This window comes from Algoriphagus marinus, from assembly GCF_001936475.1.
Lineage (GTDB): Bacteria > Bacteroidota > Bacteroidia > Cytophagales > Cyclobacteriaceae > Algoriphagus > Algoriphagus marinus.
Window position 1 is genome coordinate 230,686 of record NZ_MSPQ01000001.1, and the last position, 57,671, is coordinate 288,356.

Annotated in this window: 42 protein-coding genes (1 of these 42 running past the window's edge); 38 read left to right on the top strand and 4 right to left on the bottom strand. The window is 39.7% G+C overall.

All coding sequences use genetic code 11. The features are described 5' to 3' along the window. The 28 genes from BVC88_RS00980 to BVC88_RS01110 all read left to right on the top strand — a co-directional run. A protein-coding gene (locus BVC88_RS00980) for an exodeoxyribonuclease III (RefSeq protein ID WP_075348775.1) crosses the window boundary here: on the top strand, positions 1-328 show its end. 434 nt of this gene lie to the left of the window's left edge; 328 of the gene's 762 nt are visible here — the last part of the coding sequence; the start codon falls outside the window, past its left edge; it ends in the stop codon at positions 326-328. 40 nt (positions 329-368) lie between these two features. Continuing rightward, the gene (locus BVC88_RS00985) at positions 369-770 is read left to right on the top strand and encodes an ATP-binding protein (protein ID WP_075348776.1); all 402 of its coding nucleotides are present in this window, start codon (positions 369-371) and stop codon (positions 768-770) included. A gap of 1 nt (position 771) precedes the next feature. Beyond that, the gene (gene ybeY / locus BVC88_RS00990) at positions 772-1,209 is read left to right on the top strand and encodes an rRNA maturation RNase YbeY (protein ID WP_075348777.1); all 438 of its coding nucleotides are present in this window, start codon (positions 772-774) and stop codon (positions 1,207-1,209) included. Positions 1,210-1,274: 65 nt separating this feature from the next. Continuing rightward, positions 1,275-3,140: a tRNA uridine-5-carboxymethylaminomethyl(34) synthesis enzyme MnmG gene (gene mnmG, locus BVC88_RS00995; RefSeq protein WP_075348778.1), complete on the top strand. Its 1,866-nt coding sequence runs from the start codon at positions 1,275-1,277 to the stop codon at positions 3,138-3,140. A gap of 1 nt (position 3,141) precedes the next feature. Beyond that, entirely contained in the window at positions 3,142-4,041 is a 900-nt protein-coding gene (locus tag BVC88_RS01000) for a class I SAM-dependent methyltransferase (protein WP_075348779.1), read from the top strand. Continuing rightward, complete coding sequence (locus BVC88_RS01005) at positions 4,038-5,684, top strand: Ig-like domain-containing domain (protein WP_075348780.1); 1,647 nt, start codon at positions 4,038-4,040, stop codon at positions 5,682-5,684. Before BVC88_RS01000 ends, BVC88_RS01005 begins: the two co-directional genes overlap by 4 nt. A gap of 471 nt (positions 5,685-6,155) precedes the next feature. Next, the gene (locus BVC88_RS01010; RefSeq protein WP_075348781.1) at positions 6,156-7,904 is read left to right on the top strand and encodes an AMP-dependent synthetase/ligase; all 1,749 of its coding nucleotides are present in this window, start codon (positions 6,156-6,158) and stop codon (positions 7,902-7,904) included. A gap of 261 nt (positions 7,905-8,165) precedes the next feature. Then, positions 8,166-8,636 (top strand): MarR family winged helix-turn-helix transcriptional regulator, encoded by a 471-nt coding sequence (locus BVC88_RS01015; protein ID WP_075348782.1) that lies wholly within the window; start codon positions 8,166-8,168, stop codon positions 8,634-8,636. 222 nt (positions 8,637-8,858) lie between these two features. Continuing rightward, entirely contained in the window at positions 8,859-11,264 is a 2,406-nt protein-coding gene (locus BVC88_RS01020) for a 3-hydroxyacyl-CoA dehydrogenase/enoyl-CoA hydratase family protein (RefSeq protein ID WP_075348783.1), read from the top strand. A 46-nt stretch (positions 11,265-11,310) separates the two neighbouring features. Beyond that, positions 11,311-12,486, top strand: coding sequence for an acetyl-CoA C-acyltransferase (locus BVC88_RS01025; protein ID WP_075348784.1), 1,176 nt, complete (start codon positions 11,311-11,313; stop codon positions 12,484-12,486). Between the two features lie 79 nt (positions 12,487-12,565). Beyond that, positions 12,566-12,928 (top strand): four helix bundle protein, encoded by a 363-nt coding sequence (locus BVC88_RS01030; protein ID WP_075348785.1) that lies wholly within the window; start codon positions 12,566-12,568, stop codon positions 12,926-12,928. A 44-nt stretch (positions 12,929-12,972) separates the two neighbouring features. Then, a complete protein-coding gene (locus tag BVC88_RS01035; RefSeq protein WP_075348786.1) occupies positions 12,973-14,766 on the top strand; it encodes an acyl-CoA dehydrogenase family protein in 1,794 nt (597 codons plus the stop codon). Between the two features lie 131 nt (positions 14,767-14,897). After that, on the top strand, positions 14,898-15,911 hold the full coding sequence (locus tag BVC88_RS01040) for a DUF3500 domain-containing protein (protein ID WP_075348787.1): 1,014 nt from the start codon (positions 14,898-14,900) through the stop codon (positions 15,909-15,911). Between the two features lie 542 nt (positions 15,912-16,453). Beyond that, positions 16,454-16,846 carry a response regulator transcription factor gene (locus tag BVC88_RS01045; protein WP_075348788.1) on the top strand — a complete coding sequence of 131 codons (393 nt, stop codon included), beginning with the start codon at positions 16,454-16,456 and terminating at the stop codon, positions 16,844-16,846. Between the two features lie 10 nt (positions 16,847-16,856). Continuing rightward, positions 16,857-18,884, top strand: coding sequence for an LruC domain-containing protein (locus BVC88_RS01050; RefSeq protein WP_075348789.1), 2,028 nt, complete (start codon positions 16,857-16,859; stop codon positions 18,882-18,884). A gap of 219 nt (positions 18,885-19,103) precedes the next feature. Continuing rightward, the gene (locus tag BVC88_RS01055) at positions 19,104-19,865 is read left to right on the top strand and encodes a sugar transferase (RefSeq protein WP_075348790.1); all 762 of its coding nucleotides are present in this window, start codon (positions 19,104-19,106) and stop codon (positions 19,863-19,865) included. Then, positions 19,865-21,034 (top strand): acyltransferase family protein, encoded by a 1,170-nt coding sequence (locus BVC88_RS01060; protein WP_083638969.1) that lies wholly within the window; start codon positions 19,865-19,867, stop codon positions 21,032-21,034. Before BVC88_RS01055 ends, BVC88_RS01060 begins: the two co-directional genes overlap by 1 nt. After that, positions 21,031-21,738, top strand: a complete 708-nt coding sequence (locus BVC88_RS01065) for a TolC family protein (protein ID WP_175574358.1) — start codon at positions 21,031-21,033, stop codon at positions 21,736-21,738. The genes BVC88_RS01060 and BVC88_RS01065 overlap by 4 nt, the downstream gene beginning before the upstream one ends. 3 nt (positions 21,739-21,741) lie before the next feature. Continuing rightward, positions 21,742-23,784, top strand: a complete 2,043-nt coding sequence (locus BVC88_RS01070; protein ID WP_075348793.1) for a GumC family protein — start codon at positions 21,742-21,744, stop codon at positions 23,782-23,784. Between the two features lie 10 nt (positions 23,785-23,794). Then, positions 23,795-24,925, top strand: coding sequence for a glycosyltransferase (locus BVC88_RS01075; protein ID WP_075348794.1), 1,131 nt, complete (start codon positions 23,795-23,797; stop codon positions 24,923-24,925). Between the two features lie 124 nt (positions 24,926-25,049). Continuing rightward, on the top strand, positions 25,050-26,489 hold the full coding sequence (locus BVC88_RS01080; RefSeq protein ID WP_075348795.1) for an O-antigen ligase family protein: 1,440 nt from the start codon (positions 25,050-25,052) through the stop codon (positions 26,487-26,489). 1 nt (position 26,490) lies between these two features. Continuing rightward, complete coding sequence (locus tag BVC88_RS01085) at positions 26,491-27,669, top strand: glycosyltransferase (protein WP_075348796.1); 1,179 nt, start codon at positions 26,491-26,493, stop codon at positions 27,667-27,669. Further along, the gene (locus tag BVC88_RS21245; RefSeq protein WP_175574359.1) at positions 27,666-27,806 is read left to right on the top strand and encodes a hypothetical protein; all 141 of its coding nucleotides are present in this window, start codon (positions 27,666-27,668) and stop codon (positions 27,804-27,806) included. The genes BVC88_RS01085 and BVC88_RS21245 overlap by 4 nt, the downstream gene beginning before the upstream one ends. After that, positions 27,803-28,963: a glycosyltransferase family 4 protein gene (locus BVC88_RS01090; RefSeq protein ID WP_075348797.1), complete on the top strand. Its 1,161-nt coding sequence runs from the start codon at positions 27,803-27,805 to the stop codon at positions 28,961-28,963. Before BVC88_RS21245 ends, BVC88_RS01090 begins: the two co-directional genes overlap by 4 nt. Next, complete coding sequence (locus BVC88_RS01095) at positions 28,963-30,273, top strand: oligosaccharide flippase family protein (RefSeq protein WP_075348798.1); 1,311 nt, start codon at positions 28,963-28,965, stop codon at positions 30,271-30,273. Before BVC88_RS01090 ends, BVC88_RS01095 begins: the two co-directional genes overlap by 1 nt. Next, positions 30,270-31,076: a class I SAM-dependent methyltransferase gene (locus tag BVC88_RS01100; protein ID WP_075348799.1), complete on the top strand. Its 807-nt coding sequence runs from the start codon at positions 30,270-30,272 to the stop codon at positions 31,074-31,076. Before BVC88_RS01095 ends, BVC88_RS01100 begins: the two co-directional genes overlap by 4 nt. After that, positions 31,076-31,972: a glycosyltransferase family 2 protein gene (locus BVC88_RS01105; protein ID WP_075348800.1), complete on the top strand. Its 897-nt coding sequence runs from the start codon at positions 31,076-31,078 to the stop codon at positions 31,970-31,972. The genes BVC88_RS01100 and BVC88_RS01105 overlap by 1 nt, the downstream gene beginning before the upstream one ends. 105 nt (positions 31,973-32,077) lie before the next feature. Beyond that, positions 32,078-33,262 (top strand): glycosyltransferase family 2 protein, encoded by a 1,185-nt coding sequence (locus tag BVC88_RS01110; protein ID WP_075348801.1) that lies wholly within the window; start codon positions 32,078-32,080, stop codon positions 33,260-33,262. On the opposite strand, the gene BVC88_RS01115 is transcribed toward BVC88_RS01110, so the two are convergent. Beyond that, positions 33,259-33,990 carry a LytR/AlgR family response regulator transcription factor gene (locus tag BVC88_RS01115; protein ID WP_075349410.1) on the bottom strand — a complete coding sequence of 244 codons (732 nt, stop codon included), beginning with the start codon at positions 33,988-33,990 and terminating at the stop codon, positions 33,259-33,261. The two genes, BVC88_RS01110 and BVC88_RS01115, sit on opposite strands and share 4 nt — an antisense overlap. 47 nt (positions 33,991-34,037) lie before the next feature. Beyond that, entirely contained in the window at positions 34,038-37,508 is a 3,471-nt protein-coding gene (locus tag BVC88_RS01120) for a PAS domain S-box protein (RefSeq protein WP_075348802.1), read from the bottom strand. A 289-nt stretch (positions 37,509-37,797) separates the two neighbouring features. On the opposite strand from BVC88_RS01120, the gene BVC88_RS01125 reads away from it, so the two are divergent. From BVC88_RS01125 to BVC88_RS01150, 5 genes are all read left to right on the top strand, one after another. Then, positions 37,798-39,474, top strand: coding sequence for a PQQ-dependent sugar dehydrogenase (locus BVC88_RS01125; protein ID WP_075348803.1), 1,677 nt, complete (start codon positions 37,798-37,800; stop codon positions 39,472-39,474). After that, positions 39,471-40,754, top strand: a complete 1,284-nt coding sequence (locus BVC88_RS01130; RefSeq protein ID WP_075348804.1) for a serine hydrolase domain-containing protein — start codon at positions 39,471-39,473, stop codon at positions 40,752-40,754. The genes BVC88_RS01125 and BVC88_RS01130 overlap by 4 nt, the downstream gene beginning before the upstream one ends. A gap of 16 nt (positions 40,755-40,770) precedes the next feature. After that, on the top strand, positions 40,771-43,200 hold the full coding sequence (locus BVC88_RS01135) for an alpha/beta hydrolase (RefSeq protein WP_075348805.1): 2,430 nt from the start codon (positions 40,771-40,773) through the stop codon (positions 43,198-43,200). Between the two features lie 192 nt (positions 43,201-43,392). Beyond that, entirely contained in the window at positions 43,393-46,167 is a 2,775-nt protein-coding gene (locus BVC88_RS01140) for a PQQ-dependent sugar dehydrogenase (protein WP_245803568.1), read from the top strand. A gap of 285 nt (positions 46,168-46,452) precedes the next feature. Next, a complete protein-coding gene (locus BVC88_RS01150) occupies positions 46,453-49,221 on the top strand; it encodes a PQQ-dependent sugar dehydrogenase (protein WP_075348808.1) in 2,769 nt (922 codons plus the stop codon). A gap of 114 nt (positions 49,222-49,335) precedes the next feature. Here the strand turns inward: BVC88_RS01150 and BVC88_RS01155 are convergent, their stop codons facing one another. Further along, positions 49,336-52,341, bottom strand: coding sequence for an AsmA-like C-terminal region-containing protein (locus BVC88_RS01155; protein ID WP_075348809.1), 3,006 nt, complete (start codon positions 52,339-52,341; stop codon positions 49,336-49,338). Between the two features lie 205 nt (positions 52,342-52,546). After that, entirely contained in the window at positions 52,547-53,890 is a 1,344-nt protein-coding gene (gene dgt / locus BVC88_RS01160; RefSeq protein ID WP_083638999.1) for a dGTP triphosphohydrolase, read from the bottom strand. 102 nt (positions 53,891-53,992) lie between these two features. On the opposite strand from dgt, the gene BVC88_RS01165 reads away from it, so the two are divergent. From BVC88_RS01165 to BVC88_RS01185, 5 genes are read left to right on the top strand one after another with little or no spacing between them, the layout of a single operon-like run. After that, positions 53,993-54,820, top strand: a complete 828-nt coding sequence (locus tag BVC88_RS01165; RefSeq protein WP_075348811.1) for a DUF4382 domain-containing protein — start codon at positions 53,993-53,995, stop codon at positions 54,818-54,820. A 60-nt stretch (positions 54,821-54,880) separates the two neighbouring features. After that, positions 54,881-55,684: a DUF4382 domain-containing protein gene (locus BVC88_RS01170; RefSeq protein WP_075348812.1), complete on the top strand. Its 804-nt coding sequence runs from the start codon at positions 54,881-54,883 to the stop codon at positions 55,682-55,684. Continuing rightward, the gene (ribD, locus tag BVC88_RS01175; RefSeq protein ID WP_245803569.1) at positions 55,681-56,709 is read left to right on the top strand and encodes a bifunctional diaminohydroxyphosphoribosylaminopyrimidine deaminase/5-amino-6-(5-phosphoribosylamino)uracil reductase RibD; all 1,029 of its coding nucleotides are present in this window, start codon (positions 55,681-55,683) and stop codon (positions 56,707-56,709) included. Before BVC88_RS01170 ends, ribD begins: the two co-directional genes overlap by 4 nt. Further along, the gene (locus BVC88_RS01180; protein WP_075348813.1) at positions 56,702-57,184 is read left to right on the top strand and encodes a GAF domain-containing protein; all 483 of its coding nucleotides are present in this window, start codon (positions 56,702-56,704) and stop codon (positions 57,182-57,184) included. Before ribD ends, BVC88_RS01180 begins: the two co-directional genes overlap by 8 nt. Positions 57,185-57,194: 10 nt before the next feature. Continuing rightward, positions 57,195-57,476, top strand: a complete 282-nt coding sequence (locus BVC88_RS01185; protein WP_075348814.1) for a GIY-YIG nuclease family protein — start codon at positions 57,195-57,197, stop codon at positions 57,474-57,476. The last annotated feature ends 195 nt before the right edge of the window (positions 57,477-57,671 follow it).

Consider the following 57,671-nt stretch of genomic DNA (forward strand, 5'->3'; position numbering starts at 1 on the left):
TAGCGGAGATTATAACATTTGCCATAAAGCAATTGATATTCACAATCCAATATCAAACAAAAACAGTTCAGGATTCTTACCTGAAGAAAGGGCTTGGATGGATCAGTTCACTGATCTAGGATTCATTGATAGTTTCAGACATTTCAACCCAAACCCTCACCAATATACCTGGTGGAGTTACAGAGCAAATTCAAGAGCGAAGAATCTTGGGTGGAGGATTGATTATCATATGGTATCTAGTGAAATGCAAAACAGATTAAAAGGAGCTGTAATTTTGCCAGAAGCAAAACATTCAGATCACTGCCCAATACTTCTAGAAATAGATTAAAAATTAGACAACAAGCAACAGGTTTTTCCATATAATCATGATGAAGACTATAAAAATTTCAATTCCTTCTTTAATAGAGAACATAAAAATAATTGAGAGTTTCATTGACAATGCCAAAGAAAGCTTTGAGATAAACGATGATATCTATGGAAACATCATGATTTCAGTGACAGAATGCATCAGCAATGCTATAATTCACGGAAATCAAAATGACAAAAATAAACTAGTCCATTTAGAATTAAATGTGGAAAATGACACTCTAAAATTCACTATTGAGGATGAAGGTATTGGTTTTGATTCCAATGAATTAAAAGATCCAACTGCACCGGAAAACATTGAGAAAACTGGAGGCAGGGGAATTTTCTTAATAAAACATTTATCTGATGATGTGAAATTTGAAGAAAATGGAAAAAAGACAATTTTATCTTTTTACATGATTTAAGATGGCAATAAATTTTTTTTCTGAAGACACATCATTCCAAGTTAAGCAAAAACTCAAACGGAAGGAATGGCTAAAAGAAATCACATCCCTTGAATCCTATAAAATTCTAGATTTAAATTACATTTTCTGCTCAGATGAATATCTGCATAAAATAAACTTACAATATCTAGATCATGATACTTATACAGATATAATCACATTTGACAATTCGGAACATATTGGAAAAATAGAAGGCGATATATATATAAGTATTGATCGGGTTAAAGAAAATGCGAAAGATCACAAAGTAGATCAAGAAACAGAATTAAGCAGGGTGCTGAGTCATGGCTTATTCCACTTATTGGGATATAAAGACAAAACAAGTAGCGAATCTAAAAAGATGCGAGAGAAAGAAGAGTTTGCAATATCCTTATATAAAAAAATTAACTGTTCCACGTGAAACAGTTAAATAAGAAATTATAATAAGACTACGTGTTTCACGTGGAACAGTAAAGACAAAAGAAAATGTTTCCAATATATGATGTTATAGTTGTCGGAGCGGGACATGCCGGATGTGAAGCTGCACATGCAGCAGCAAAGATCGGGGCCAAAGTCCTTTTATGTACAATGAACATGAACACTATTGCACAAATGTCTTGCAATCCCGCCATGGGAGGGGTAGCAAAAGGCCAAATTGTGCGAGAAATTGATGCGCTAGGAGGAATGTCTGGAATTATTTCAGATAAATCTATGATTCAATTCCGAATGCTAAACCGTTCAAAAGGTCCTGCAATGTGGTCGCCAAGAAGTCAAAACGACCGAATGAAGTTTGCGGAAGAGTGGAGACTTGCGCTAGAACAGACTCCAAACGTAGATTTTTGGCAAGAAATGATTACAGGAATACTAACCAAAGATGGCAGAGCAGTAGGAGTAAGGACAGGGATTGGAATTGAAATAAGATCAAAATCAGTTGTTTTAACCAATGGTACATTCTTAAATGGGATAATTCATATTGGAGAAAAGAAATTCGGAGGTGGCAGAACAGGGGAATCAGCATCAAAAGGTATAACTGAACAGTTGGTAGAGTTAGGCTTCGAGTCCGGTAGAATGAAAACAGGAACTCCACCAAGAGTAGATGGCAGAAGTTTGGATTATTCCAAAATGGAAGTTCAGTACGGTGATGAAAAACCTGAAAAATTCAGCTATGACGATAGCACAACCCCATTAAAAGAACAAAGAACATGCTGGATTACCTATACCAACAAGGCTGTTCATTCGAGTTTAGAAGAGGGTTTTGATCGATCTCCAATGTTTAATGGAAGAATTCAAGGATTAGGTCCAAGATATTGCCCATCTATAGAAGACAAAATCAATCGATTTGCAGAGCGTGATCGTCATCAGATATTCGTAGAACCAGAAGGATGGAATACAGTAGAAATGTACATCAATGGGTTTTCAACATCACTTCCGGAGGATATCCAGTATAAGGCAATGAGACAAATCCCTGGATTTGAAAATGCTAAAATGTTTAGACCTGGATATGCGATAGAATATGATTTCTTTCCACCAACTCAACTTCGATTAACATTAGAAACACAGCTGATTGAAAATCTGTACTTCGCAGGACAGATAAATGGTACAACAGGATATGAGGAAGCTGCATCTCAAGGCCTAATCGCAGGAATAAATGCTGTACTTAAAGTACAAGAAAAAGATCCATTTTTGCTTAAAAGATCCGATGCTTACATCGGTGTCTTGATTGATGACTTGATTAACAAAGGTACAGAAGAACCGTACCGAATGTTTACTTCAAGAGCTGAATTCAGATTATTACTTCGCCAGGACAATGCTGATTTAAGACTGACTCCTATGGGTCATCAAATCGGATTAGCCTCAGATGAAAGATTGGAGAAAGTAATAATCAAAAAAGAAAATACAGCCCGATTAATCAATGATCTAAAGCAGAAAAAAGCAGAACCAATCATTTTCAATGCAGGCTTAGAATCATTAAATTCTGCAACCATTAAAGAAAAGGTTTCTCTTGAACAATTGCTTAAGAGACCTCAAATTGGTATTCAAGATTTAATGAAAATAGATTCAGAAACATCTGTGTACCTGAGTAAGTATGCCAAAGATGAATTAGAGCAAGCAGAAATTCAAATTAAATACGATAGCTACATCGATAAGGAGCAGCAGATGGTTGAGAAATTAAGCAACATGGAGAATTATAGGATTCCTATACAATTTGACTATCTCGCTATCACCGCACTATCGGCAGAAGGAAAACAAAAACTGAGCAAAGTAAGGCCAGAAACACTCGGTCAAGCTTCCCGTATCAGTGGAGTTTCCCCAGCAGACTTATCCATCATCACGGTTTATTTAGGAAGATAAAATGATAGAAAGGCTTACAAAATGCCCACTCTGCAAAAGTGGGCTTTTTCTTAACTCAAAAGAGGTAATTGACCATGCAGTTAGCAAAGAGTCTTTTATTATATGTAAGTGTACTTCCTGTGATATTCTTTTTACCAACCCTAGACCAACCCAAGAGGAAATATCCAAGTATTATGATTTTCCTGAATACTATTCTCACAATGATTCACCAAAAGGAATTACTCAATACATTTATAACAAGATAAGATCAATTGCTATAAAGGGAAAAATCTCACTACTTACAGAATTAAAACCAAAAAAAGGAAGTCTTCTTGACTTTGGCTGTGGTACAGCAGAGTTTATTTATCAGGCAGAGCAAAAGGGTTGGAAGGTAACCGGCATAGAACCCAATACAAAAGCAAAAGAACAAGCATTAACTAAACTAGAAAATCAGATTCATTCAAATTTAGACGGACTAAATAAAAATGATCGATTTGATCTAATTACTATGTTTCATGTTCTAGAACATGTACATGAGTTAAGAAAAACGGTAAAAAAGATTATAAAACACTTAAAATCAAATGGTTATATAATTATTGCTGTGCCAAATCCAGCAAGCTTTGATGCGGAAGTATACCGTGAAAAGTGGGCAGGTTGGGATGTACCAAGGCATCTTTACCACTTCACTCCAAAATCTATCGAATCCTTCCAAGAAATCTTTGACCTTGAATTGATTGATCAGAAGAAGATGCCTTTTGACAGTTATTATGTATCTCTCTTATCAGAGGGATATAAGGCTCCACAAACCTCAATGCTATCAAAATACTGGAAAGCAATAAAAACTGGATACAAATCAAATAGTCTTGCAAAAACCCAAGGCTCCAATTATTCTAGTAACCTTTACATTTTCAAAAAGAAGTGAGATACTTACCTTTATTTATACTAATCTTATTAATATCATCTTGCGCAAAGCAAAGCACCCCATTGGGTGGCCCAAGGGATGAAGACCCACCTGTTTTGCTCGAATTAATCCCCAAGAACGAATCCTTAAATATTAAGCCAGAAAAAATTACCCTTGTTTTCGACGAATACATCAAACTTGATAATGCTAATAAAAACATCATAATCACCCCCCGAATCAATAAAGATGAGCTTATAATTTCAGCTTTGAAAAATTCAGTAATTATAGAACTTAATCAGGAATTAGAGGATAGTACAACTTATGTTTTCAATTTTCAAAAGTCTATTCAAGATCTTTCCGAAGGTAATTCCGCTGAAAATCTAAAGCTTGTTTTCTCTACAGGTACAACCATAGATAGCCTTACTTTTTCCGGAAAAACAAACATTTATTTTCCAGACCCAAGGGCTCCATACGAAGATATCATAGTAGGATTATATCCTTCAAATGATACAACTGATGTTTTTACTGCACCACCTTACTATTTAACACAAGCAGACAGTATTGGAAATTTCAAGATCACCAACATCAAATCTGGAGACTATAGAGCATATGCTTGGAAAGATGATAACAATTCTCTTAAGGCAGAATTTAAATCTGAATCATTCGATTTTTTACCAGATACAATAACAATAGATCAAAATATTGAAGATATAAACTTCAATTTGTCCAAAGGTGATCAGACGCCTATCAGAATATTAAGATCATCAACAAACGCAAGAGGCTACGACATTATCTATAATAAAACACCTGTGGAGATAAGCATAGAGTCAGCAGGTTTAGGCCAAAAAATATTTTACACGGAAGGAGATAAAAGAATAAAGCTTTATGCCAAAGAAGCATTAGCAGACAGCATTGCAACAAAAATTTCACTCAAAGATTCTGTAGGAAATAGAACAGATTCATTGATCTATGCAAAGTTTGAAGAATCAGAAAGAAGAAAGGATGAGTTAACCATCAGCCCTAACTCAGGTAAAAGCTTCTATAGGGAATTAGCTATGGAATTAACCTTTAATAAACCTCTCCAATCCATACTTTACGACTCACTGTACCTATCTTATGATACAGCATCAGTCATTCAAATCATACCTACCATGATTTCATTTATTGATTCAATGAGAATGGATAAAATGAGGATTAACATGACGATTCCAGACTCAATACCAATGCAAATATTCACATTGAATGCAAAGGACTCAACATTCTTGGACATAGAAGGTGTTTACAATGAGAAAGAACTCAAAGCAAACTATAAAAAATTGAGGCTTGAAGAGCTTGCTGATGAAATATCAGGAAGCATAGATGGTGCAGAAGGACCATTTATAGTCCAACTCATCAATAAAAATGAAATCAAGCGAGAGGAATTCATCAATAATGGGAATACGTTTTCTTTCAGACTTGTCGAAGCAGGTATCTATCAAATAAGAGTAATCGCAGATTCAAATGGAAACAAAAGATGGGACCCTGCCAATTTTTCAGAAAACCGCTTAGCTGAACAAGTATTCTATTTTTTAGATGAAGAAAACAGCCAAGACATAACGATTAGAGCTGGCTGGACCGTACCGGATCAAATCATAAAAGCAAGTCCCAAAACAGGCAAAAATTGAAAAATCCTTGTTGTGAATAAGTAACGAATCAGGTGTGGATATCTTCATGCTTAAATAAATAAAGACAAGAGTTACCAACAATGAAATTATAGAAAATGAACAACCCATCTTAATTGGGGATATCTACAGTTTTATACACATAATAAAATCAAGTAATCAACAATCAAATAATCAACAGATATAAACCCTTCGAAATCCACGAAAAATTAGATTATCAAGTAAAAAACAGATATTCAATTACTTAAATGTGGAAAAGATCTTGATAAGAAGTGGGAATACAGATAAAAAGCAATTAAAAACGTGGACAATTACAAAAAACAATGTTTTCAACAAATCCACAGTCTTAATAATAATAAAAGGAATTTTTTTAAAAAATCTTATTTCAACTATTATAAATAAGAGCTGTGGATAAACCTTTGTTTTTCGAGTTTGCTTTGGTAATATTAAATATCATCCCAAACTAACCTAAGAATGGAATTAACCCGATTATTTGATCTTATACCTTATCAGATTGCTAATTTTGATAAGGAAATAGCATTGGCAAAAAAGGAGAATGGATCTTGGACAAACTTTTCTTCAAGAAAAGTCAAAGAGATCGTAGATAAACTGAGCTTGGCATTTATTGAGCATGGAATTCAACCAGGAGATAAAGTAGCTCTGATTTCTAACAATTGCCCTGAATGGAATTTTGTTGATATCGCTTTGCAGCAAATGGGTGGAATATCGGTTCCAATGTATCCGACTATTACTTCTTCCGATTATGAATACATATTCGACCATGCTGAAGTAAAAATGATTTTCGTTGGTGATCAGGAAATCTTTGATAAAGCTAAAGTTGTATCAGGAGATCGAGTGATTGTTTCTTTTGATAACATTGCCGGGACAATACCATTTTATGAATTTGTTGAAAAGGGGGCAGGTGGAGATTTACAGGTTCTTGAAAATTCCAAGGCTGCAGTTAAGCCCGATGATTTATTTACTATAATCTATACCAGTGGAACCACAGGAAGGCCAAAAGGAGTAATGCTAACGCATCATAATGTACTTTCGAATGTTCTTCAGGTTGGAAAAATTTTTACACCTGAAAAAGGCACATCTCGTGTTTTAAGTTTCTTACCTCTTTGTCACATTTATGAGCGATCTGCTTCTTTTGCCTATATGGTCATGGGTTACTCTGTATACTATGCAGAAAGCATGGAGGCCATTGGTGAAAACCTCAAAGAAATTAAGCCTCATATATTTAATACTGTACCTAGATTACTGGAAAAAATTTATGATAAGATTGTAGCTAAAGGCTATGAATTAACCGGGATAAAAAAGAGTTTATTTTTCTGGGCGTTAAATCTTGGGCTGAAATATGATCCTGCAAAATCAATGGGAGGTTGGTATGATTTCCAACTCAAGCTTGCAAATAAGGTAATATTCAGTAAATGGCGAGAGGCCTTGGGTGGAGAGGTATTACAGATTAATTCTGGAGCCTCTGCATTGCAACCCAGATTAGCTAGAGTATTTTGGGCTGCAGGAATAAAAGTTTGCGAGGGTTATGGATTGACAGAGACTTCTCCCGTGATTTCCGCTTCCATCTGTAATTTCGAAGAAATTAGAATCGGATGGGTAGGTAAACTCATTGAGGATATTGAAGTTAAAATTGCTTCAGATGGAGAAATTTTGGTCAAAGGACCAAATGTGATGAAAGGATACTACAAAGAGACTGAATTAACTGCCGAAGCATTAAAAGATGGCTGGTTCCATACCGGAGATATTGGAGAGCTAGATGGCCCTTATTTAAGGATTACCGATCGGAAAAAGGAAATGTTTAAAACCTCCGGAGGAAAATACGTAGCGCCTCAGGTAATGGAGAATAAGTTTAAGGAGTCAAGCTTGATTGATCAACTAGTAGTCATTGGTGAAAACAGAAATTATCCGGCTGCTTTGATTGTCCCAAGTTTCGAAGGGTTAAAAGAATATTGTAAGCATAAAGGAATCCCTTATACCACAGATTATGAAATGATTAAAAAACCTGAAATCATTGAGAAATATGATCGTGAAGTAGAGAATGCAAATAAGTTCTTTGCAAAATGGGAACAGGTAAAGCGTTATAAACTACTAAGGAATTCATGGTCAATTGAAACCGGTGAATTGACTCCTACCATGAAACTTAAACGAAAGGTAATTCATCAAAAATATGAAACAGAAATTGAAGGAATTTATCAAGGTTAATTCATCTGTTTGCCAATTTGATTATTAGTATTCATAATTTGATCCTGATCAAAAAGAGTACTTTATTCTGATTTTCTTGTTTTATCTTTAATTTATTCTGAATACTCTCTTTTCAAGCATATTTGAAAGGAGAGTATTTTGTTTTTTAGATAAATTCAACTTTTTATTTGTGATGCATGCATAACTTTTTTCTTATTTAGTATGCATGCATACAATATTTTTTCTAAATTAGAAGACTAAAAATCCAAGGATTATTAAATAATGAAGCGCGAAGAAACAGTCGATTACCATATTAAAAGCTCATGGCATGCAATATCCCGCATGTACAATCAGCAGGCTGCTGAAGAAGGTTTTACTACTGCAATTGGTTTTGTGTTGATTAATATTAATTCTAAAGAGGGAACGCCAGCAACCAAAATTGCTCCTCAGATTGGATTGGAAACCAGAAGCCTCACTCGAATGCTGAAAACCATGGAGGAAAAGGGTCTTATTTTCAAAAAACCCGATCTGGTAGATAAGCGTTCTGTTAGGATTTACCTCACTGAAGAAGGGAAACGAAAAAAAGAAAGATCTATAAATACAATTCGAGAATTCAACGAACAAGTGAGGTCAGTTGTATCTCAGGAAGAATTGAATGTATTTTTCTCCGTTTTCCAAAAAATCCAAGGTGTAATAGATCAAGTACAAACTGAAAAGAATATTGATCTGCAAAAAGCAATTATAGAATTTTAAACTAGACGGCATCAAGCCATAGACTATCAAAACCCAAAAAATGAAATCGAGCATAACTATACAGTCACACACAGGGATGATTATATCGGATGCGAGATTCCATATGACCTTTAAAAAACAAATTATATACAGATGAAATCGAGCATGACGATAACGTCACACAGTGGGATGATTATTCGAAATGTGAGATTCCATGTGGCCAAATAGAAAAATTATAAACACATGAAAAGAACCATTAAAAAAGTTGCCGTTTTAGGCTCAGGAGTAATGGGATCCAGAATCGCCTGTCATTTTGCCAACATTGGCATTCAGGTACTTTTATTGGATATCGTTCCTTTTGAACTTACCGAACAAGAGCAGAAGAAAGGACTTACGAAAGAAAGTCCATTAGTAAGAAACCGAATTGTTGAGACTGCACTTCAAAACACATTGAAGTCAAATCCATCAGCGATCTACGATAAGACATTTGCGTCTAGAATCACAACAGGAAATTTTGATGATGATCTTTCAAAAATCAAAGATTACGATTGGGTAATTGAAGTTGTAGTAGAGCGCTTGGATATTAAGCAACAGCTTTTTGAAAAAGTTGAAAAATATAGAAAGCCAGGAACTTTGATCACTTCAAATACTTCAGGAATTCCAATGCACTTGATGTGTGAAGGGAGAAGTGAAGATTTTCAGGTGAATTTTGCAGGTACCCACTTTTTCAATCCTCCGAGATATTTGAGATTATTGGAGATCATTCCTGGTCCAAAGACAAATCCAGAAATCATCGATTTCTTGATGGAATATGGAGACAAATTCCTAGGAAAAGAAACCGTCCTGTGTAAAGATACACCAGCATTCATCGCCAATAGAATTGGAGTATATGCGATTATTTCTGGAATGCACGCCATCGAAAAAATGGGTTTTGGCGTTTCCGAAGTAGATAAATTGACAGGCCCAGTAATCGGAAGAGCAAAATCAGCAACTTTCCGAACCATGGATGTTGTCGGGCTGGATACGACTGTAAATGTCGCTAACAATCTTTACAAGGCATTGCCACATGATGAGTCAAGAGATAAATTCAAGCTTCCCAAAATTGTTGAAGTTCTTTACAATAACAAGTGGTTTGGAGATAAAACCGGTCAGGGTTATTTCAAAATGATCCGTCATAAAGATGGAACCAAAGAGCTCAAAGAACTTGATTTCAATACCTTCGAATACAAGCCTGTTGAAAAACCAAAATTCAAAGCACTCGAAGCTTCCAAAGAAATTGAAGACTTAAAGAAACGAATCAAGTTCCTGGTGAATTTTGATGATCGTGCAGGTGAGTTTTATAGAGCCTCTTTTTACGATCTATTCAAATATTGTGCTCACCGAATTCCTGAGATTTCAGACGAACTGTATCGAATTGATCAAGCAGTTAGCGCAGGATTTGGTTGGGAGCTCGGACCATTTGAAACATGGGATGCATTAGGAGTTCGAGAAACTGTTGAAAAAATGGAAGCAGCTGGAGAACCTGCAGCTAAATGGGTTCACGAAATGCTTGATGCAGGCCATGAGTCTTTTTACAAAGTAGATGGTGGAAAAAAGATGTACTATGATATTCCCACCAAGTCTTTTGTAGAGATACCTGGTATCGAAGATTTCATCATTTTGGATACCCTGAAATCAGCTGGAAAGAAAATCTGGGGTAATGCCGGAGCTTCTGTCTATGATATGGGTGATGAGGTGATCGGATTGGAATTTCATTCCAAGATGAATTCGATGGGACAAGAAGTCATTGAGGGAATTAATACCGCGATTAGCATGGCAGAAAAATCCTACAAAGGATTAGTAATAGGAAATGAAGGAGGAAATTTCTCTGCAGGTGCCAATTTAGCAATGCTATACATGTTTGCAGGTGATCAGGAATTTGATGAGATCAATATGATGATTGCGCAATTCCAAAATACCATGATGCGAGCACGTTTCTCATCAATTCCTGTGGTAGTCGCTCCACACAATATGGCTTTGGGTGGTGGTTGTGAATTGTCACTCCATTCTGACCATATTCAGGCACATGCTGAATTATATATGGGATTGGTTGAAGTTGGAGTAGGATTGATTCCTGCCGGTGGTGGAACCAAGGAAATGACCTTGAGATTTTCAAACAGGACGATTGAAGGAGATGTGGAAGTAAATCAACTTCAGGAATACTTCATGAATATTGCTACTGCGAAAGTTTCCACTTCAGCTGAAGAGGCAAAAGCATTGGGTTACTTGAGAAAAGATGATGGGATCACGATCAATAGGAAACGCCAATTAGCAGAGGCAAAAGCTAAGGTTTTGGATCTACACGCATCAGGATATACGCAGCCGATTCAGCAAACAAATATTAAAGTATTGGGAAAAACTTCGCTGGCACTATTTGAAGCAGGGATCACCGGTATGCGCTATGGCGCTTACATTTCAGAGCATGATGCATTGATTGCTAGAAAACTTGCTTGGGTGATGTCTGGAGGAGACTTATCTTCTCCAACCTTGGTTTCCGAGCAATATTTATTGGATCTCGAGCGGGAGGCATTCTTGAGTTTGACCGGAGAAAAGAAAACCTTGGAACGAATTCACAGCATTCTTTTTAAAGGTAAACCACTTAGAAACTAAGGACTCAAGTAATTCAAAATCCAATTACCAAAAATTAAAAAAAACAATGGAAGCATATATAATCAATGGATATAGATCAGCGGTAGGTAAAGCAAAAAAAGGAGGCTTTAGATTCTATCGCCCTGATGATTTGGCTGCAGATGTCATTAAGCATTTGATTGCAAATACACCTGGTCTAGAGACTAAAATGGTCGATGATCTGATCGTGGGTAATGCAGTCCCGGAAGCAGAGCAAGGAATGCAAATGGGCAGAATGATTTCACTTTTAGCTCTTGGGATTGATAATCCAGGGTTTATCATCAACCGTTATTGTGGATCTGGACTTGAAGCTATTGCATTGGCAGTAGGAAAAATCAAGGCAGGAATGGCTGACTGCATTATCGCTGGGGGTACAGAGTCCATGTCCTTAGTTCCGATGATGGGATATAAAACCGCATTGAACTGGAAAATTGCTAAGGAGCATCCTTCTTATTATTTAAGCATGGGATTGACTGCAGAAGAATTGGCCAAAGAGTATGAAATCACAAGAGAACAAGCAGATGCATTTTCTGTAAAGTCTCATGAGAAAGCTTTGGCAGCAATTGCCGCTGGAAAATTCAAAGATGAAATCGTTCCAGTGGAGGTGGAGGAAACTTACCTAGACGAAAAAGGGAAAAAGAAGACCCGCAAATACATCGTAGATACTGATGAGGGTCCAAGAGCTGGAACTACAATGGAGGCTTTGGCGGGATTGAGACCTGCTTTCAAAAATGGAGGTCAAGTCACTGCAGGTAATTCTTCTCAGACTTCAGATGGAGCATCTTTTGTCGTAGTGATGTCTGAGCGAATGGTCAAAGAATTGAATCTAGATCCAATAGCAAGAATGATGTCTTACAGTGTGGCTGGAGTGGATCCTCGAATCATGGGTATCGGACCAAAAGAAGCCGTTCCAAAAGCCTTGAAGCAGGCTGGACTTAAACTGAATGATATTGAATTAATCGAGCTTAATGAGGCATTTGCTGCGCAGGGACTTTCGGTAATAAAAGCACTGGATATGAATCCTGATATCGTCAATGTGAACGGTGGAGCAGTCGCTTTAGGTCATCCACTAGGATGTACCGGAGCAAAGCTTTCAGTTCAGATTTTCAACGAACTGAGAAGACAAAACAAGAAATACGGCATGGTCACTGCCTGCGTAGGTGGTGGTCAAGGTGTGGCAGGGGTTTATGAATTATTGAAATAAGTATCAAGACATAAGACGCTAGACTTGAAACCTAGCGCTAGTCTGTCAATTTGATTGTTCCATTTCAGCTATTTCAATCATGCACAACTACAAAGAATTATTTGTCTGGAAAAAAGCAATTAAACTATGTGCTTACATATATAAACTCACTGCCGATTTTCCTAATGAGGAAAGATTTGGCCTGATTTCCCAGATGCGAAGAGCTTCTATTTCTGTCCCTTCAAATATTGCAGAAGGCGGAGGAAGAAGAACAAATAATGAATTTGTGCATTTTCTTGGTGTAGCTCATGGTTCAATTTGCGAACTGGAAACTCAACTCTATGTTAGCTTAGAATTAAAATTTACTGAATACAACAAAACAGATTTTATAATATCTGAAATAAGCGAAATACAAAAAATGCTGTATGCCTTGATTCTTAAATTCGACCCTAAATCGAACTAGATCTTAAGTCTTACATCTCTTGTCTAATATCTTAAATTAATAATATGGCAACGCTAACAAAATCAACACAAGGAGGAGAATTCCTCATTAAAGACGTCCTTTCAAGTGACATTTTTATCCCTGAGCAATTCACAGAAGAGCAGCGAATGATGGCTCAGGCCTGCCAAGACTTTATCGATACTGAGATTACTCCAAATATCGAGGAGATTGACAGTATGAAGAATCCAGATTTGGTCCCTTCCATTTTTAAGAAGGCAGGAGATCTGGGTCTTTTGGGAATTACCGTTCCTGAGCAATATGGTGGAATGGGAATGAGCTTCAACACCTCGATGTTAATTGCTGACATTATCGGTGCAGCAGGATCTTTTTCCACGACTTATGGAGCACATACAGGTATAGGTACTCTTCCAATCTTGTATTATGGAAATGAGGCTCAAAAGTCAAAATACCTTCCCAAACTGGCGGTAGGTGAGTGGGCAGCATGTTATTGTTTGACAGAACCAGATGCTGGTTCGGATGCAAATAGCGGTAAAACCAAAGCAACTCTATCTGCTGATGGCAAACATTATTTGCTAAACGGTCAGAAAATGTGGATTTCCAATGCTGGTTTTGCAGATTTATTTATTGTCTTCGCCAAAATTGAAGATGATAAAAATCTGACGGCATTTATTGTGGAGAAAACATTTGGTGGAATTACCATGAATGAGGAGGAGAAAAAGATGGGTATTAAAGGCTCGTCTACCCGTCAGGTATTCTTCAATGATTGCCCGGTTCCAGTTGAGAATATGCTTTCTGAAAGACAAAATGGATTCAAGATCGCAGTTAATATTTTGAACATAGGACGTGTGAAGTTGGGGGCAGGCGTTCTTGGTGGAGTCCGTACGGTTACTTCTCTTGCCACTCAGTATTCTACAGACAGAAAGCAGTTTGGCGTAAGCATTAATACGTTTGGCGCAGTGAAGGCGAAGCTGGCTGAAATGGCAACCAGGACATTTGTGACGGAATCACTTTGCTACCGGGCAGGTCAGGATATCGAAGACCAGATCAACTCTTTGATCGCTGGAGGAATGGATGAGACAGAGGCAAAATTGAAAGGCGTGGAAGCTTTTGCGATGGAGTGTGCGATTGCAAAAATTCATGGTTCAGAGGTTTTAGATTATGTAGTAGATCAGGGTGTGCAGGTCTATGGTGGAATGGGATATTCTGCAGACGCTCCTATGGAAAGAGCTTACCGTGATGCCCGAATCGCTCGTATTTATGAGGGAACAAATGAAATCAACAGAATGCTAATGGTTGGGATGCTATTGAAGCGTGCTATGAAAGGGGAGATTAATCTTTTCGAACCGGCAATGGCTGTATCAGCAGAGCTAACAGGAGTACCTTCTTTTGAGTCTATAGATACTTCTGAGCTTTTCGCAGCAGAAAAAGATGTATTGAAAAAGCTTAAGAAAGTATTCCTAATGGTAGGCGGAAAAGCAGCCATGGCTCTTCAGGATAAAATTGAGGATGAGCAGGAAGTAATGATGAACTTGGCGGATGTGATGATTGAAATCTATGCCTCAGAATCTGCACTTCTCCGAGCTGAAAAGCTGGTGGGAATGAATGGGGAAGCTGCTTGCAAGAATCAAATCGCAATGGCTCAGGTTTACCTTTCTGAAGCTGTAGACAAAATTGCCATGGCAGCGAAAGAGGCCATTGGTAGTTTCACCAAAGGGGATGAGCAGAAAGTTATGCTGATGGGTTTAAAGCGATACACAAAGGCAGATTTGGTTGATACCAAGACGCTTAGAAGACAAATTGCTGACTATATGATTGAGAAGGGCAAATATCCTTTTTGATAAATACAGGTTAATTATTTAAGCCTCCGATTATTAAAATCGGAGGCTTTTTGCTTTATTATGAGTAGATTAAAAAAAATATTTTTTTAATCTGATTGTCCCTTCCATCATTTTGATAAACCCAAGAAGAAATGAAAAAGGCTTTAATAATTTTAATTCCAATCCTGCTGCTGATAGCTTTTGCTTTTCAAAGGATTGAAAAAAGTGATCCCACATCCGATTTTATTGATTCTCTAAGCCCAGAACAGCGTAAGAAAGCAGTCTTGGATTTTGAAGATCAGAGAAAGTTGGATTGGCATTTTTTTCCAAGCACCATGTTTTTGCGTGAAGGAATTCCTCTTGATGAGCTAAATAGTCTCCAACTGGACAAACTTGAAAAACTCATGCTTACTTTTCTTTCGAAATCCGGTTATGAAAAAGTTGAAAAAATTAAAGGACTGGAAGACGTATTGCGCACTATTTCAGGTGATTCAATCATGCGTGATCCAGGGAAATATTTTACCACTTTTTATGGTGATCCCACAAAGGACCAAGTCTGGGCGATGTCATTTGAAGGGCATCATGTATCCTTGAATTTTACTGTTGTGGACGGCAAGGTTTCTAGCACTCCACGATTCTTAGGGGCAAATCCGGCAATGATACCAGAAGGTCCAAGAAAGGGTGATAGGACACTTCAAGAAGAGGAAGATTTAGGATTTGATTTGATCAACTCATTTTCAGAAGGGCAAAAGCAGAAAGCTATTTTTCAAGAGGAGTCATTCAAAGATATTGTCTCCTTCAATATTCCAAAAGTAGATCCTTTTGCGCCAGTGGGGATTCAGTATTCAGAATTGGACGTAGAACAGCAAAAGAAATTGATGCGGTTGATTGATGAATACTTGAATACCATGCCTAAGAAATCGGCAATCGAAAGGAGGAATAAAATAATGGAGGAAGATCTAAGCGATATATATTTTGGGTGGGTTGGTGCTTTAAACCTAGGATCAGCTCATTATTACAGAATACAGGGTAAATCATTCTTGGTGGAATTTGACAACTCTCAAAATAAAGCAAATCACATACATACTGTATGGAGGGATTTTGATGGGGATTTTGGAAGGGATCTTATTCATGAGCATCTGCAGTCTTCCCCACACCATCAATAATAAGATGATATTGCTCTAAAAAACTTGGTACTGCAGATTTCTGTTCCAGATTTAAATCACTAACTTTCTTTTAATCCGATGGAGAAGAAAGCGGATGATTTTATCCTTTTCTCATTTAATCCATAATTCATGGCAAAGCAACCAGAAGGTAAACCTAAGGACGACAAAACCAAGGCTACCAAAACCCTGAAAGAAAAAAGAGCCGATAAGGCCGCTAAAAAAGAGAGCAAGAAAAATTATTAGAATTAATGGTACGAGTATAAAGGGAAGTCTAAAGCTTCCCTATTTTTTTGTCTTACTGAGAGCCTCTCTTTCTATTTTTTAAAAATTAGCCTTCCATTCATCGGAAGAATCTCACAACTGATCGCCATTACTACCTTGTTGGTCTAATAAAAAGGGCCAGCGAGAAGGCTATTGGTAGTTTTGAATCAGAAATACAACAAAAAACCAATGAAATCGAGCATGACTCAAGAGTCACACACTGAAATGGATATTAGCCATGCGAGATTCCAGAAGACCCTAAAAAATCAAACAATAAAAAGATGAAAACAATATTATTAATTGAAGATCACGATTTGATGAGATTATTTCTTGTCAACTACCTCAGTTCAGAATATGAAGTGTACAGTGTAGCTACCATTAAGGAGGCCAACGCTTGGATTAAATATCAACATGCGGATTTGATTTTGGCAGATTTTCCAAGAAATGAGGATACGCTGGAAATGAACAGACTTCAGGCTCAGATTGAAGGATCACAGACCAATTTGGTTGTATTGACTGATCAAGATAAAAGCGAGCAGCGAATCAAAGCACTGCAATGGGGAGCTAAAGATTGCTTGAGTAAACCTTTCAATCCCGTGGAGTTAAAACTTCGCATCAAAACCCAACTTCCAACTCAATTCTCAATGGGACAACAGTTTCGTCCTGTCGCTTAATTCTATCACTGTGAAAAAATTATTTCTATATCTTCCGATTCTTCTTTTCGGCTGCGTCCCGGAGCCAGATTTTGTAAAGAATCCAAAAGTAGAGCAGTCAGAGAGTGTATATGGCGACTTCAATTTTGCTTTGACAGAAAACCGAACAATCAATCTCAGCTTTACTGATCAAAATGGGGCCGCACATCAAGGCATTAAAATCGAATTGAAGCATCCCGATTCAGACCAAGTATTATTTAAAGGAGTGACCAATTCAACCGGTCAATTAGTTTCAGAAATTTCTTTGCCGACAGCGCTTGATCGAGTGATAATGGAAGCCAATTATATCGGGATTCCAAACCGTTTGATTCTTCCTATTCAGAATAAATCAATCAAACTTGATTTTAGAGGAGCTGTCAATTTGGACCAAGTGATCTCCTATGAAATTGATCCACGCACAGAAAGTAGCCGACTGACTAATGCGAGAGTCACTGCCGGCCCCACTATTAAATATGCAGCAGCCTATGATAATAATGGTGTTCCTGCCAATCTAGAACCCACCTTGGACTATATTTCCGCGAGTGTTTTGCAAAATATTAATGCATCGCTACCCGAATCTCAACCTGTACCGCAGTTTCATCCGACTTACCTTGCGGATGGGAAAAAGACGACCTTAGATATAGTGGAGCAAGCGGATGTTTGGTTGACTTTCGTACACGAAGGCGCTGGCTGGAGAAATTCGATTGGGTTCTACACCTATACCACGAGTCAGCCTCCAAGATCACTTAATGATATCAGTTCGATTACGGTGCTTTTTCCAAACCTCTCTGCCAAAGGTAGTGGAGGTAATCTAAAATCAGGTCAAAAAGTAAGGTTAGGCCGGTTCGAGCCAGGAACATCTGTTGGAATAGTACTCCTTGCCAATGGTTGGAATGGATCGGAGGTAAAGGACTTCTATCATACCGTTTTTGCAGATAAAAATTTAAATCCTGAGCCGGATGCAAAGTTAAAGCAGCATAACGTGTTGCTTTGGGATGAGGAAAATAAACTATTCTTACTTGGTTTTGAAGATGTAAGAAGAGATGATATTCCATTTAAATGTGATCAGGATTTTAACGATGCTATCCTTTTTGTCTCCTCAAACCCAGTACGAGCCATCAGCACGGTAAACGTAAGTCCGGTAGACAAACCAGGCACATTGGATCGGGATGGTGACGGAATCAATGATAACTTGGATGAATATCCTGACGATGCAACCAAAGCTTATGATAGCTATTATCCTTCTGCTACCAGCTATGGATCTTTTGCTTTCGAAGACAACTGGCCCGAAATGGGAGATTATGACTTCAATGATTTAGTGGTTGATTACCAATTCCGACACACGCATAATAGTGCCAATAAGGTGGTGGAGTTTGAATCAAAATTCAAATTCAGAGCGATTGGAGCAGGATTCAGAAATGGCTTTGGCTTTGGGACTGAGCTTTCCCCGTCTGATGTAAAAAGTGTAGCAGGTCAGCGCATAGGTCCGAACTTGATCAAAAACAGTGCGAATGGAACAGAGTCTAATCAAACCAAAGCGGTAATCATTGTCACGGATAATGCACATGAGCTTTTTGGCTCCTATGGATTTGTAAATACTGATCCCAGCGCTCAGGATATTACACCAGTTGAAGTGAAATTGACTATCAAATTAAATGCGGCTAAGCTACTTTCAGAAATTGGAGCTGCACCTTATAATCCATTTCTGATTGTTTCTCAGGATAGAGGAAGGGAAGTTCATTTGCCGAGTTACAAGCCTACAAGTTTAGCATCTGCAGGTTATTTTGGGACTGCTAATGACAATACCAATCCAGGACAGAACCGATATTATACTTCGAAAACCAGTTTGCCTTGGGCCATACATATTCCGGAGAGCTTTGATTATCCGAAAGAGAAAACGGACATCCGCGGTGGACATCTACGATTTGATAATTGGGCTAAAAGCACCGGATATACCTACATGGACTGGTACCGTCCACAGATTGGCTATCGCGATAATGCCAAGCTCTTCAAAAAATAAGAATTGAAATACGCCTCACCTCAAGACCCTAGCTGATATAGTTAGGGTCTTTTCTTTTTGAAGTAAATCTTGCAAAAAGGTCTTTTTTTAAGAATAAAAGCACTTTTTCACTAATCGGGGAAAAGTAACTACTCATCGGCGAAAGGCTGGCATTCACCTTAATATCCCTTCCAGAAAATGCCTACGGGCTAGTTTTGTAACATCTAATTATTACTATCTATGACTGCAAGACCAAAAATCCCTTTGGCTAAAAGAAGCTTTGACATCCTTGTCTCAGGAATGCTTTTACTGCTGCTTAGCCCGCTCTTTTTAATCGTTGCGCTATTAATCCGATTAGAGTCCAAAGGGCCAATTTTCTATTATGCCTATCGGGTCGGAATGAATTACCACACCTTCAAATTCTACAAATTCCGATCTATGCGTACAGACGCAGATCAATTGGTAGATAAAATGAAGCATCTGAATGCTTACAGTAAAACGGAGGAAAAGGATACTTCCTGGACTCCCCTTAATAGAAGTTTAATTGTTTCCATTTCTGAAGATGCTATTCGAGTAAAAGATATCGGTGTCATCGCCGAAAATGCTTATGAGGCACAAAAGTCTGGTGCTTCAGCTCAAGCCTTTGTCAAATTCAGCAATGATCCTCGAATCACCAAAGTGGGCAAATGGATCCGCAACCTCAGCATCGACGAGCTTCCTCAGTTGGTTAATATTCTTGTTGGAGATATGTCCTTGGTCGGAAATAGACCTCTGCCCCTATACGAGGCGGAGCAATTGACTTCCGACGAGGCGATTGGCAGATTTATGGGACCGGCAGGTTTGACCGGACTATGGCAAGTGACCGAACGTGGCAAAAAGGATGTGGACGCTGCCTCACGCTGCAACTTGGATATCTTCTACGCTCAGAATCACAACTTCTGGTTGGATTTGAAAATCCTGATCAAAACTCCTCTTGCTGCTATTCAACACGAAAACGTCTAATGATGCACTTTCTTAGATCCCTTTCCTCAAGCTTAACCAGAAAGCCATCCACAGGGAAGTTTATTCCCTTTATTGATGGCCTTCGATTTTTGGCGATAGTCCCTGTGATTTTTCAGCATGCCAATGAGCGCCTTTTCAAGTATGGTTCTTTACCCCAATTAAGTGAGTTAGAACAGCAAGTCTCATTTCTCATTTCCAGAGGGACTGTTGGAGTCTTTTTGTTTTTTGCGATCAGTGGATTTGTCTTGAGTCTTCCGATAGCCAAGTCTGGGAAACGGGAGCAGTTCGGGGAATATTTGAAGCGAAGAGCCTATCGCATCGAGCCACCATTTCTTTTTTGGATGAGCATTTGTGCGATGATTCTTTTAGTGATGGGAAGCTATCCACCGATCGAGCTGTTGAAACATTTTCTAGCCTCGATTACCTACACACATCAGCTTTTCTATCAAGAATACTCCATCATCAATCCCGTTGCCTGGTCACTGGAGGTGGAAATTCAGTTTTACCTGCTTGCCCCATTTATTGCCACAGCCTATTTCCGCAATCAGAATTTCACTCATAGAAGAATAGGACTCCTGGCTGTAATTCTTGGCTGGATTGCTATTCAGCATCTTTTGGGTTGGCATATAGCTCCATTTAAAGCTACTCTATTAGGACATTTACCACACTTTCTGATAGGCATGCTAGCCGCAGACTTGTACCGATATCCGGTAAAAGCATTCGAGGACTTTAAGTATTGGGATTTATTGTTTCCGGTTTTTGGGTTACTCTTGGCTTTCACTTGGACAGCGGAATTCCTCAAGACCTTGGTCTTTGAATTTGCGCTGCTTGGAATTTTCTTATCAGCATTTTATGGTCGATTGACGCATCGGTTTTTATCGATTTCATGGGTGGCCATCATCGGAGGAATGTGCTACACGATCTATCTGATCCATCTCCCAATCCTCGAAGGCTTCTATTCATTCGTCGGTAGATTTGGTCAGTGGTCAGGCTATTTCGGTCAGTTATCGATAACGCTCAGCATAGCGCTTCCGCTGCTCTTTCTTTGTAGCATCATTGCATATCGATGGATCGAGCAGCCATTTATGAAGAAGGTGAACCACTCAAAAAAGTCAACCTTAATTCCAAAGCTCCAAAATCCACGAGAAGCGCAAACAGCGAACTCATGAAAACTATTGTATTATTATTTTTACTTCTACTGAGCACCACTTTAGCCTCGGCCCAGGATTTTCAGGGTTTGACGATGGAGCGACTTCGGCCGCTGGAGGTATTGATTCAGGATGCATTGGCAAATGCTCCATTAATTAACAGACTTAGTAAAGGTCAAGCCCAGAAGGAGCAAGAAATCATGCTCAACCGCAAAGCCTGGATGCAGCACGTAGCACTTACCGGTGGATATAATTATGGTAATGGAGTAGTTGCCGACAATTTGGTCTCTCCTGTGGATAACCAATCGGTATTCCGAACCAGTACTTTTTCCACCTACAGTATGGGAATTTCACTTCGACTTCCGATCTCTGAATTTACTACCCAAAAGAATAAGGTAAAGATCCATCAATTGGCAATCGAAGAGTTGGAATATCAAAAGGAAGACCTCCGGAATGTAATCACCGAAGAAGTAATCAAGCGCTACAATTCACTGGAGCGAGCTTTGACGACGATCAAACTTCAAGCCCTGAAAGTGGAAGCAAATGAAGCGGCGGTACAGGTGACTGAGACTTATTTTAAATCCGGAACCGCAGACATTGATCAATACCGAATGGCTTTGGACATCCTGACTACGGCCAAGATTGAGTTAGAAAAAACTAAAAGCGATGCTTGGTACTACAAGCGGACTTTGGAAGAAATCGTAGGTGCATCTATTCTAAACTAAGACATGAGCTTTATCCAAATTATCCGACTACTGGTGCGCTTTGCACCTTACATTTTGATCTCGGCTTTTATCATGGCTGGAGTGACTGCACTGATGACTATGAATTCTAAAAAAGAATACAAAAGTCATACGCTCTTGAATACAGGCCTGATCTCAGGCTATAACATTGAGAGTAATAAGGGAGAGCGAATCGATTATGCATTCACCAATAATGAGATGGAAAATCTCATCAATATTGCTAGCTCTTTTGAGACAAACAAAGAATTATCTGCACGCATTTTAGCCGATTTGATGCTTGCTCAAGCCAATGGAAAAAAGCTTTTGCTTGCGGAAAACCTTCCTGAATGGTATAAAATTTTGGAAGAAATCCCTTTCCAAATTAACAATTCAGATGATCCTGAGCGAGTGTACCAGCAGATCATTGCCATTGCAGAGGCGGATAAAGAGAATGCCATCTACAAATTGATGAATTCTAAAAACCCGTTTATCGGGCTGGAGCAATTGGAAAATCTTAAAGTAGCACGCGAAGGAAGTTCGGATATGATTCGGATCGAATACACGTCGATTGATCCTTACCTAAGCCAACGTGTCTTGAGTTTGTTGACAGACATTTTCATTTTCAAACAGCAGAGTATCAAAGAAGGACAAACCGATTCGGTGATTAATTTCTTCGAAGAAGCTACCCAAAAAACCCTGGCTAGACTTCAAGGTGCAGAGGATGAACTATTGAAGTTTCGGGTGAAGAATCAAATCATCAACTACTATGAACAGACCAGGTTCATCGCCGGAAACAAAGAAGAACTGGAAAAACAATATCAAGAGCAGCTTCGAATCAAAGCAGCAGCAGAATCTGCCTTGACTCGCGTAAATCTTGAGATTAAAGACAAGCGTATAATCTCTTCCCTCCAAAATCAAATCGCTGTAAATCAGGGCAAATTAGCAGATTACAATTTTGCTTTGATGGAACTTGATTTAATCAATGACAACGAAAAAGAAGATCCAAATCAAGCACTTCGAGGAGAGCTTCAGGCCAAAATTGGTGCGCTTCGGGCAGAAGTGATGGGAGCGACTTATGCCGTTGTAGATGCCAATCAAACCTCTGATGGCTTGCCAACTCAAAATTTACTTTCCCAGTGGTTGAGCTCAGTGATTACCAAAGAAGAGTCCACTGCTAAAATCCAAGTGATGGATCAGCGAATGAAAGAATACGATCAGATCTACGATCGATTTGCTCCGCTCGGCTCGACTTTGAAAAGATTAGAAAGCGAAATCGATGTGGCCGAACGGGAATATTTAGAAAACCTTCACTCCTATAATCAAGCGCGACTTCATAAATACAATATGGAAATGTCCAGCAATCTGAAGGTAATCGATAAGCCCTTCTACCCTGCCCAGGCTGAAAAATCTAAAGCACTCATGATGCTGGTTCTTTCATTCATTGTTGGTTTGGTAGTTCCGAGCGGAGTATTGATTGGTGCAGAAGTGCTAGATGGAAGTCTGAAAAGCCCCAAAAATGCGAGAGAACAAACTGGCCTTTCGGTTGCAGGTTTGCTCCCCCTTTATCCAAAAAACAAAGCAAAAAGTCCAGTTGATTTTGATACGCTGGATAGACAAGCCATGAACCTTTTCCTTCAGGAACTGAAGGTAGCAGCAACTGCCAAGGAAGGGAAAAATATCGTCTCTGTTTGTAGTATTCATCCTTTGGAAGGAAAAACCACTTTAATTGAAAAAATCCAAGCCTTTATTGAGACTTACTGTCCATCGGAACTGGATTCATTTGAGTTTAGAGAAATCCCTTCTTTGCTCAACAATCCTTATGTAAATGAGGAGATCAAAGATACCCAAATTCACTTGATGGTATGTAGAGCAGACCGTAAATGGACGGAAGCGGATCAGCATGCGCTGAAGGTGTATAAAAAGTTTGTGGGTATAAAGCCAATGCTTTTACTCAATCGAGTTCGAACAGATATCATGGAAGATATCACTGGTGAAGTTCCAAGAAGAAGAAGCTGGCTTCGTGCAAAAATCAAATCCCTCTTAAGTTAATCTCAAATTTATGCAGACCATCATCTGTCAAAGTTTTCCCGCATGGGATACCCCTTATGTGAAATCTACCTTGGAATTGATCACCCGAATGGCTGAAACCCATCGGGTAATCTTTCTGGATTACCCTTACACCGTAAAAGATTTGATTCAAAATCAGCATGCGCCCAAAGCCTCATTGCTGGGAAAATCCGGAGGAAAACGGATAATGGAAACTGCTTTTGGATCCATCGAAGTGTACAATTCTAAACCGATGATCCCTGTGAATTGGATCAATAGCCCAATGCTTTTTAAAGTCATTATGGGAATCAATGCATTCATTCAGTCTTTCACGATCAAATCAATTTTAAAAACTGTTGATCCTGAGCAGACCAATTTGATCAATGCGTTCAACCCGGTTTATGGCTATTTCACGTCCAAATACTGGAAAGGAATATCCACTACCTATTATTCCTATGACAATTTAGAAGCGACAGTTTGGGCCGGAAAGTGGGGGAAAGAATTTGAAGGGAAATTCCTGAAAAAAGCAGATCAAGTCATTGTCAGTTCCAAGGGATTATTGGATAAGTTTCAGGGGAAACATCCCAAGATTCAATGCGTGAAAAATGGGGTCAACTTGGGCAATTTTACCAAAGTGAAAACCGAAAAAACTCAAAACAAAAAGATAGGCTACCTGGGAGCATTTGATGATCGAATTGATACCCAGCTGATGATCGAATCAGCCTTGGCTTATCCAGGCTATACATTTGAAATACTTGGAGATCAAAAAGTCAACTCAGAAATTTTCCCATCCAATATTCAATTTCTTGGCGCTAAACCTCAGGACCAGCTAAATGCAATCCTTCAAAATTGGGATGCAGCACTTATTCCATTTATAAGAAATGAATTTACCCAGTCCATATATCCCCTCAAAATCAACGAGTATTTGGCAGCGGGCAAACCCGTGATCAGTACTGATTTTGCGGATTTGTTGGATTTCAAAGGAATGGTAAAAGTCTGCACTACTCCGGAGGATTTTATTTCTGGAATCGCCAAAGAAATCCGATACAATAATCGCTTAAAGATCAGTAAGCGAATTGAATTTGCCCGACAAAACAGTTGGGAATCACGCACACAACAGTTTCTTCAAGCCCTAGCCTCCTAATTGGAGGCTTTTTCATTGATCGGGGATCCTTGCACATTCGTCTGTTGATCCCCGTCACTCATCGGAATATTCCTTCCCAAAGTGTGCTCTGGGGTACTTTTGAGGTATTAAAGCAATCAAAGAAATGCAACCTCAACACTTAACATTCAAAAAATACGGAGCCACTCAATTCCTCAGCGGATTGGGAATCCTGGGATTAGTTGGATTTTGGTTGTTTGGTCTTTCGATGATCAAATTCATGGGACTTACCGGGGTGATTGTTCTTTTAGGATTACCCTTCGCAGTGGCGCTTTTGGCTTACCTCTGGAGTCGACCAAAAGCAACTGTTTGGATGAGTTTGATCATGGGCTTTTTAATCTCGGGAGTAGGAAGATATGTCAATGCTCCTTGGGGTCTGTCTATCGATATCCTGCTATTCTTCGGACTGCTTGTCATTTCCATCAATAAGGCGATCAAGATCAATTGGAAATTGGCTAAGACAGACTTAGTCATCTTTTCATTGGTTTGGATGGCTTATTTGTTTTTAGAGCTATTCAATCCGGCAGGAAACGGACCGGAAGCTTGGTTTTATGCCATGCGTGGCATTGGTTTTTACCAAGCTATGGCTGTTCCTTTAGTGTATTTGATGTTCCGCGAGGAAAAGGATTTTCATACGTTTTTGAATATTCTCATTATACTTTCTTTGGCTGGAACGGTATGGGGCTTTAAACAACAAATCATTGGTGTCGATGCTGCTGAGTATCGCTGGCTTTGGGATGAAAATCACCAGGATGAGCATATCCTACACGGGGTGCTTCGGGTATTTTCTTTCTATTCTGACGCTGGTCAATTTGGTGCTTCGCAAGCCATGATGGCTATGCTGATGGGAATCCTCGCGATGGGTCCATTCTCTATTGGAAAGCGAATTTGGTATGCGGTTTTGGCGATTGTATTCTTCCTTGGATTTGCGATTTCCGGTACTCGTGGGGCTTTGGCTGTTCCACTTTTTGGAGGCTTAGCTTATTTGATCACCACTAGAAATTTCAAAGTTTTAATCGGTGGGGTTAGTGCGATGCTGCTGGTATTCTTTATTCTGAAATACACCTTCATGTTTCAAGGCGTAGAGCAAGTAAGAAGAATGCGCACAGCACTTGACCCTGAAAACCCTTCCCTTCAAGTTCGACTTGAAAACCAAAGAACCTTTGGAAGATACTTAGCTGACAAACCATTTGGTGGAGGAGTCGGCACTGCAGGATTTTGGGGAGCTCGATTCAATCCAAATTCGCTGATGGCAAATACTGCCACAGATAGCTGGTATGTGAAAATCTGGGCTGAAACGGGCATCGTTGGGCTGGCTATTCACCTGAGTTTCTTAGGATATGTGCTCGGTAAAGGCGGCCACATTTGCATGAGCTTAAGGGACAAAAAGCAAAAAACTTACGCCATGGCCACTTATGCCTGTATTGTCGGAGTCGTCTTTTCCAGCTATGGCAATCAGGTCTTTGGCCAAATGCCAACTGGGATGATCATGAATCTGGCAATCCCATTCTTATTTCTAATTCCTAATTGGACAAAAAAACAGTAATATGAACACTTTACTTTCAATCCTTTCAGCTTCAATTCTCAGCTACTTATTTTTAAGTGCAGGCTATCAGTTGATCTTGGCTTTTGCATCAAAGACCTATAGAAAACCAATTTTTTCGAAAGAAAATGAGGAAAAACCCTTGGTAATCGTAGTGCCGAGCTATAAGTCAGACGCTACGATCATCGAGTCTACAAAGGCAAATCTTGCACTTTGTGCAGCACATAAAAACATTTGCTATCTGGTTATAGCAGATTCACTTCAATCTGAAACCCGGGCTTCGCTTCGAGTGATGGGCGCTCAAGTATTAGAGGTTGCCTTTGAAAAAAGCACTAAAGTAAAATCCCTAAAAGCAGCGGTTGATTATTTGTCTACTCGCGAGGCTTTCGATACCGTATTAGTTTTGGATGCAGACAATGTGCTTCACCCAGACTTTTATGAGGCGATTCTTTCCAATCGTGCAGCAGGTCATCAAGTAATTCAAGGCGAGCGATTACCGGCGAATCTAAATACCGGAATGGCAATTTTGGATGGTTTGTCTGAAAAAGCAAACCAAGAAATGCTTTGCAAAGGAGCCAATCAATTGGGTCTTTCCAGCAAGTTGACTGGTTCAGCCATGGCTTTAGACTTTGAAGTTTTTGCGGAGTTTATACCACGATTAAATGCTATTGGAGGATTTGATAAGGAGCTTGAGCTTTTATTGACAGCGAAAAGCGTCTGGATTCAGTATGCTCCTGACCTTGCCGTTTATGATGAAAAAGTAAGTAACACTGCAGACTTTGCTAAGCAACGTGGCAGATGGCTAGAGAGTCAATATACCTTCTTCAAAAAATCAATCGGTCCAGCGATCAAGCAAGTGTTTGCAGGAAATTTTGACTACCTGCACAAAAGCCTTCAATTGGCGCTACCTCCCCGTGTTTTGGCCCCTATTGCTTTGGTGATGTTAAGCTTGATTAATCTGATTTTAGGGTTTTCAGTCTTGGCATTGGGAAGTCTAGTTACACTTTTCATTCTACTTGGATCCTATTTCATCGTCTTGCCTCAGTCCATGTGGTTAGCTCAGTCAGCGATTATTTTCAAAGCGATACCGGGACTTTTTGGTGCAGGGATTAAATCATTGACTTGGATGAAGCGATCCAAAAAAGAGTTTTTGCACACCAAGCATAACCCTATCAACTCATGATCACCGAAGGAGTGCCTTGGATCATTCTTCTTCCGCTTGCCATTTTATTCTTGGTCTGGGGAGTTAGGAACAGTAAAGCAGAGTTGGCAGCGTCCACGTTGAAAATCAAAAAAAGTAAAAAATCGAAGAAGTCATGAAACCAAAATTAGCGATACTACTCATTGTTAAATCACTTCCCTGGAGATTCAAAGGAGGCATTCAAACCCATACTTGGGATCTAGCGCAAGCTTTGCAGCAAAAAGGAAATGAGGTAACCGTACTCACAGGTGGTTCATTTTTTCAAAAGGAAAAAGTAATACAGCGAGATGGAATTACGATCGTGGACCTTCCTTATTTTCCTGGTAGATATGTTCCCTTTATTTCTTTTTTGGCAGAAGAGTTTGCTTTTAATCAGCAAGTAAAAAGCTGGGTGAATGCCAATCATGCAGCATTCGATATCATTCATGCGCAGGGAAGAAGTGGGTATTTATTGTATCAAAATCCTACGCTTCATGCTAAAATTATCCAGACGATTCATGGGATGACAGGGATCGAATCTAAGTCCGATACCAATCAAAACTTGAACACCAGACTTCATCGATTTTTTGCTGAGAAATGGGAAAATAGGCTGCTTCAAGTTTCCAGCAAAGCGATCGCAGTTAGTGAAGATTTAAGAACGTCTGTGATTCAAAAAAACGAAGGATCGGCTACAAAAATCAATGTAATTCCAAATGGTGTCGGTCAATTGATCCAAGATTCTAAAAAAGGATACAATCAAGTAGTAAATCGGTTTGTATTTGTGGGAAGACTTCATCCTGTGAAAGGACTTGCTCCTTTGGTTCAAGCCTTAGCAAAATCTGAGCAGAAAATCTATCTGGACATCATTGGAGAAGGACCACAGCGAGAGGAATTAGAAGCTCTGGTATTAAGGTTGAATTTGCAGCATCAGGTACGTTTTCTGGGAGCTTTCGAAAACTCAACCATCCAGCATTTGCTTCCTCACTACAAAGGTTTGGTACTTCCATCGGTCTATGAATCTCAGGGGATCGTTTTGCTTGAGGCCAATCTTCAAGGGATTCCGGTGATCGCATCTGACCTGCCATCTATCCGGGAGAGTGTCACTCCAGGCTTTAACGGGATGCTTTGTGATCCAAATCAGCCCGAGGCTTTTACCGAAGCCATGAGCTTTCTACTAGCTAATCCCGTAGATGCCAAACGCATGGGGACGCAAGGCAAACAGCGCGTAATCGAAGATTACTCTTGGAACACCATCGCAGATCAAACCATTGCCCTTTACCATCAAATTGCCAGCTAATGAAATCGCTTCTAAAAAGTAAATTGATTTCTGGTACCGTCTTAGCACTTGGAGGGCAGGCAGCTTTCTTGATGAGCAACATGATCTTGTTTCTTGTCGTGGTTCGGGAGTTTTCGCAGGCAGATTTCGGAGTTTGGGGATTGTATCTGACCATTATCGCCTTGCTGGATGGACTGCGACAGGGACTTTTACAAAATGGATTGACTCGCTTTTTGATCATCAATCCGGCATCTGAAAAGCAGATCCTCGGTGCTGGACTTTTCCTTCATCTTGTTTACATCGCTTTCGCTTCGGCGGTCTTAGCAGTTTTTGCTGGGCCAATTGCTCAGTTTTGGAATATGCCTAGCATGGAAGAGTTGCTGAAGCTTTCTTTCCTTCCTTTGATGAGTATTGGTACGATTCAGGGCCTTTCTGTGTTATGCTTTGCCAAAGGTAAAAGTGCCGCTTATCTCCTACTTAATCTTAGCTATCTGATTGCATTTGTACTGGGCCTTGGTCTGGTTTTTTGGAATGGTGAGCTAAGCTTGACCTCTATTCTTTGGGTCCAGGGTTTCGCTTGTCTTTTCCCATTGGGTCTAGCTAGATTTTTTGCTCTAGGGAAAATTGGTTTTCCTACTTACCAGTGGATCAAAGAACTGCTCAGCTATGGCAAATACATTGCAGGTACCAACCTGTTTTCGTTGCTTTTTCAAAAGGCAGACATCTTTATGATCGGCTACTTTTTGAATCCTGCGGCGGTGGGATTATTTCACCTCGCGACTAAAATTATCCAATACATCGAGCTTCCTCTTTCGGCTTTGAGCCAAACGATTTATCCTCGATTGGCGGCTACTCACCGATCAAATGATGTCACTCAACTAAACACGGAATATGGCCGCGGAATACTGCTTTTATTTGTACTGTTAGCTCCTGCAGCACTTTTGGTTTTGTTTTTTGCAAGTCCGATAGTGACGCTACTGAGTTCAGAAGAATACCTGGGAACTGTCCCTTTATTGATGATTTTGGTTCCGGCCACTTTGATCAAACCTTGGGGAAGGGTCTTCGGATTGGCGCTGGATGCAGTAGGGAAACCGCAGGTAAACTTTCAAATGTTGGGATTCAGTTTGACGGTCAATATCATCCTGAATTTCATTTTGATTCAAGCTTTTGGCTTGATCGGCGCAGCTGCAGCGACAAGCATCAGCATCGTAGCGACGATCATCCTCGGACAGATTCGAATCAAAAAGTATTTGGAAGTTTCTTCGGGAATGGCGCTAATCTATTTTGCCAAACAGACACTTACTCAAAACTTTAAATTAAAAACGTCATGAATTTAACTTTCGGACAAGCACAGGTTTTTACCAGTTCCAGAATGAATCAATCTCCGATTCTATCGAAGGTTTTCAATCAAATTTTCGGCTATACCAATGTGGGTAATTACGCCAGGTTTACGATTTTCAAAAAATTGATCAAGGAGATCTCCTTTTCTGAAAAGCCAGAGATTCTAGATCTCGGAACTGGATATGGAGAATATGCCTTCAGCCTAGCGACAGCGATGCCAAAGGCGATTGTCCATGCCTTAGATATCGATGGAGATCGAGTAGCAACAGTAAATCAAGCGATTAGTAAATCCCGGATTTCCAATGTTCGAACGCATCATGCTTTCTTGGAAAACACGGCCATCTGCGATTTGGACTTTGTGTTTTCAGTCGATGTATTTGAGCATATTCTACCTGAGCAAATGCCATTTAAAACCGTCTATGAAAAGCTCAAGCCAGGAGGACATTTCCTAGTGAAAATTCCAAATGTTACTCAAAAGACTATTTTTCCGGAGCGCTATTTCGAGGAGCACCAAGATTGGTTGGAAGAGGAGCATGTAGGTCAAGTCTATGATTTGAAAGGTCTTCAGGAGCGTTTTGAATCAGAAGGATTTGAAATCGTTCATGCTTCCTACTCTGACGGAATCATTTCCCGCTTGGCTTGGGAGCTTGCCTATTTGGGTAAAAAAGCCGGGGTCATCACTCAATTGCTCAGCCTTCCGATTGCTAAAGGATTGATTCATTTGGATCGATTTTTCCACAACAAAAAAGATGGAAATGCCATCCAGGTCATTGGAAAAAAAGTTTATCCCTAATGAAAACCCCACTTGTCAGCATCATCACGGTTAATTACAAGCAACCCGAAGTAACCGGCGAGCTCTTGAAAAGTCTGGCGCAAATTAGTTACCCAAATCTGGAAGTGATTCTTGTGGACAACGAACAGTCCTTTTCAGATGAAGGCTATTATCAGCAGCTTTTTACTGGAATAAAAGTGATTAACTCTCCCGAAAATTTGGGTTTTGCAGGAGCAAATAATTTGGGTATCAAAGCTGCAAAAGGAGAATACCTGTTCTTTTTGAATAATGATACCGAATTGGAAAATGGAGTAATTGAAAAGCTACTTCAGGCTTTTGATTCTCCAAAAGTCGGGGCAGTATCTCCAGTATTACGCTATGCGGAAAACCCGGAGAAAATTCAATTTGCAGGATACACGCCCATTCATCCCCTTACAGGAAGAAATTCTCCGATGAAGGATTTGGCCTCACCAACTTTGGCTGAAACGCCCTATTTCCACGGAGCAGCTGTGATGATCCCAAAGCGGGTTCTGGATCAGGCAGGAAATATGGACGAAGATTATTTTCTCTACTATGAGGAATTAGACTGGTCGCAGCGGATTCGAGAGGCGGGCTATGAATTGAAAGTATTGAAATCTGTGCATGTCTTGCACAAAGAATCCATCAGTACAGGTAAAAACTCGCCGCTGAAAGTTTATTACCAGACTCGAAATCGAGTGCATTTTATGAGAAGAAACTTTGCAAATCCCTGGGGATTCCTTCTCTTTTTCTGCCTCGTTTCTCTGCCAAAAAATGTGATCAGCTTTTCCTTGAAGAAGCAAAAATCTCATCGAAAAGCATTTAATCTGGGCTGGAAACATGCCCTTTTAGAAAATCGTTTTGGGTCCATTGATCCCAAAATTCTAATTGCAGCATAATTCTTTATCGACCTCAAGAGTCATTCATCGAGGGATATTGTCGAGTAATCGAATGCTAAAAATCTTCAATGACTCAAGCCCTACTTTTATCAAAAATCAAACGACATGGAACTACTATTTTGGATATCGATCAGCATTGTTTTGTTCACCTTTTTGGGATATGGATTGGTGATTACGGTTTTGGCAGCTTTGAAAAAGAAGAAGCAAGCTTACCCGATTTTGGTAGAGGGAGATCTGCCCGAAGTGAGTCTGTTGATTGCCGCGTATAATGAGGAGGAAATTTTAAAAGATAAAATCTCTAATTCCCTTGAATTAGATTACCCGAAAGAAAAGTTGAAAATCACCTTTGTTACAGACGGAACTTCGGATGGTAGCCTAGCGCTTCTATCGAAGTTTCCTGAAGTGACCTGCAATCACTCCTCAGCCCGTAAAGGGAAAATTGCGGCAATCAATCGGGTGATGCCAACGATCGATTCTCCCATTACCATTTTTACGGATGCCAATGTGATGCTAAATCCAGGGGCAATCCGAAACCTTGTTCACCACTTCCAATCCAATCTGGTAGCTGCAGTCTCTGGGGAAAAGGTGGTTCAATCTGCCAAATCTGATGCAGCATCCGCCTCAGGTGAAGGCTTTTATTGGAAGTATGAATCTTACCTGAAAAAGAAAGATGCCGAATGGAATACCCTGGTCGGCTCTGCTGGCGAATTAGTGGCTATTCGAACTAATCTATATCAAGCCCCTGAAGAAGATACCATCATTGAGGATTTTGTGATGACGGTAAGACTGGCTTCGCAAGGCTATCAAGTAGCCTATGAACCTCAGGCGATTGCTGCAGAAACGGGTTCTGCCAATGTGGAGGAAGAAGAGAAGCGGAAAGTTAGGATTTCTGCCGGAGGTATTCAGGCGATCCGAAGACTTCCTGAAGCGATGAATTTTCTGAAACATCCCGGAATGACCTTTCAATACCTTTTGCACCGCGTACTTCGATGGACACTGATGCCAATAGCTTTGGTTTTTGCGCTGATTTCTTCAGCAATTCTTGTGGGTGAGGGGGCAATTTATCTGATTGCTTTTACTGCGCAGATTCTATTTTATGGACTGGCGTTAATTGGTTATTTCAGACGAAATCGGGCTACTTCCCAAAAGTATTTTCACATACCTTTTTATTTCACCTTTATGCACATTTGTGTGGTCAAAGGCTGGATCCGATATGTGAAAGGAAAGCAGTCAGTGACTTGGGAAAAGGCTTTGCGTGCATCAGCCCAACTTCAGTCGGCCGAAGTCTAAAGCAGGTTCAGTCGATTAATCAAGGTCTCTTTATTTGCCCTAGAAATCGGAATCACCTTGTCTTCAATCAGTAAGTTCGACTCTTCGATATCGACGATTTTGGAGATGTTGACGATGTAGGATCGGTGTACTTTTTGAAAATTAAAGCTAGATAATCGATCCTCAGCATGTTTAATGGTCGTGTGGACGATGTAGCCTTTGGTTTTGGTCTTGAAAAGTGCATAATCTCCCTTGGCTTCCACAAATAAAATATCTTCGATCTTTACCTTGATTAGTTTGGAGTCTACTTTTAGAAAGAGGCTGTTGTCTACAATTTTGGACATATTGATGGCTGCTTTTTCAGCAGTTTTCAATCTATCAAAAGAAGCTTTTGCAATTTGAATTGCAGCATTTACTTCTTTGACTCCGTAGGGTTTTACCAAATAGCCAAAAGGACCTTTGTCTCGAGCACGGAGGACCGTCTCATTATCTGCATAGGCAGTGGTGAAGATAAAAGGAATGTCAAATTGATCCCGGATAATCTCAGCAAGTTCAACCCCGTCGATGTCACCGCTGATTTGTATATCCAGCAATGCCAGGTCAGGAAGGTCTTTATTGCAGATATCGATTGCAGTGTCTGCATTATCTGCGACACCAACTACTTGGTGATTTAATATTCTAAGAATATCCTTTAAGCTCTCAGAGATTAATAGATCATCTTCGACGATTAGGACTTTCAGTTTGCTCATTTCCATGATTTAAATGAACAAATTAAAATTGGAAAATGCCAAAAAGTCTAGGTAGTCGGAATAGAAATATTGAATGTTGACCCTTGATTGGTGTCACTAATGACTTGAATAGTACCTCCATGCATCAGAACAAATTCTTTTACAATCGAAAGGCCTAACCCTGATCCTTGAATGTTTTTTACGTTGGTAGCTCTGTAGAAAGAGGAGAAAAGCCCTTTCTGATCTTTTTTTGGAATCCCTATTCCTTGGTCTTTGCAAGAGATCAGCACTTCAGAAAGTGAATTGAATGAAATACTTAATTCTGGATCTTTGGCATCAGGAGAATATTTTAAAGCGTTGGACATAATATTCGTCAGGATGTGTTCCATGAGCTGCATATCCATTGGTACCAGCCGCTCCACGCCCTTTGTTTCTAAGATAATTCCTCGTTGATCTAATCTTCCAAGACAAATTTTCTGGATGCATTGTTCTGCCAGCTTTACCAAATCGCCTGGTCGCTTTGAAATCTCTACTTTTCCTGCTTCGATTTTGCCCAGCAAAAGAATATCGTTCATCAAATTTGTAACCCGACCGATCTCTGAATCAATCCGGTCAAAATATCGGTCAAAGGTCGCCTTGGCATTTGGAGCGGATGCTTCGAGTTGATAGCTGATTAGATCCACATTTTGTTTGATTGTAGTTAGAGGAGTTCTAAACTCGTGTGAAGTCATTGAGACAAATCTAGACTTCAATTCATTCAACTCCCGTTCTTTTGCCAAGGATTTCTCCATTTCATCTTTGGTTTTCTTTGCCAAAGTAATGTCACGAATAAAGGCAGTAAAGGTGTGGATCTCACCTCGAATGATAGGAATAATACTCAATTCGATGGGAAACTCCTCTCCTGATTTACGCATTGCAGTCACTTCGATCCGCTGATTGAGTACTGGGCCAATACCAGTTTTAAGGTATTTTTTCATCCCATTGTGATGGGAGGAGTGATGTTGGTTCGGGATAATATTTGAAGTGAGGTCTTTCCCGATTGATTCTTCTGCCGACCAGCCAAAAATCTCTTCAGCTCTCGGATTCCATTCTTGGATTATACCTTGTTCATCGATGGTGATGATTGCATCAAGTGCCGATTCAATTATAGTCCGAAGCTTCTTCTCACTTTCCCGCAGCTCTAGTTCAGCCGCCTCTTGTTTTCTTTTTGCTTTAGCGTTTTTGATTCGGGTAGCCGCAAGGTTTGCGATGGTTTGAAGAGTTTCGAGGTGCTTTTGATTAAAAAAGTTGACTTCATCATGCTCTGAGTCGATCACTCCTAAAACTTTCCCCTCATAAATAATTGGGACACAAATTTCAGAAAGCCTTACTTGATCATCTGGAATATACCGAGAGTCTTGTCTGGTGTCCTTGATGATTTCAGCTTTGCCATTATTTGCTACCCAGCCTACAACTCCTTCCCCAAAAGGGATTGTGATCGGGTTGAGTATTTTACGGCCTTTTGTTTTAGTTTCACCATATGCGGCTAATTGTTCCAAAACCTTTTTTTCATCATTTAACACATAAATTACACAGTCAGAAAAACCGAATTTTTCAATGACATTTTCTGCAATTTCCCAGGCGATGGTGTAGATGTCTTCTTGCTCTAAAAGGGTATTTACAAAAGAATTGATGGAGGAAAGAAACTGCTGCTGCTGAGCGAGTTCAGTGTTTTTAGTTTTCAGGACTTCTTGTTCCTTTTCTAACTCTTTCCTGTTTTTTTGATTGGAAATAATATAGCCTACAAATCTGGAAAAGAGGCGGAAAAATTCTAATTCATTTTGATTAAACGCTTCTGCCTTTGCCTTTTCACTCCCTAAAGCAATCACCCCTATGGGTTTGTTTTCAATGGTAAAGGGTGTGAACAGACAAGAGGCCAACCCAAAGGATTTCATAAAAATGTTTTCGGAAAACTCCGAATCGCTTACATCGCTGATGGCGATCAGCCGATTCTCTGTAAATGAAATTCCAGAAGGACTACCTTCGATGGGAATACTAACCTCTACTCCCTCAGGCATAGGTGTATCCATTACAGTATGCAAATACACGAGTTTTTCTCCTTCCGCTAATAGGATTCCTCCTTTATTAAATTCCAGAAAATCCATGATTACTTCAAGACCAGACTGAAGTTGGGAAGAGATAGACAAATCGTAATTTGATGCTATTTCATTGAGTCGAATCAGTCCGGAATTAAACTTTTCAATAGTTTTCTGGAGACGTTGTGTACTCAGCAGATAGGTTATAAATCGACCGAAAAGCCTAAAAAACTCGAAATCATACCCAGAAAACCCCTCTGGTTTTGGCTCGAAATCTCCCAGAATTATTGATCCAAATTTTTTCCCATCAACTTCGATTGGCATACTTAGTAAGGACTTGATAGACATATCCTTGACTGTTGAATAATCTTTATAGGGAGATTTAGTCACATCAGGAATTGCAATAAGACGCTGTTCCAAATATGATAAACCTGGAATGGAGTCATGCAGCGGTAAATATTCCATATAACCTTTTGGAATCAAGTGAGGATTGACATTCTTGACTACTTTGAGGCGATCACCTTCTGCTTCTACTACTCCTCCGATAGATAATTTGAAGTAGTTGGATACCATTTGTAATCCTTTCTCAAGTTGCTGGTCCATCGAAATACTAGTATCAGAAGTGATTCTGTTTAGTTCCTCTAAGGCATTGGTATAACGATCAAGATTTTGGCTAAACTTCTTGAGGTCTAACTCATTCTTTTTTCTTTGGCTTATATCTACATGAATTCCAATAGATCCTATTCTCTCCCCAAAAGAATTGAAGGAGGGAGCTCCAGAAATAAGACAATAGAAGGAGGTACCATCCTTTCTAATAATTTCTGCTTCGTAAGCACTTGCTTTGTTTTTTTCTCGAAGCTTATGTTCCTTTGCTATTATTTTTCTAGTATCCTCATTTGTCAATATGATAGAGGGTTTTTTTCCGATCAATTCCTCCTCTGTGTAACCGGTAATTTTACACATGGCCTCATTGATGAAAGTAATTTTCTCTTCTAGGTCTACCTCAATTAATCCAAATTGTAAATTTTGGATGATGCTTTGGTATTTTTCCTCTGATTTCCTTTTTAGTAAATCTGCTTGGTAGCGTTCTGTAATAACTCTCGCTACAGCCATTGCACCTGTGATTTCCCCCCCTCTCTTAATCAATTGTACATTTTGTCCAATCCAAATCTTCTGCCCTGCAGCTGTGATTGCTGGAAACTCTAAATATGTAGAAGGCGTTTTCTTTTCAAATTGCTCTAGGTAGTATTTCTGAACCTCTTTTTGCTGATCTTCTGGAATAAGCTCAGTATATTTTTTACCAAGGAGAAATTTTTTTGAATAGCCCAAAACTTCTGATGCCTTGTTATTTACAAAAGTGAAATGTCCATTTAGATCCGTTTCATAGATGATATCGCCCGCTTCTTCAACCAATAAACGGTATCTCTCAATGGAAAAGCTTGGAAATGACTGTTCTTCTTTCAAGGTTACATTTGGGTTAAACGGTTAAAAGTTTTAGCTCTCATAAGATAAGATTTGCAAATCAAGAAGAAAACCGATAAGTCAAAGGATTTTTTCGATGAATGAACAGGATTCTTCGATGAGTTTAAGGAAGATTGGTTTATTGGCAGCTATTTTCGGTAAAAATTAATAATTGACAGCGAATTCCTTACAAGCAAATTGAGACAGAAAGTCTGATTTATTCTGTCGGTTTCCCAATTCCAAGAAGAATTCGGATATTATCAGCTAATCCTATGGGCTAATCTTCTTTTATATGAATTTTCGTTTCGCTTACATCACGCTGCTGTTCCTCATTTTCGAAGCGTGTTCACCTCGGGGAGAAAAAATATTTGGTGAGGAAATTTCTACCTCATCGGAGCAGATATTGGCTGGAAAAAAACTTTTCGAACAAAATTGTTCCACCTGCCATAATTTCAATGAGAATGCAATCGGGCCAAATCTTAGCGGTTTGACTCGTCAGGTGGAAACTGATTGGATTAAAAGGTTTATCAAGAATCCTTCTGAGTTTTTTCTTGCTAAGGATGAAAGAGCATTGAGGCTTCTCGCAATTTATAAGAATGAAATGCCGGCTTATCCGAATTTTTCTGATTCTGATCTTAATTCCATCCTTAGCTATCTGCATACTTTCGAAACTATTCCGATTGAAATATTGGGAGATACAACCTCCAACTTGATCCCTGAAAAAATCCAAGACTCGGGTATTCGTTTGGAACTGGACTTTTATGCCCAGTTACCGGCTACTGATACTACTCCTGCCCTAGCCAAAATGACCAAGATGGAGCCGATTTCCGGTTCAAACCGCTTGATGATTAATGATCAGCGAATTGGGATTTATGAATTGATTGATCAAAAACCACAGCTTTACCTCAACCTTTTGGATCAAAAGCCAGCTATGGTCAGCAAGCCAGGTTGGGCAACAGGTGTAGGTAGTTTTGCCTTTCATCCGGAATTCATGGAGAATGGCCTTTTTTATACCGCGCATACTGAACCTGGAGGCACCCAACCTTCAGACTTTGGATATACGGATAGTTTAGCTGTCTTTATGCAATGGGTCTTGACGGAATGGAAAGTAGATTCTCCAAATGCTAAAATCTTCAAAGGAACAAATCGGGAAATCCTTCGAATCGATAACTCTTCACAAGCTCATGGCATGCAAGAGCTGACCTTCAACCCAAACTCGAAAAAAGGCGATCCTGATTTTGGATTGCTTTACATTGGTTATGGAGATGGAGGAACAGCTGAAAAAAGATTTGCGCATATTTCTAACCATGGAGGTTCGGGAATTTATAGCAGCATATTGCGAATCGATCCTACTGGAAAAGACGGAAAAAATGGAAAATACGGAATACCTAAAATCAATCCTTTCGCTGGTGTTTCTGGAAAAGCTGGCGAAGTCTTGGCCTTTGGATTCCGAAATCCGAATCGGATTTTTTGGGATGAATCCGGAAAATTATTTGCTACCGACATCGGGCAGCACAGTATGGAAGAGATCAATCTGATTGAGCCGGGGAAGTTTTACGGCTGGCCGATTCGTGAAGGGAGATTTATGATCAACCCTTTTGGAAGCTTCCGAAGCCTTTATCCATTACCGGCAGATGACGCTAAAAAAGGAGTAACCTACCCTTTGATCCAGCTCGAGCATGATGAGACGGTTGCCGTGATCGGAGGATATTTTCTTCCCGAAGGAAAGCTAAAGGGCAAATTCATTTTTGGAGATATTCCAACGGGCCGATTGTTTTTTGCGAATTTGGATCAAAAACCAAGTCCAGAGGTAAAGAGTATGAAAGTCATTTTCGAAGGAAAAGAAACGACTATGGAGGAATTGGTAGGTGGTCGAGTGGATTTGAAATTCGGAATAGATGCCGAAAAGCAAGTTTACATCATGAGTAAGAATCAAGGAAAAATCTATAAAATCATTGACACCCTATGATTAAGACCAAGCAACTAATCCCAGCAATCGCGCTGGGCGTCCTACTGCTTTGCGCTTCTTGCCAAAACCAGGAAGAAAAAGTCGAGTTTGTAGTTAATGAAAACGCCATCTCCAGATTAGATTCTACGCTTCAGAGCTATGTCAACTCGGGAAATGTGGCCGGAATTTCTGCCCTGATTTTTGAAAAAGATCAGGAGGTTTATTTCAATGCTTTTGGATTTGCCAATCAGGAAAAACAAATCCCGATGGATCGAAATACTATCGTGCAGATCTATTCCATGACCAAACCGATAACCGGTACAGCACTAATGACGCTTTGGGAAGAAGGTAAATTTCAATTGGATGATCCTTTGGAAAAATATGCGCCTGAATTTGCCAATATGAAAGTTTATCAGGGTGTGGATGAAAATGGCAAAATGATCTTAGTAGATGCTGAGCGTCCGGTTTCTATCCGGGATATCACCAGACATACGGCAGGCTTTCCCAACCGAGATAATATTCCTGGCTTGAGCGAAGTGATGAAGGAAAAAAATGCCCGGAGCTTTGAAAATACCTTGACCCAAATGGCTGAAAAAATCGGCAGCACCCCACTTTGGTTTCAACCTGGTACCCAATGGGAATATGGTCAATCGGTCGATGTCCAGGCATTTTTGGTAGAGCGAATCGCAGGAGTGCCCTACGGAGAATATGTTCAGGAACATGTTTTGGGTCCTTTGAAAATGAATGATACGCGATATGTGGTTTTAGAGAAAGATTTAGATCGGTTTTCTGCTGCGTACCAGCGAACTGGCGAAGGTGAGTTGACTCAAATGCCGGACTCTTCTGCGCATGCTTTTAATCTTAAAAAGTGGCCATTGACTCCGGGAGGTTTTGGGCTTACTTCCACCTTGGATGATTACATGACCTTTGCAAGAATGCTTGTAAGAAAGGGAGAAATCAACGGCATAAGAATCTTAAAATCAGAAACTGTCGAATTGATGGCAACCAATCATCTTCCAGATTCGGTGACAGAGCGGTCCTGGCTTCCAAGCAAAGGCCGTGTAGGATTCGGGATTGACTTTGCTGTCCGGACAGATCCACCGGCCGCGGCAGAAGAAATGAATGGTGTTGTAGGCGAATTTTTCTGGGATGGAGCAGCGAGTACCCTGTTTTGGGTGGATCCTAAAAACGAATTGGTAGCGGTTCTATTTGTCCAATTATTCCCATACGATGGGATTAGCCTTCATAAAAACTTTCGGGATGCTGTTTATGGCAAAATTACTTCGGCACCTGCTCAATAATTTAAAACAAACTTAGATGAAGAAATTTTTTAAGAAAATAGGCACTTGGATTAAAGGAAAGCTAAACCTGATCAAGCCGGGACCTTTTGCCATTAAAGGAGCCGCGATTGGGCTGTTGATTTTAACTTTGATTGTTTTTGTGATTGAGGTAGTAGGGATGAGTGTCAATTGGAAGGATCCTTGGATTCTGGCTTTTGGTCTGCTGATTTTGTTGGCAGTAACTTTGGTTTCTTACCTAGCTGTCAAGCTTATCAAATTGATTTATGAAATCCCCCGCTTTTACAAAAGGGTATTGATTGCTTGCATCATCTTACTTTCATTAGTTCGGCTAGGAGATGAGCGATTTGCGGTTTTTATGATCTTGGTTTTCTCACTTATTGGAGCGGGAATAGCAATGTTTTGGAAAGGACATTTTCAGCGATTGACCACTCCGAAAAAGGTGGTTTCGGTTTTGGGATTTGTGGTTGGAATAGCTGGAATAGGCTGTTTGATTTATTTCGGAAGTATCAGAGGATTGGAAATCGATGAACAGATCAATGCAGCTCAACTAACGGAAAACAAAATTTCACAGATTGAAGTCGCCTCTCCGGCAGAAAATGGAAACTTTCAGTTTACCACCTTTACCTATGGATCAGGAAAAGATCTTCGTCGGGAGGAGTTTGCAGAAGGAGTTACCTACCAAACGGAATCGGTAGATGGACGAGCGTTTATCGATAACTGGAAAAAATTCGGTGGCTGGTGGCGAGAAAAGTATTGGGGATTCGATGCGAAAGAATTACCGCTAAATGCTCGTGTATGGATGCCTGAAGGCAAAGGTCCTTTTCCTTTGGTTTTGGTAGTTCATGGTAATCATTCCATGCAGGATTTTTCCGATCCGGGTTATGATTATCTAGGAGAGTTTTTAGCATCCAAAGGGATGATTTTAGCTTCTGTGGATGAGAACTTTATCAATGGGTCGTGGACTGATCTTTTTGGTCGATTGGAAAAAGAGAATGATGCTCGTGGTTGGTTGTTACTGGAGCATTTACGGATTTGGGATGAATGGAATAAAAATGAATCCCATCCACTTTTTGGCAAAGCCGATATGGATAAAATTGCATTGATGGGGCATTCCCGTGGTGGTGAAGCGGTAGGTCATGCAGCAATGCTGAATGCGCTGGAATATTATCCTGATGATGCTTCTATCAAACTTGGGTATCATTTTAACATCAAAGGCATTGTTGCCATAGCGCCTGTAGATGGGCAATACAAACCGGGAGGATCAGGGACAAAATTCGAAAATGTCGATTACCTGACTATTCATGGCGCCCAAGATGCAGATGTGACTTCATTTGCAGGAGCCATGCAATATGAACGAATCAAGTTTACAGACAGCACCTACCATTTCAAATCTGCTGTTTATATCTCTGGTGCAAATCATGGGCAATTCAACACTTCTTGGGGAGACAATGATTATGGAGTGACTTTTAAAGGAATTCTAAATCGTGGACAATTAATGCCAGTTGCTGAGCAGGAGGAAGTGGCTAAAGTCTATATTGGGGCTTTTTTGGAAGCAAGCTTAAATAATCGTTCAGAGTTTCTTCCGCTGTTTATTGACGCCAGAAAAGGAAAAGATTGGCTTCCAGAATCGATTTATCTGAGCCAATTTGAAGATTCAAACACCAGTATTTGGGCAAACTTCGATGAGGATTTTGAGCTGACCAGTACTTCCACAGGAGGTGTCGCTGATGGAGAGAACCTGAGTGTCTGGAGGGAAGCTGAGATCGACTTGGAATATGCGAAAAAAGGAAGCCGGGCAGTTTTCCTTGGATGGAATTATAAGAAATTAAATGAGGGAATCGATACGCTTTGGAAAGATGTGGCGAAACCGACGATTCCAGATTCTGTTTTAGCGAGCTATTCGATAACCCTGGATTCGATGAGTTTCAGACCTGACTCCACCTCTGTTTTGATGTTTTCTCTTGCAGAATCTACCGAAAGCTCTAATCCTAAGTCCGAAGGAAAATGGGTGAATAATCAGGATAATACGAATTCAAAGAAAGCCAATGCTGAATTGGAAAACGAGTCAGATTCCAAGGGTGAAAATGGGGAGGAAGAAGTCGATGAGGAGGAAGACGAAAAAAAGCCAGATGCTCCCCTAGACTTCACGATCATTTTGACCGATCAATCTGGTGCAGAAATCAGTTTTCTTCTGTCAGAATTTTCTCACCTTCAGCGACAGATCAAGTCAAGAGTATTGAAATTGGATTTCTTGGACAAGAAGGATCATTCAGAAAATATCTTTCAAACATTCGTTTTTGACCTGGAAAACCTGAAATCCAAAAACCCTGCTTTTACCCCTGCCTTACTTCAGGAAATCCGATTTGAATTTGATCAAAATGAAAGTGGAGTCATTATCCTCGATCAGCTTGGAATTACAAAGCGGATAAATTTGGTAAACCAATAAATTGATCTATAAAATTTTAAGTGATTTGACTGTTTAAATCAGTTAAATACCGTGTGAAGTAATTTCTGTGGTTTAGTTTTTTCTATTTTGTCATCTTGACAAATTAACATCAAAACTAATTTGAATCTCATAGATCCTAAAAACCAAATATTTATGAACTGTTCGGTGAAAAAATTAATAAGGATAAAATCCTTGCTTATCTTTTTAATACTCATTGGACTCAGTTCCTGCGAGAAATCTGAGCCTATAGATGATCCCAATGTGAAGCCTGATGATAATCGCTTTACCAAAGTGGTTTTGACAGAAGGGATGGACGAACCTATGGAAATGACCTTTCTTCCAGAAAGCAGAATTCTCTTTGTAGAACGAAAAGGAGGAGTAAAGATTTTGGATGAAAAATCTGGAGAAGTAACGCTAGTTGCCACGATTCCTGTAAATACCAAATACACCAATAAAGAAGGTGTGGTGAGAGAAGCAGAAGAAGGCTTGATGGGTGTGATTGCCCACCCTGATTTTGAAAAGAATCATTGGATTTACCTCTATTACGCTGATCCTGTGGATACCCAGCATGTCTTAGCAAGGTATGAGCTAGATGGTAATACACTGAAGGAAGAGACCAAGAAAATCCTTTTGGTGGTTCCTACTCAACGGGAAGAATGTTGTCATACTGGTGGAGGGATGGTCTTTGACCAGGAAGGTAATCTTTACTTGACTGTTGGAAATAATACAGTAAACCCAAGAACAGGTTCTTCAAATTTGGATGAAAGACCAGGTTTTGAAAACTCGGATGATCAAAGAGCTCCTGGAAACACCAATGATTTGCGAGGAAAGATTTTGAGAATCCATCCAGAAGACGATGGAACCTATACCATTCCAGCAGGAAATTTATTCCCGGTAGGTACTGAGAAAACCAAGCCAGAAATCTATACCATGGGTCACCGGAATCCTTGGAGACCTACTTTGGATAGTGAAACGGGCTATTTGTATTGGGGCGAAGTCGGACCAGATGCATCGGTCGACTCGATCTGGGGCCCCAAAGGATATGATGAGTTTAACCAAGCTAAAGGCCCTGGGTTTTTTGGATGGCCATATTTTATTGGAGATAACCAACCATACACTAGACATGACTTAGCAACGGATACTTATGGAGCTCCTTTCGATGTAAACAAGCCTGTCAATGAATCAGTCAATAATACGGGTTTAAGAGAGCTTCCAACTCCGGTAGTTCCGGCCTTCATTTGGTACCCTTATGGGGTTTCCGAAGAATTTCCGATGCTTGGAAGTTCTGGAAGAAGCGCTACAGGTGGTCCGGTTTTTCGTAAAAAGGATTTTAAAAAGGACGCTCCTTATGTTTTTCCGGCGTATTATGAAGGAAAATGGTTGATCGTCGATTTCATGAGAGGTTGGATCATGGCGGTCTCGATGGATGAAAATGGAGAATATAAGTCGATGGAGCGGTTTTTACCGGAAGAGACCTTCAGTTCAGCCATTGACATGGATTTTGGACCAGATGGAGCACTTTATGTTTTAGAGTATGGAAGTGCTTGGTTCCGGGGAAATTCGAATTCCAGAATCGTAAAGATTGAATACAACGCAGGAAATAGAAAACCAAACGTAAATGCCTCTGCGAATGTCATGGCAGGTTCAGTGCCTTTCACTACCCAATTCAGCTCAGCAGGAACCAACGATTATGACGATTACGATCAGGGTAATCTTACCTATTCTTGGACGATTACTTCTGAAAAAGCTTCACCGATTGAGTTATCAGGACCCGAGGTATCTTATACTTTTGAGACACCTGGAATTTATAAGGTGTCATTAACGGTGACTGATACCAAAGGCGAATCCAATTCTTCCAGCATGGAAATAGTGGCGGGAAATGATCGTCCAGTGGTCAGCATAGATTTCAGTGGTAAAAACAGAACCTTCTATTTCGGTGATAAATCACTGGATTATAAAGTAATGGTCTCTGACAAAGAAGATGGAAGCACATCAAATGGTGCCATCAAGGCAGAAGAAGTCGCAGTGACTTTTGATTATGTTCCTGCCGGTTTTGATCCGATCGAAATGGCTTCTAAACAAAGTGGTGCTGAGTCTATGGCTGTATTGAATATTGGGCGAAATCTCATTGAACTCAGTGATTGTAAGTCATGTCACCAATATGATACCACATCCATTGGCCCAAGCTATAAAGCCGTAGCTGAGAGGTATCCTGATACACCAGCCAATATTGAAATGCTGGTTGGTAAAGTGATTAATGGTGGTAGTGGTGTTTGGGGAGATCATGGTATGAGTGCACATCCACAGCTTTCGGAGTCTGATGCAAAACGTATGATTGAATATGTTTTAAGCATGGATGAAGTTCAACCCACTGTATCTTCTCTCCCATTGGAAGGTAAAATCAATCCAGAAGTTCCTGAGGGAGAAGATGGTGATGGAGGCTATTTACTTAGAGCTTATTACCTTGATAAGGGTGCTGGAAATATACCTTCTTTGGATGGAGAAGATTTTGTTGCTTTAAGAAATCCTTTTCTTGACCCACAACTTTCCGAAATTAGAAAAGGAGTTCAGCTATTAACTACGCCTAGAGTCAATTTCTTCATGGTTGGTGATCAATCTTATATCGGATTTAAGGACATAGATTTGACAGGAGTAAAAGCAATTATGTTGTATTTAGGTGTAAGTGAGCGAGTGGGTGCCAAAGGTGCCTCTGTGGATATACGGTTGGATTCTCCGAGTGGGAAATTGCTAGGCCAAACAGAAATGGTGACTAAGGCGCCAGAGGGAGGGTTTAGACCACCGGAAGGCGTATCCAGAAAAGAATGGGCTAGACAGAACTCAGCCAAAGCTTCTGCGAATTTCTCAGGAATATCAGGGAAGCACGATATATATTTTGTCTTCAATAACCCGAATGCGAAAGCTGAAGAAATATTAGTCGCTATCAACGAAATAGAGTTTAAAAACTAATTATTAAATAGGCGAAAGTCATATCACTTCGGCTTTTAAAAGTCTGTAAAAATATTTTTGTTTTCATACTCAAAAAAATGCCCCGACCCTTTTGGTCTGGGGCATTTTGCTTTTATCCTTGACTGTGGCTTTATCTGACATCTTCGTTCTTTTGGCAACACGAATAAAAACCTGTTGATCAAAGGAAATCTGGCTGATGGCGAAGCTCTGATAATTACAAATTATTTTGACAATCTCACGAATTAATAAGAACTTCATTATTAATAAATAACAAAGAACTTTTTTATGAACCATTTGGCGAATAATATATGGAGGTTTTTTTCCTTCATTTTCGTAGTAGGAGTTGTAAGTGCTTGTCAAAAATCCGAAGGATTCTCAAAAGTTGTCTTAATAGAAGGAATGGATGAGCCAATGGCAATGACGTTTCTTCCTGATAATCGAATTCTTTTTGTAGAAAGAAAAGGAGCTGTAAAGATTTTAGATCAAGAAACAAGGAAAACCATATTGGCAGGGACAATTCCCGTTAACACCAAGTACACTAACAAAGATGGAGTCGTCAGTGAAACCGAAGAAGGAATAATGGGAGTGGTCGTTCATCCAGAATTTGAAAAAAATTCATGGGTGTTCATTTATTATGCAGATCCAGTAGATCCTAAACATGTTTTGGCTAGATATGAACTCAATGGAAGTACCCTAGTCGAGGAATCAAAAAAAATTCTTTTGGTCATACCAATTGATAGAGGTTACAACCATACTGGTGGAGGAATGGTCTTTGACAAGGAGGGAAATCTCTATCTGACTGTTGGAAATAATACAGAAAACCCAAAATCAGGTGCTTCTAGCTTGGATGAAAGGCCTGGTTTTGAAGGATCTGATGATCAAAGGGCTGCTGGGAATACGAATGATTTGAGAGGTAAAATTCTAAGAATCCATCCTGAAGACGATGGAACTTATACTATTCCAGAAGGAAATTTGTTTCCCGTAGGTACTGATAAAACCAAGCCTGAAATTTATACCATGGGACATAGAAACCCTTGGAGGGTTACTCTGGACAGTGAAACAGGGTATTTGTATTGGGGAGAAATAGGGCCGGATGCCGATAGTGATTCTATTGGAGGATCTAGAGGATATGATGAATTCAATCAGGCTAAAGGCCCGGGCTTTTTTGGATGGCCCTATTTTATTGGTAATAATCAGCCATACACTAGACACGATTTTTTCACAGACACCTACGGAGAACCATTTGATGTGAACAATCCTGTCAATGAATCTGTCAATAATACGGGCTTAAGAGAATTGCCTACTCCGGTTATACCTGCCATGATCTGGTATCCCTATGATGTTTCGGAAGATTTTCCATTGTTAGAAAGTTCTTCACGAAGCGCAACTGGCGGACCGGTTTTCAGAAGAAAAGATTTTGCTAGAGATGCTCCTTTTGTTTTTCCAGAATACTATGAAGGAAAATGGTTAATCGTTGATTTTATGAGAGGCTGGATTATGTCTGTGAGCATGGATGAAAATGGTAATTACAAATCTATGGAGAGATTCCTTCCAGAGGAGACATTTAGCTCTGCAATAGATATGGATTTTGGTCCAGACGGGGCACTATACATTCTTGAATATGGTGAAGGGTGGTTTAAACGAAACCGCGATTCTCGAATTGTAAAGATTGAATACAATAGAGGAAATAGAAGACCAACTGTGAATGTGAGTGCTGATAAATTAGCCGGAGCCATTCCATTTACTGCTAATTTCTCTTCTGCGGGAACAAATGATGAGGATTACTATGATGAGGGAAAACTTACCTATAACTGGGCTATTACTTCTGTCAATGGAGCTACTGTAAATCTTAATGGTCAGGATGCTTCTTACACTTTTGAAACACCTGGAATTTATAAAGTCTTGCTTACCGTAACTGATACGAAAGGACAATCTAATTCGGCTAGTCTTGAAGTAGTGGCAGGGAATGATCTGCCTGAAGTAAGCATTGATTTTAAAGGGAAAAACAGGACCTTCTATTTTGGGGATAAGTCACTGGAGTATAAAGTTGTGGTGACGGACAAAGAGGATGGAAGTACCACAAACGGTGCTATCAAGCCAGAAGAAGTCGCTGTAACTTTTGATTATGTTCCATCAGGATTTGACCCAATACAACTGGCTTCAAAACAAATAGGTGTGGAAACTAATGCTGTGCTTAGCATTGGACGTAATCTTATAGAGGCGAGTGATTGTAAATCATGTCATCAATATGACTCGACTTCCATTGGTCCGAGCTATGCTGCAGTTGCCAAAAAGTATCCAAATAATCCGGAAAATGTCAATATGCTGGTAAGGAAGATAATTAAAGGTGGAAGTGGGGTTTGGGGAGACTATGGCATGAGTGCTCACCCACAATTGTCTGAAGCCGATGCCAAGCGAATGGTAGATTATATTTTCAGTTTGAATGATGTGAATCCAAATGTGGCTTCTCTTCCTTTGGAAGGTAAATTGAGTCCGGAAGTTCCTGAGGGCGAAGATGGTCAGGGAGGATATTTGTTAAGAGCCTTTTATTCTGATAAAGGGTCTGGAAACATTTCATCATTGACAGGTGAAGACTTTGTTGCCTTACGAAATCCTTTTCTGGATCCAATACTTTCAGAAGTAAGAAAAGGAGTTCAATTATCTTCCAAACCGAATGTTAATTTCTTTATGGTGGGAGATCAATCTTACATTGGCTTTAAAGATTTGGACATGACAGGGATAAAAGAAATTATCCTTTATTTAGGTATAAATGCTATTGATGATGCCAAAGGAGCCTTGGTAGAGATAAGATTGGATTCCCCAACGGGAAAATTAGTAGGGAAAACCGAAAAAGTAACTGAAGCTCCGGAAGGTGAATTCAAATCAACAGAAGTAGCTTCAAGAGTAGATTTGAGAAGAAGATATTCCGCGAAACCAAGTACAGCCATATCTGCAGTTACTGGAAAGCATGATGTTTATTTCGTATTCAAAAATCCGGATGCGAGGTCAGAAGATATACTAGTATCTGTCAACGAAATAGAGTTTAAAAACTAGTTTGTTAACGACTGGATATTCCTCAATAAGGACCAGATCTAGTACGCAATAGAAATCGCTTTGAAAAAACTAAGCCCCGAATCTTTCGACTCGGGGCTTTTTGCTTTTGATATCTTAGTTATTCTTGACTGTGGTGGTATCTGGTTTTGTTGTTGGTTTTGGTTTTGGCAAAAATCCCTTTAAGAGTTTCTTTGCTTCTTCCACAGCTTTATCCTTCGTGACATCAGCTTGTTTTTCAAGTTCTTTTTTAACGCTGTCTTGAATTACTTCAGCTTTCAGTTTCATTTCTTTTTTGATGCTGTCCTGAGCAGCATTGAATTGCTCGGTAGCTTTTGTTTGAAGAGCCTGAGTTTCTCCAGTTACTCTAGCTTTTAAGGTATTTGCTAAGAGAGATTCAATACTGTTTCCCCCTGCCAAGGCAATTTTTGGAGAATTATAGGTTCCTGATAGATTTAATGCTAAAGGAATCATTGTGTTCGCATCTACTTGGGAACCAGAGATTGTAGCTAAAATTGAAGTGGCTTGGGATCCAAACTTATTTGCGGGGATCAGCATATTTACCAAGTAATTTATAGATCCATCGAAACCAGCCGATCCCTGGACATTTGCTTCATAATCCCATAGTTTTACATCGAATGGTTTCACATCCATCACTCCATTTTCTATGGAAATTGGAATGGCAATATTTTTCAATTGAAGCGTATTGACATCTTTCAGCTTAGTTAGACTGGTAATTCCCTCCAGGATTTTACTGTCTTTCAAAGCAGTTTCAGCGACTTTAAGTAATCCTTTGCCGTCCAGACTAGAGAGTAGAGGCATCATATCCTGTCCAAGATTACCGGAAAAACTCAGATTAGAATTGAATTTTCCAGTTAGATTTTGTGCAATTGGTGCAAATGCTTTTACAGTGTTGAAGGATTTGAAAGCCTCTGCAATACTCAGCTCGGCAATATTCAGATCGAAATTAAATTTTGGAGCTGTTAGATCTCTTGGATCATAAGTACCATTGAGTGCAATGGTTCCTCCCATGGTTTGCATGGAGGCATCACTAAAGTTTAAAATTCCATCTCTCAAAGTCATATTTCCTTTCATTTCTTTGAGATTCAAATTGTCATAAATCACTTCATCTGCATTCACTTTCATGGTGAAATCAATGTTTTTTGGAAGCTCAATAACTGCCATTTCAGATGAAACTGAATCTGCAGATGCGTCTTCGCTCATCCACTCATTGACATTGAAGCGGGGGCTGTTTAGTGTTAATTGGCCTTTTAATGTACCATCCTCACCCAGCAGGTAACTCATATAATTAGAAAGCATACCTGTTGCTTTAACATGGCTTTCGCCCAGCTTGGAATCAAATTCTGTCAATGAAATATTATTTGGGTTAAATGTGGCTTTAGCAGAAAAAATGTCCACACCCTGCGGAATGTCTTGGGACAAGAATTTGAAATTCGAAATATCCATGGTACCACTTGTTTGAATCTGATTGTATTTTTCTGCCTCAACAGCCGCATAGGAACCTTTCGTAATAATATCAGCATTAATTCTTCCTTCCATCTCTATCCCTTCCATCGGGAAAATGGTCAGGATTTTTTTCAAATCAACCCCGCCGATAATTTCTCCATCCCAAAAAAGTTGATCAAAATCCCGAATTTTCAATTTACCGTTAATTGCTTCATCCTCCAGTTCAAAACCAAACTGACTCAGATCTACCAGAAAATCATTCATTTTCCCAGAGGTATTTTGGATAAAAGCCTTGACATTCAGGTTCTCTATTGGAGCTGGATATTCCTCACTTTTCACAAAGCCATTTGCAAGTTGGAGCTTGGCATCAATTGTCGGAATTATTCCTACTACTGAATCATATCGCCCTTTTGCAAGTGCATTGACATCCAAATTCCCCTTCAGTGCCATGCCATCGATTGGAAAAATTGAGGTTAGCTCCTCTAAATTCAGCTTTCCATTAAGTGCTGCATCAATCGTATAAGAAACTAGATCTGAAAGAAAGAATTTCCCGGAAATTGGGTTGCTTCCAAAATCTAGATTAAATGTTGGGATAGAAACAGAAGTATTATCCAGGTTATCCGTTTCATTTTTTAACTGCATGTCCAGATTTACATTTTTTACCGGTCTGGGTAAATCGGGGTACTGAAACATCCCATCAGCAACTTTCAGCGAAACATCAAAGGCTGGAAATTTAGTGTCATTGTAGATTCCTTTTACAAAACCGTTGAAATCCATGGTGCCGGATGTCTTTAGGCTCGAGAAGCTTTCTGAATAGATACCGGGAACAAGCGATAATAAGCTTTTAAATTCAGTGTCTTTACCACTAAAGTTCAAGTCTAGTTCAATATCATCTGAAGGCATCGCCAAGAATCCAGTCATTCCAAAATTGAAATCATTAAGCATGAAATCACCATCAGTTACAGTAAACTTCATGTTTTTCATATCGATGTTCAATAAGGTCTCGCCAGAAAAAGTCTTATTGGAAAGATAGCTGGTGCCTTCATAAGTGATATCAGCAATCATTGCCTCCATTTCGATTGGCAATTCATACACATCTGAAGTAAACTCTCCATTTCCCAAGCCTTTGATTCCGGTTAGGGCCATGAAATAATCAAGTTCGCGATCATCATACAAAAGGTTTAGATCATTTATTTCTATTAGATCGACTCCTATTTGCATGCTACTTTCTGTATCAGCTATGGCCTCCTCTGATGGATAAGTGATATCGTAGTTAGCTGTTCCGTCCTCCAATACTTTGATGTATAAATTCCCACCATTGAGGTGAATTCCTGTCAGAGTTGGAGATTCCTCAAAAAGCACAGACATCAAATTGAAATCAACCTGAAGTTCTTTTAAAGAAACCAAGGTGTCCTTTTCGAATGGAGCATTCCCAACAATACCAAGATCTTTGATATTGGCAGAAATATTAGGAAACCTTTTAAAAATGCTCAGACTGATATTATCTATATCGTAAATCACCTTCGCATTCACAGATTGGGCAATTTCTTGGTCTATTCGTGCAGCTATTTTATCCTTGAAAATAAATGGAAGTGCAATTGCTGACGCTAATAAAAAAAGAAATATTCCGAATAGTATTAAGATTGTTTTTTTCATAATCAATTTGACTGAAGAATAGACAGTATTTTGACCCTGAGAGGAAATTGTCTATTTCTTTTATTTACGAATAATACACTGGTAAGGACTTAAATGCCAACAAGATTTAAGCCGAAGAATAATTTTATTTTGAATAGGAATTTGAAAAGCAAAGGTCACAATTCGGAAATGAATAATGACCTTTGGTTTGAAACAAAATTTTGGGTTAAGACCCAGGAAAAGAGATCCCGTTAACCCTTCGATAAAGGTTAAGGGCATATTTATCTGTCATTCCAGAGATATAATCTACCAAAGCCCTGAGCATTTGATAAGGATTGACCTCAGCGCCCCATCCTTTGAGCGGAAAGTCTTCCGGAAGCAAGCGTAGTATACTTTTATCCTTACCTGAAAACTGATCTGGGCTGTAAAACTGATGGTAAAGAGCTTGAGAGAAAACCGATAGTAGTCCTTCTAAAACCTGAAAGCCTGCTGCTTCTTTTTCCAAAACGACCTTCGATCGGTAGATCTTTTGAACAGAAACTTCTGTGATTTTCTGAAGTGCCTTAGCCGAAGGGATGATGTCTGTAAGTGCCTTATCAAAATTCCCCTTACACATACTCTCCTCATACTTGGCGAACATTTCGACCGATTCATTGATGAGCTGTCCGATTGCCAAAGCACGAAGTGCCCCAAGATTCTGAGAAGCACTTCTACCCTCCATTTTTTTTGGGTCAAACTTATCTTTCAAAATTGGTGCAAGCAGATTTACGGTCTCTTCAAACCCTACCAAACCAAGTGTACAGCCATCTTCCAAATCTATAATGCTATAACATATATCATCTGCAGCCTCTACCAAAAATGCCAGTGGATGCCTCAGCCAACAGTCAGGACTGGATTTCTCCAGACCAAGGAAAGCTCCCATCTGTTCAAAATCACTCAGTTGGTTAATGAAAAAACCATATTTCTTTTGACTGCGGCGGGCAATATCCCGATGGGGGATGAAACTCGGCCTTGGGTATTTGGTAAAGGCTGCAAGAGTCGCATAGGTAAGCTTCAATCCGTACTGCTTCGAAACTAGCATTCGAAAGCCTTGTGCATTTCCCTCAAAATTGCAGAGATCAGCCCATTGCTCACTTCGCAAATGTGATTCCCAGCACCTTCCCGCAGGATGTAATCGGAAAAAATCTGAGATTGCTTCTTCACCGGCATGTCCAAAGGGTGGATTTCCAATGTCATGCGTTAACGCTGCTGCTGCTACAACAGCTCCTATTTCATAAGAGGTGATTCCGGATTTTTGCAAGGCAGGATACTTCTCTAATAGAAATTCCCCGGCAGCTTTTCCCAATGACCGTCCCACACTTGAGACCTCCAGGCTGTGAGTTAATCGAGTGTGTACAAATGCCTGCTCAGGCAAAGGAAATACCTGTGTTTTGTCTTGTAAATTTCGAAACGGAGCAGAGAAAATAATTCGATCATAGTCTATTTCAAATTCACTTCGTGCTGCTTGTGTCGGATTTGTTCCAAGGGGATCTCCAAATCTTCCCCGGGCCAAAAGCTTTTCCCATTTCATCATCCCCAAAAATAAGAAGGTATTGGCATAATCTAGAATTAAAATATATACACCGTGGCATGGCGCTTGCCATTACTAAGTCAGATTAAACCAAATATTATCATGAAGACTATTTTAAATTATGTATTCCTTGGGCTTATTGCAGCCATTGGATTTTCTTGTAATACAGATGACGAACTCGATGCGGGATCTGCAAAAGTTAACTTTTACCTAGTAGATGCTCCTGGTGATTTCGATGAAGTTTGGATTGAAGTGATTGCCTTGAGAATAAAAGCAGATGATAATAATCCAGATAATGACCCGATTGATGATTCAGATGAGTCTTCTTGGGTAGAGATTCCTTATGAAGAAGGTAGCCAGTATGTCAACCTCTTGGATTTGACGGGCGAAAATTCGCAATTTTTAGGAACTGAAAATTTTCCTGAAGGCGAAATTGATCAGTTAAGACTTATCCTTGGTGATGATAATTATGTGGTTAAAGATGGAAAAAGGGCGAACCTTAAAACTCCAAGTGCTCAGCAAAGTGGCTTGAAGATCAAATTGAATGAAGATATCGAAGGAGGCAAGTCCTACGATATAGTCATTGACTTTGATGTCGAAAAGTCGATCGTGGTGGCTGGTAATTCCGGAAATATTATTTTAAAGCCAGTATTGAGAGCGTATGTTAAAGAAGCAGCGTCTGGAATGATGGGTCAAGTATTCCCGAAAGAAGCCTACCCAGTAGCGGTGAAGGCACTTAAAGGAGATGATGAATACAACACTAGTGTGGACGAGAATGGAAACTTTAAAATCCAAGGAATGGATGATGGGCTCTATACTTTGTTTTTTACGCCAAACTCATCTTACCAAGGAAGAATACTTGATGGGATACTGGTAGAGGAAGGTAAAATAAAAACGATCGACCCAATTACCCTTTTACCTAAGCAATAATTTCTAAGCCGGTTTCGACCGGCTTTTTTTTTGCCTTACTTTTTGGGCTAAATTTGCCCTGTGAAGAAATTTATTTTCAGTCTTATTGTTTTTGCCATAGTGATATTGTTCATCGGTTCTTGCAGCCAAATCGATGACTCTCCAAAGGCATTGGTCAATCTGGTTTTGGTGGATACTCCAGCAAAGTGGGATTCAGTTTTGGTAGAAATTGAAGGGGTCGATGTGGAAGTTTTGCTGGAAGGAAGAGAAACAGGAAGTGAGACTTTTTATCTTGAATACAAAACAGGAGACAAAAAAATACGGGTTAGTGATTTAGTGGCTGGACGTGCGCTAATAATCGGAAGGGATGAATTACCGGTTGGTAAAATAATTGGACTTAAGGTAAGAATGGGGAAAAGACACAGTCTCTATCAGGAAAAAAAGGGCTATGATATGCCACTACAAAATCCTGAGGATCCATTTGTCACTTTAGAGACAGCATTGGACTTGCAGGCAGGAGTGGCTTTTGATATTATACTGGACTTGGATTTGGAGTCTTCAATTTTACAGACCTCTACAGCTCCTTTGTCGTTTGAGTTGGATCCTGTTTTTACTGTTATACTGGGAGCAGGTGCAGGTGAGGTTAAAGGGGCTATTTCTCCAGCTGCGCTAAAACCGGCTATTTATCTCGTTCAAGGAATGGATTCCATCAGTACCCAGGTAAATACTTCTGGCAGCTATCTGTTCCGAGTTCCAAAAGGCACCTACTCACTTTATTTTGATCCGAAGGATCCTACTTATAATTCCCAAAGAGTCACGAACGTCCAAGTAGATTCTGCTTCCATAACCCAATTGGAATTAGTCACTTTTACCAAAAAGCAATGAGCAGCTCGGATGAACTTTTCATGCTTAGGGCACTCGAGCTTGCGGCTCTTGGGAGGGGTAATGTAAGTCCAAATCCCTTGGTTGGGTGCGTGATTGTTCATGAAAGAAAAATCATCGGAGAAGGCTACCATCAAAAATATGGACAAGCACATGCAGAAGTAAATGCAATAAATGCTGTAAAAGACGAATCATTGCTAAAAGATTCGACTGCCTATGTAACTCTGGAGCCTTGTGCACATTGGGGAAAAACACCTCCTTGCGCAAATCTTTTGGTAGAAAAAGGGTTAAACAAAGTAGTGATAGCTGCTGTGGATTCGAATCCATTGGTTGGAGGAAAAGGAATCAAAATTCTCAAAAATTCTGGAATAGAGGTGATTAAAGGGGTTTTGGAAAAAGAAGCTCGGATTCTAAACAAGCGCTTTTTTACTCAGATTGAAAAAAAGAGACCCTATGTGGTTCTAAAGTGGGCACAGACTGCGGATGGGTTTGTGGCTAAATCTGATTATTCATCCAAATGGATCAGTAATGCTTCCAGCAGACAGTTAGTACATAAATGGAGGACAGAAGAAGATGGGATTTTGGTGGGGAAAAATACAGCAAGATTTGACGACCCGGCCTTGAATGTCAGAGAATGGGTAGGGAAAAACCCAATCCGAATGGTTATTGACAGTAAGCTTGAGTTGCCGAATTCCCTCAAGCTATTTGATCGGACTATCCCCACGATTTGTTTTAATACTCAGAAGTCTGAAAAATTCGAAAACCTTGAATATGTCAAGCTCAGCCAAGGGTTTGAGGTTTCCGAACTCTTGGAGGAATTGATCAATCGGAACATTCAAAGCCTAATTGTAGAAGGAGGAAGCTATTTGCATTCCAAGTTTATCGAAGCAGAACTTTGGGATGAGGCACGCGTATTCACAAGTCAGAACAAGTTTGGGACAGGAATTTCTGCTCCAGCTTTGAATCAAATCAGTTCTGAGATTTACCCAATTCAAAACGATTTATTACACATTTATTACCATGTCTGAAAATCTCTATATCCCAACAGAAGCTAGCAAATCAGAAAAGTATGAAGCTATTCTCCCTCAAATCGAAGCTTTGATTTCAGGAGAACCTGATCTCTATGCGAATCTAGCCAACATTTCATCTGCGCTAAAAGAGGCCTTTGGATTTTTCTGGGTTGGGTTTTACTTGGTAAAAGGGAATCAATTGGTTCTTGGGCCCTTTCAAGGTCCGATCGCCTGTACACGGATTAACCCTGGAAAAGGAGTATGTGGAACAGCTTGGGTAGAAAAGAAAACGCAACTTGTACCTGATGTGGAGCTTTTTCCCGGCCATATAGCCTGCAGCGCAGCATCCAAATCAGAGATTGTAATTCCAGTTTTTAAAGAAGAGGAAGTTGTAATGGTATTGGATGTAGATAGTGATTTACTTGATGATTTTGACGCTGAGGATCAGAAATACCTAGAAAGGTTGATCAGGATTTTGGAGAAGACTTTTTGATTCTAAGCACATGGAAGCATTTATGTATATTTTGAAATGCGGTAATGGAGATTATTATACAGGAAGTACTAAAAATCTTGAAAAAAGGATAGCGGAACATCAAATGGGATTGGGTGCAAATTTCACCAAAAAACACCTGCCGGTTAAACTCGTATATTTTGAAGTCTTTGATAGGATTGACCTAGCTTTCTCAAGGGAAAAACAAGTTCAAAATTGGTCTAAGGCTAAAAAGGAGGCTTTAATCGATAAAGATTATGATAAATTAAAGGCTCTTAGTAAAGGCAAATCTTAACCCCTCGACTTCGCTCGGGGTCCTTTTTTATTTAATTAAAGTGAATGGGCGAGAGATTGAAAAGCCTGACTGCTTTTCAATCTCTCGCCCATTCTTTTTAAGTTCGGTCTTCGGTGGCCGAGCGAAGTCGAGGCCATAATTATTCATAAGTAAAGAGAGGTTCTAAATCCTTTATTATTCTAAAAGCTTTTTCTG

What these genes read in the sequence shown, in the direction of transcription:
- BVC88_RS00985 (WP_075348776.1), top strand. Translation starts at nt 369, where the DNA reads ATGAAGACTATAAAAATTTCAATTCCTTCTTTAATAGAGAACATAAAA.
- ybeY (WP_075348777.1), top strand. Translation starts at nt 772, where the DNA reads ATGGCAATAAATTTTTTTTCTGAAGACACATCATTCCAAGTTAAGCAA.
- mnmG (WP_075348778.1), top strand. Translation starts at nt 1,275, where the DNA reads ATGTTTCCAATATATGATGTTATAGTTGTCGGAGCGGGACATGCCGGA.
- BVC88_RS01000 (WP_075348779.1), top strand. Translation starts at nt 3,142, where the DNA reads ATGATAGAAAGGCTTACAAAATGCCCACTCTGCAAAAGTGGGCTTTTT.
- BVC88_RS01010 (WP_075348781.1), top strand. Translation starts at nt 6,156, where the DNA reads ATGGAATTAACCCGATTATTTGATCTTATACCTTATCAGATTGCTAAT.
- BVC88_RS01015 (WP_075348782.1), top strand. Translation starts at nt 8,166, where the DNA reads ATGAAGCGCGAAGAAACAGTCGATTACCATATTAAAAGCTCATGGCAT.
- BVC88_RS01020 (WP_075348783.1), top strand. Translation starts at nt 8,859, where the DNA reads ATGAAAAGAACCATTAAAAAAGTTGCCGTTTTAGGCTCAGGAGTAATG.
- BVC88_RS01025 (WP_075348784.1), top strand. Translation starts at nt 11,311, where the DNA reads ATGGAAGCATATATAATCAATGGATATAGATCAGCGGTAGGTAAAGCA.
- BVC88_RS01030 (WP_075348785.1), top strand. Translation starts at nt 12,566, where the DNA reads ATGCACAACTACAAAGAATTATTTGTCTGGAAAAAAGCAATTAAACTA.
- BVC88_RS01035 (WP_075348786.1), top strand. Translation starts at nt 12,973, where the DNA reads ATGGCAACGCTAACAAAATCAACACAAGGAGGAGAATTCCTCATTAAA.
- BVC88_RS01040 (WP_075348787.1), top strand. Translation starts at nt 14,898, where the DNA reads ATGAAAAAGGCTTTAATAATTTTAATTCCAATCCTGCTGCTGATAGCT.
- BVC88_RS01045 (WP_075348788.1), top strand. Translation starts at nt 16,454, where the DNA reads ATGAAAACAATATTATTAATTGAAGATCACGATTTGATGAGATTATTT.
- BVC88_RS01055 (WP_075348790.1), top strand. Translation starts at nt 19,104, where the DNA reads ATGACTGCAAGACCAAAAATCCCTTTGGCTAAAAGAAGCTTTGACATC.
- BVC88_RS01060 (WP_083638969.1), top strand. Translation starts at nt 19,865, where the DNA reads ATGATGCACTTTCTTAGATCCCTTTCCTCAAGCTTAACCAGAAAGCCA.
- BVC88_RS01065 (WP_175574358.1), top strand. Translation starts at nt 21,031, where the DNA reads ATGAAAACTATTGTATTATTATTTTTACTTCTACTGAGCACCACTTTA.
- BVC88_RS01070 (WP_075348793.1), top strand. Translation starts at nt 21,742, where the DNA reads ATGAGCTTTATCCAAATTATCCGACTACTGGTGCGCTTTGCACCTTAC.
- BVC88_RS01075 (WP_075348794.1), top strand. Translation starts at nt 23,795, where the DNA reads ATGCAGACCATCATCTGTCAAAGTTTTCCCGCATGGGATACCCCTTAT.
- BVC88_RS01080 (WP_075348795.1), top strand. Translation starts at nt 25,050, where the DNA reads ATGCAACCTCAACACTTAACATTCAAAAAATACGGAGCCACTCAATTC.
- BVC88_RS01085 (WP_075348796.1), top strand. Translation starts at nt 26,491, where the DNA reads ATGAACACTTTACTTTCAATCCTTTCAGCTTCAATTCTCAGCTACTTA.
- BVC88_RS21245 (WP_175574359.1), top strand. Translation starts at nt 27,666, where the DNA reads ATGATCACCGAAGGAGTGCCTTGGATCATTCTTCTTCCGCTTGCCATT.
- BVC88_RS01090 (WP_075348797.1), top strand. Translation starts at nt 27,803, where the DNA reads ATGAAACCAAAATTAGCGATACTACTCATTGTTAAATCACTTCCCTGG.
- BVC88_RS01095 (WP_075348798.1), top strand. Translation starts at nt 28,963, where the DNA reads ATGAAATCGCTTCTAAAAAGTAAATTGATTTCTGGTACCGTCTTAGCA.
- BVC88_RS01100 (WP_075348799.1), top strand. Translation starts at nt 30,270, where the DNA reads ATGAATTTAACTTTCGGACAAGCACAGGTTTTTACCAGTTCCAGAATG.
- BVC88_RS01105 (WP_075348800.1), top strand. Translation starts at nt 31,076, where the DNA reads ATGAAAACCCCACTTGTCAGCATCATCACGGTTAATTACAAGCAACCC.
- BVC88_RS01110 (WP_075348801.1), top strand. Translation starts at nt 32,078, where the DNA reads ATGGAACTACTATTTTGGATATCGATCAGCATTGTTTTGTTCACCTTT.
- BVC88_RS01115 (WP_075349410.1), bottom strand. Translation starts at nt 33,990, where the DNA reads ATGAGCAAACTGAAAGTCCTAATCGTCGAAGATGATCTATTAATCTCT.
- BVC88_RS01125 (WP_075348803.1), top strand. Translation starts at nt 37,798, where the DNA reads ATGAATTTTCGTTTCGCTTACATCACGCTGCTGTTCCTCATTTTCGAA.
- BVC88_RS01130 (WP_075348804.1), top strand. Translation starts at nt 39,471, where the DNA reads ATGATTAAGACCAAGCAACTAATCCCAGCAATCGCGCTGGGCGTCCTA.
- BVC88_RS01135 (WP_075348805.1), top strand. Translation starts at nt 40,771, where the DNA reads ATGAAGAAATTTTTTAAGAAAATAGGCACTTGGATTAAAGGAAAGCTA.
- BVC88_RS01150 (WP_075348808.1), top strand. Translation starts at nt 46,453, where the DNA reads ATGAACCATTTGGCGAATAATATATGGAGGTTTTTTTCCTTCATTTTC.
- BVC88_RS01155 (WP_075348809.1), bottom strand. Translation starts at nt 52,341, where the DNA reads ATGAAAAAAACAATCTTAATACTATTCGGAATATTTCTTTTTTTATTA.
- dgt (WP_083638999.1), bottom strand. Translation starts at nt 53,890, where the DNA reads ATGAAATGGGAAAAGCTTTTGGCCCGGGGAAGATTTGGAGATCCCCTT.
- BVC88_RS01165 (WP_075348811.1), top strand. Translation starts at nt 53,993, where the DNA reads ATGAAGACTATTTTAAATTATGTATTCCTTGGGCTTATTGCAGCCATT.
- ribD (WP_245803569.1), top strand. Translation starts at nt 55,681, where the DNA reads ATGAGCAGCTCGGATGAACTTTTCATGCTTAGGGCACTCGAGCTTGCG.
- BVC88_RS01180 (WP_075348813.1), top strand. Translation starts at nt 56,702, where the DNA reads ATGTCTGAAAATCTCTATATCCCAACAGAAGCTAGCAAATCAGAAAAG.
- BVC88_RS01185 (WP_075348814.1), top strand. Translation starts at nt 57,195, where the DNA reads ATGGAAGCATTTATGTATATTTTGAAATGCGGTAATGGAGATTATTAT.